This window comes from Eubacterium sp. AM46-8 (genome assembly GCF_003466705.1).
GTDB lineage: Bacteria > Bacillota > Clostridia > Lachnospirales > Lachnospiraceae > Lachnospira.
Genome location: NZ_QSEU01000007.1, coordinates 57672 through 115342, shown reverse-complemented (window position 1 = coordinate 115342; position 57671 = coordinate 57672). Strand labels below are relative to the sequence as shown.

Below are 57671 nucleotides of genomic sequence, written 5' to 3'. Positions count from 1 at the left end.
AGAGATTCTAAGTATGAAGTTACAGCAACCGGAAGCATGATGCTTGAAATCGGTGTGTGCAAGGTTAAAGCAAGAAAGAAATATGAAGCATTTGTAATAGATGCAAATGATGTTACAACTGAACACAGAGGCAAGCTTAACTGGCAGAGAGATGTTAATGACATTATTACTTCAAAATATGAGGGAAAGGTTGACAGAATTGTGCTTGGTGAGACTTACAGCATGCCGGGACAGTGGTCAAGCTATCCATCACATAAGCATGATACAGACAATCTTCCATTTGAGGTAAATATGGAAGAAATCTATCATTTTAAGGTGAATCCGGGTCAGGGCTTTGGAATTCAGGTAATGTACAGTGACGATATGTCATTAAGAGAGAGTTACATAATAAAGAATGGTGACAGCGTTGCAATTAAGAATGGCTATCACCCGGTAGCAGCAGCACCGGGATATCAGGTATATTATCTCTGGGTAATGGCAGGTGCTGATACAAGACAGCTTACTCCTTGTGATGATCCTAACCATGCATGGGTAAAGGCTGTTGAGAAGATGGTGTAATGTATTTGGCACAAAATATATTATATGCAGATTTAAGTATTAAATATTAAGAAAGCTATTGAAACTTTTTCAGATAATGATATATTTAATATATAAAATTTTAAAAGATTCGAGGTAAAATAATAATGATTTACGCATCACTTAATGCAAAAAAAGGTAACTACCAGTACCCAGCAGCTATTAACACTGCACTTGAATTTCTTGCAAAGCCAGAGACAGCTGAGCTTCCAGTAGGAAGATATGAACTTGATGGAGATAACATTTTTGTTCTTATTCAGGATCAGACAACTGCACCAGTTGAGAATAAGCGTGCAGAAAGTCACAGAAATTATATTGATATTCAGTATCTTTTCACAGGAAAAGAAGTTCAGGGATATGCACCACTTCTTCCAGGCGTTACAGGTGAAGAGCCAGCTGGTAAAGACAATATCTTTTATGAGACAGTAGAGAATGAGCAGTTCGTTACATTACATCCTGGTGAATTTACAGTATACTTTACTAATGATATCCACCGCCCTAATTGTACAATGGATGAGCCTGTTAATATCCATAAGGCAGTTGTTAAGATTAAGGAAAGTCTTATTAAGTAATTGGAATAGTTGACTTGTTGATACAATATAATATTTAAAACAGAAGCACCAGAAGAAGCGAATGCAACATATCGTATTCTTCTGGTGCTTTTTGTATTATTAAAAGACAGAATAAATGGAAAAATGTTGCTATTAGTTATATATGTTTGTATAATACAGTTAAAGGTTTGTTATTAATTTAACATGTGATGGGGGTTATTTAATATGTTAGCAGAGCAGGTATTGGCATTAATTATTTTCATTTCTATGTTTGTATTGATAGTTCTTGATAAGATAGAGAGGCATTATGTGACGCTTGGATGTGGGGCATTGACGCTGATTGGGGTATTTGGAATTATCATGAAGTCGTCGGAGGCGGTTATTAGTACTCTTAATTTAAGGAGCATATTTACAACAAGTTTCTGGTATCAGTCAGGTGCAGCAGAGGAAGTCGTTACAGGTATTAACTGGTCAACTATTATATTCATTGCAGGTATGATGATTATGGTTGAGGTTATGGCTGATGCAGGATTCTTCAGATGGCTGTGTATGCTTCTTGCCAAGGCAGTGCATTATCGTACAAGAGCATTATTTATAACATTCATGATTATGTCTTTTTGTCTGGCTATGTTTATAGACAGCATAACGGTTATATTGTTCCTTGCAGCCGTATCTATTGAGCTTGCCAAGCTGCTAAAGTTTAATCCAGTGCCAATGATTTTATCAGAGATATTCTGTGCTAATCTGGGCGGCTCAGCAACAATGTGCGGGGATCCGCCTAATATAATTATTGGTACGTCACTTAACTTTTCATTTTCAACATTTATTACGCATACAGGACTGATTGCAGTAATCAGTCTGATATTTATTGTGGTATATTTTCTTATAGCATATAGAAAAGAACTGGAATCATCATCAGACATTGATAAACTGGCAGCATCAATGCCAAGTCCGGCAGAAGCTATTGTCAACAAGAAGAATTTCGCATTCAGCTGTGTTATATTCTTCTGTGCCGTTGTAATGCTTGTGACACATGCACTGACAGGACTTACAGTTGCATTTATCGGTCTTGTTATTGCAGTATTTTCACTTATTGCATCTGGTAAGAAGGCTTTACATATGTTGAAGTCAATCGATTATAAAACACTTTTATTCTTTGTAGGATTGTTTATTGTTGTTGGTGGACTTGAGCAGACTGGCATATTGGAGATTATTGCAGCATTTATAGGCCGTGTGAGCAAAGGCAATCTTAAGCTTATGGTTGCAATTATTATTGTGGTATCTGCATTTGCAAGTGCTCTTATTGATAATATTCCTTTTGCGGCAACTATGGTGCCGGTTATTAAGAGTCTGGCAGCAACACAGGGCGTTGACCTTTCTGTTCTTGCATGGGCACTTTCTATGGGAACTGATGTCGGAGGAAGTGCAACACCAATAGGTGCATCTGCAAATGTTGTTGGTACATCAGTGGCGGCGAAGAACGGATATATGATTGGCTGGGGAAAATATTGCCGCACAGCCGTTCCAGCAACAATAATAGCAGTGCTTATATCTATGGTGTGCATATTTGTAAGGTATTGTTAATTGGTTATGCATAGATTATATGCAGAAAAGGGGGTTTTATGGGAAAACAGTTAGTTATTTCAATTAGCCGTGAATTCGGAAGTGGAGGACATGAGATTGCAGCGAAGCTTGCTGAAAGGTTAGATCTTGTATTCTATGACAGGTCAATGTTAGATGAGATAGCTGCAGGAATGAATGCAGATGCGGCTGAATTGCACAAATATGATGAAAAGCCAACTAACCGTCTGTTATCAAGAAGAGTTGGCAATCATACTAATTCTTATGAAGAGATTATTGCACAATTCCAATTTGATTATATCCGTAAGAAAGCAGAGAGCGGAGAGTCCTTCGTGGTAGTAGGCCGTTGTTCGGAGACAGTTCTTAAAGATTATGACTGTCTGATGTCCGTATTTGTTACGGGTGATAAAGAACAGAAGATTCAAAGAGTTATGGAACGATATGATATCTCAGAATCTGACGCATACAGTAAGATGAGAAGACACGATAAATCCAGAAAACAGTATCATAACAAGTATTCTGATTTCAAATGGGGTGATGCAAGATATTATGATATGTGTATCAACAGTAGTCCTTTGGGAGTTGATAAGACTGTGAATGTTCTTGAGAACTATGTTAAAGAAAGAACAAGAGAATAACTTATTGAGAGTAAATAAAAGTGCATTCTGAATATGACATCAGAATGCACTTTTAATATTATTTACCATACATGTATTTTTCAATATTGGTTGTCTGGGTTTTGGTTAATCCACCATCTTCATTCTTGAATCCGGAATATATTCTGGAAACAAGCGTACGGTTGCTGTCATAACCAACTTCGATAATAATCCAGTCCCAGCCGTTATTCCTACTGCTGCTAAATGTTCTAAGCGCATATATGTCAAGGCCGGCATCCTTTAAATATGCTTCTAAATCTTTATTATAGGTCCAATCGTTATTAGAAGCTTTGCCATTGACAATAACGCCATTGTTAGCACCGCACCACATTCCACCAATCTCTTTGTTATGATAAGGTACAGGAGCAAAATCCTGATTCTTATTACATAGCATAATCCATACACCATATCCGCTGGAACTTTCAGGGTTGTCAATTTCCGGAATCTGGACATTGCCATTAATACATAAATCAAGGAGAATCTGCTCAATATGTTTGGCGTTAGTCATATCTCTAGAACGATTTGACTTCTCGATTTGTTTTATTAAAGTTGGAGTAAGGATACCAACAAGAACAGCCATAATGGCAATAACAACAATTAGTTCAACGAGACTGAAACCTTTAGAATTCTTTATTTTAAACCTTAACTTACACATAGGGAAGTACCGCCTCTCTAATTAAATCACAATATTCAGATTTCAATTATTTAACTAAATAATATGTTTTACATTGAAAAAAGTCAAGGCTTGATATATCTTTTTTAGAATTTAATTAGTTCAACAAGAAATACAGCTACACATGATGCAATTGCAACGGTTGTAAGTCCTTTGCCTTTTAATGCAAATAAAACTGCAACAAAAAGACCAGCGACAGCACCAACCCACCAATTAGTTGCGTAGAATATAGCTGGGATTGTCATAGCTGTAAGAACGGCATATGGTATGTAATACAGAAAAGAACGTATAAAACGATTATTAATCTTTTCCTTAATTGCAATAAATGGTATTACTCTGATAAGGTAGGTTGTTCCTGCCAGTATCAGAAGATATATAAAGAAAGTACTGTTTTTCATAATATCCTCCTGAAGGTTTAATTGGCAGAATTATCAGTTTCATCTTTGACAGGAAAGAATATTGAACCAATAAAGGCTGCCGAGATGGCAACAATTGTAATAGTGATACCGCTTGAAATCTTAGACAGAAGCGGTACATAGTAGAATAGGCAGCTGAGTAATATGGCTATAATTACAACGATGAGGACAGGACGTGCCTTCTTCATCTCAGGAACAACTACAGCAACAAACATTCCATAGATTGCCACACTTAAAGCACTCATAAGACGGTCTGGAAGAACATTCCCAAGGATAGCCCCGATAAATGTGCCGAGTGCCCAGCCAAAATAAGGCAGGGTAGCAAGTCCGGCAAAATAGCTGCGTTTGATTTCATCTTCCTTAGTTGCAACTGCAAATATCTCATCAGTTATAAAGAAACCAAGAAGCCAGCGGTATATACCTCGAAAACGGCTGTCAGCTTTTTGACCTATTGATATAGACATGAAAGAGTATCTTACATTAATAGTAATCTGTGATATAAGCATTTGAATGTACTGACCTGGATGAATCATGATTCCAATACCAGCAAACTGACCGGCAGATGTTACAGTTGTCATCGATATAAGAACAGCCTGCCACCAGCTAAGACCGAAGGATACGGCCATTATTCCAAATGTAAAAGAAACTGACAGATAGCCAAGGGCAATAGGTATCCCAGCTAGTAGTCCTTGTTTATAATTATTCATCTTAATTATCTCCATGTATATGTTGTTGTACTTAATATAATAAAGCTAATTATATATTCTATCACACATTTACAATAAAAACACTTGAGAATTTTTTATGTATAAAATATTGAAAGTGTGTATAACATACAGGAAGCATATGTTATAATATGAAAAATATGTAAATCTACAGGGGCAGGTTATGAAGATAAGAGAATTATTAGAATCGGATAAAACTACGTTGTCATTTGAGGTGTTTCCACCTAAGAAGGATATGGATTTTGCTAATGTGGAGAAGGCTGCTTTTGGTATAGCACAGTTACAGCCAAGCTATATGAGCGTTACATATGGTGCAGGGGGAAGCACTAAGGGACATACAATAAGACTTGCGGGGGATATTCAGAAAAAGTTCAATGTTCCTACGATAGCACATCTTACATGTGTATGTGCAACAAAAGAGAGCATAGAGCAGGCACTTTCACAGATGAAGGAGGCTGGGATTGAGAATATTCTTGCATTAAGAGGTGATGTGCCAAAAGATTTTAATGGAAACGCATTTATAGATTTTTCACATGCATCAGAGCTTGTAAAATTAATTAAAGAGAATGGCGATTTCTGTGTGGGTGGAGCATGTTATCCTGAGGTCCATCCGGATTCAGCAAGTAAACAGGCAGATATTGAGGGGCTTAAGAAAAAGGTTGAGGCAGGCTGTGAGTATCTTACAACACAGATGTTTTTTGATAATAATATATTCTTTAACTTTATGTATAGAGTGCGTGAAGCTGGAATCGCAGTACCTATAATTCCGGGAATTATGCCTATTACAAGACAGGTTCAGGTGAAGAATGCAGTTAAACTTTCAGGCTGTAATGTTCCAGAAAGATTTAAGAATATTGTAGACAGATTTGGAGATACAGAAGCTGCTATGAAGCAGGCAGGAATTGTGTATGCTACAGACCAGATAATAGATCTTATGGCTAATGGTGTTAATCATATTCACGTGTATTCGATGAATAAACCGCAAGTTGCCAAGGGAATACAGGATAATCTTTCTGAGATTCTGAAGGTGGTTGATTAAGATAAATGTTTTGTATACACAGGAAATTGTAGTGATGTTAACACCCCCATTATAGTTAATGGGGCAGAGCATTAATTAATAAAGAAAGTTAAATATTGGAGGAATCATATATGTCAAATATAAAGCTTGGAAGTCATGTGGGAATGGCAGGTAAGGAAATGTTTCTTGCATCTGCGAAGGAAGCAGTTTCTTATGGGGCTAATGTATTTATGTTATACACAGGTGCGCCACAGAATACAAGAAGAAAAGAAATAAGTGAGCTTAATATAGAGCTGGCTGGAAGTATGCTAAGGAACATGGGATAGAGGAGATTATTGTACATGCACCTTATATAATCAATCTTGCAAATACAATTAAGCCGGAGACTTATGAGCTTGCTGTTGAATTTCTAGAAAAAGAAATTATAAGGACTGCTGCCATGGGAAGCCATATAATGGTGCTTCATCCGGGAAGCCATGTCAATGCCGGAGTTGAAGCCGGAATCGCACAGATTATCAAGGGGCTTAATACAGTGCTTAACCAGAACGATGATGATGTGTATATTGCACTTGAGACAATGGCTGGCAAGGGAAGCGAGATAGGCAGGACATTTGAAGAACTTAAGGCAATCTATGACGGCGTCGACAAGAAGGACAGATTGAGAGTGTGCTTTGATACATGTCATGTTAATGATGCTGGTTATGATTTGGTTAATCATTATGATGAAGTATTTGCAGAATTTGACAGGGTGATTGGTCTTGACCAGATAGCAGTATTTCATATTAATGACAGTATGAATCCGCTTGGAGCGCATAAGGACAGACATGCCAATATTGATAAGGGAAATATTGGATATGAGACTCTTCACAGACTTGTCCATGATGAAAGATTCCTGGATGTGCCTAAGATTCTTGAGACTCCATGGGTTGCGGTTGAAGGAACTGATAAGAAAGAGCCTCCTTACAAGGAAGAGATTGCGTGGCTTTTAGAGAAATAATGTGAAAATGCTGTTTTTTCGTTTTATTATGATTTTTGAACTGTTTTTTTGTATTTATATTAGTACAATCTGGATATAATGGGTTCATAATCACAATGAACGGAGGAATAGAATATGCTAAGACACAAGAAACATGCATCGGCCTTTATCGCATTTTTGATGGCTTTTGCACTCATCTTCACTAGTTCTGGTATCGGCTCTCTTACATTTACGAAAGCCGATGATACACAGACGATTTACTATAATGGTGAATCAATTACTCTTTCAGAGCATGCATTATATGTAAATCAGAATTTAGCTTCTTCAAGCGGATATTCATATAAGACACTTCAGGAAGCAGTAGCTAATGCAATTCCTGGCACAAAGGATAATCCAACAATTATTTATCTTGAGCCGGATGTATATTGGACTGACGATTATACTAAGACAGAAGATCGTGATAAGAATGATCTTATAGGTCTTATAATTCCACAGGCTTATATAACACTTGTAGGAATGACTGGTAATCGTGATGATGTAGTAATTGCATCAGACAGAGGACAGAATGCAGGAGCTAATGGTAACTTTAACACAATTGGTGTAGGCGACGGATTTCATGCAAAAGACCTTACAATCGGAAATTATTGTAATGTAGATCTAGTGTATGAAAGAGATACTACTAAGAATCATACTAAGAGACAGGAAGCTGTTACACAGGCACAGGCTGTTACTAAAGTTCCTGGCATTACAGATATGGATGAATGGTTCTTTGAAAATTGTAACATTATATCAAGACTTAATCTTTTCTCAAGAGATGACAGACCTAAGCGTTCTCTTATAAAAGATTGTCATCTTGAGTGTACAGATGATTCGCTTGGAACCGGTTATATAACGATATTTGAAAATTGTACGTTTAGCCTGTTTTCTAATACTCCTTGTGGTGGAGCATCATTCTATATGCAGGCATTCTTAGGCTGTGAATTTACAACACAGTTATCAGATAATAAAACAATTACATTATGTAAGAATACAAAACCGTTTGCTTTTATTGACTGTGATTTTAAGGGCGACATGACTGGTATGGAATGGAAACAGAGCAATTTTTCTGATGATATAAGACAGATTGTTTCTAATAATACTCTTAATGGACAGCCATTGACAATCAGTCCTGATTATTCGGATTTATCAGTAACTCCTGATGAAGAGCAGATGAAAGCATTTAAGTATAATGGGGAATATAATATATATAATCTCTTAAATGGTGCGGGTTATGATGAATGGGATCCGTTAAATCAGAAGGATTATATGCCAACCGGTACATGGAATATCCAGTTTGACTATCCAGGAATTGCTAAGGATGTTATTCCGGTACTTCAGGGAAATGTTTCTGATTCACTTCAGGTTACGCCTGTTGTTCTTGGTGGCAATGACAAGACTGTAACATGGAGTACTGAAGACGATACGCTTGTTATTGAACCACAGGCTGATGGTACTGTAATAGTAAAGGGTGACAACTCAACATTAGACAATAAGAAAGGCTGTCTTGTTGCAACAGCAACCAACGGAATGAAGAAAGTATTACATTTTACAGTTACTCCTAAGATATTTGAGGCACCTGTATTATCAGAAAAACCTGTTTTATCAGCACCTGAGAATGGAATGATTAATGTAACATATGCATTTACAGATAATAGTGAAGCAGCAGACGAAAGTATAATTAACTGGTATCGTGCTACAGACAAAGAAGGAACAGATAAAGTCCTCGTTGCACAGACAACATATGTAGATAGTGATGCTAAGCCATACTCTTCATATGTACTCCGCTTAGATGATGTTAATCATTATATTATCTGTGAAGTTATACCAAAGCGTTCGAATTCAGTAGAAGGCAGTTCAGTATTTACTGCAGCTTCTGAACTTATCAAGTCAGCATATGTAGCAGATGAACAGAAACAGTCATATAATGTTGATCTTGAGCATCTTGCATATATTGAAGCTGAGAATGATACAGAAGAGAATAATTATGAATGGAAAAACACACTTGAAGCCGGTAATTGGTATGGAGGATTCTATCTGCCTGCTGAATACAGAGAAGGTGGAGAGTGGAGTGACAAAGCATATAAGCCTGTTTCAGGTGAGCGTCCATATACATATGCACAGGGAGCATCAGGAGCATCAGGAACTACGGGACTTCAGACAACTACACAGGGTGCAAGACTTGTATATGTTGATGATACTGCTCGAAAAGATATGTCAATGACATTGACTCTTTCTCCTCATAAAACAGGAGCACAGGGCTTCGGTAGTGCTAAACAGTTCATAGATATCTATTTCAAATATGATGCAAAAACAATGACTGGTTATGGCTTAAGAATTGCCAGAGTACCATCTATAAGTGATCCAGCCCTTAGTAGCTTTGCAGCTAAGTCATGCACATTTACATTGATGGAATATAAGAATGGAGTTGCAATTCCGCTTGAGGATTCAGTCATATCAACAGCATTTCTTCCAGGATGCACAATTAAGCTTGATGTGACTGGCAATACATTTACAGCAGATGTTACAACAACAACATCTCAGGACTCAGCAAGCAGTATCATGCCTCATGAGGTACATTTAAGCCATGTATTTGAGAATGAAGTAAACAGTTACAGTGGAATAGGATTCCAGCATACAGGTACATCTGGTGCAGGAAAGTCTGGTAACAGAGTTACTATTCATTCTGTAAGCGTAGATTACAAGGGTGTAACAGGAGAAGTTGTTGATGTACCAGATAATGACATTAATAATGGTAATGATGATATTAATAAAGATACAGATGACAGAGAAGATGTTCCAGATAGTTCAGTTGATGTAGTGCCAACAGGAGATTCATCTGATATGAGAATTCTTATTATGTTAATGGTAGTATCCGGATTAGCGATTGGAATGACTGTTGCAAAATCAAAAAATTCTCTAAAAGCATTTAAGTAACACAAAACTTGATATGATTTAGAATAAAATAATCAGCCCCGCCTGTTATATATCATATGTGGTATATTGCAGACGGGGTTTTAATATGGGTAAAATTCTGTTAAACTGTAGGAAAGTAAGTTGTGAAAGGCGGAATAATATGTCAATACCAGCAAGTGAAGCAAAGTCAAGATTAATAGAGGGTAATAAAAGATTTATTAATGTTACAAGCAATCCAGGAGATGTTTCATTGGAAAGACGAGTTGAAACCCTAAAGAATGGTCAGCATCCATATGCGATTGTTCTGTGCTGTTCGGATTCAAGGCAGGTACCGGAAGCAATATTCTCAGCGGGAATAGGGGAACTTTTTGTTATCCGTGTGGCAGGAAATGTAGTGGATTCGCATCAGCTTGGAAGTATTGAATATGCAGCAGACCATCTTGACTGTAAGCTGGTGGTTGTGCTTGGACATAATCATTGCGGTGCAGTTGAAGCGGCAATAAAGCATGACCCTGACGGACATATCAAGTATATAACTGACGATATCAGGGAAGCTATTAAGGAAGAGAAAGATGAGTATATTGCAACCTGTCTCAATGTAAAGCACAGTGTTAAGGTGATAGAGGAGAATACAGATATGAAGCTTCTTGAGGAGAAAGGTCTTGAGGTTATCGGGGCTGTGTACCATCTTGAGGACGGGCATGTGGAGTTTTTGGAGTAAAGAATGGATGAATGTAACATTATCAGACTAAATAATTTAATATCGTATATATCCCCAACAGAGAATCCACTATCTGCAAATGTGGTGATGATACAGGGGAAGGAAGCACTGTGGCTGTATGATGTCGGCAACCACCCTGATATTCCACAGGTAATAGAACAATTCCGTGAAGGAAGAAATGTTAATGTTATATTGTCACATTTTCACGAAGACCATACAGGCGGCCTGCCGGATATAGCCTGCAATGAAATATATCAGGGAAAGTACACTTATAGACATACGGAAAAAGGTGTGATTGTACAGGAGGACATATATATTCAGGACGGAGATGTGTCACTTCACATATTTCCACTGCCTTCAAGCCATGCAAAGGGCTGTGTTGCGTTGGAAGTAAACGAAGAGTGGTGCTTTCTTGGAGATGCATTATATGCTATGCAGAAATGCGGACATAACTTGTACAATGCAAGCATATTAAAAGAAGAAATAAATGTATTACAGAACATTAAAGCGGAGAAATTCATGCTGAGTCACAGGACACCTTTTGAAAAGCCAAAGGGGATTATTATGAGGTGGCTTGGTGAGATATATGACAGAAGGGTTAAGGGAGAGGTGTATATTGAGATCTAAATATCATTTTATTATAATCGGTTCAGGCTGGCGGGCCTTATATTATGTACGCGTAGCAAAGGCTCTGCCTGAAATATTCTGTATTGATGCGATGTATTGCAGGACGCAGGAGAAAGCGGACTTAATTGCCGGTCAGTATCAGATACATACAACTACATCTATAGAAGAATGCGCGGCATATAAACCTGATTTTGCAGTTGTGGCTGTTAAGAAGGACGCCATATGTGATGTTTCAATGGAATGGCTTGACCGTGGAATAACTGTTTTATCAGAGACTCCGGCGGCACTTGATACGGATTCGCTCAATAAACTGTATTCTTATTACAAATGTGGTAAGAAACAGGTGGTTGCTGAACAGTACAGGGAGTATCCTAATATTAAAGCAGCATTAAAGCTTATTAATGAAGGAATTATTGGTGATGTCAGCTGTGTAAATGTGTCACTGGCGCATGAATATCATGGAATAAGTCTTATAAGAGCATTTCTTGGAGTTAATCCGGGAGAGAAGTATACAGTTTCAGCTAAGACATATGAGTTTCCTACAACACAGACTCTTACAAGATATGATAAGTTCACTGATGGCAGGATTGCAGGAAAGAAAAGATGCGTCGCCACATTTGAATTCGAAAGCGGGAAAGTGGCATGGTATGATTTTGATTCGGAGCAGTACAGGTCACCAATCAGGAAGAATACGCTTAAAGTTCAGGGTGTAAGAGGTGAGCTTGTTGATGACTGTGTATATTATCTTGATGAGAATAATGAATGTCAGGCTGGCAGAATCGTAACGGATTCCCATGTGATTAACACAGGAAATTCTAATCCTAATTTTGAGAAGATTCGTGAAATTAAGAAAATTTCATTTAATAATAAGATTATATATGAGCCGGAATTTGGATTGTGTGGTCTGTCAGAAGATGAAACAGCAATCGCAGTGATGATGAAGAATACGGCAGAGTATAGCAGAGGAAATGCGTCTGCACCATATAGTATGGAGGATGCCCTTGCAGATGCGTATGCCGCCATCTTACTGAAGAAGGCTGTGGAAACAGGAGAAGTGGTGCATAGTTAATATAATGAAACGGGGTACATGGTATGCAGAAAGAATTGTTAAAGGTGGCACTTATAGGTGTAGGAAGTGTTGGAAAGAAATATGCCAGAATGATAACAGCGGGAGAAGTTCCGCATATGAAATTATCAGCTGTGGTTATAAGAAGAGATGAACTTATTGAATGGGGCGAATCACTTGTTAATACTGATGGTGATAATGCAAGGATATTCAGGAGTGCAGAAGAATTATTTGAGACAGGAGAATCATGTTATGATGCAGTTATTATAGCAACTCCTCATAAAACTCATAAAGAACTGGCTTTGAAAGCATTTGCAAAGGGAAAAGCAGTGTTATGTGATAAGCCGGCAGCGGCAGATATAGGCGAGGCACTTGCAATGCAGAAGGCTGCCAGTGAAAGTGGCAGAATATATGGAATGATATTTCACCAGAGGCTTTACCCTAAATACATCAGGATTAAGCAGATGATAGACAATGGTGAATTAGGAGATATAAAGCGGGTATGTCTTATTAATTCACGATATTTAAGAACCTCATACTATCATAAATCTGGCTCATGGAGAAGCAGCTTTGCAGGTGAAGGCGGTGGAGCACTAATCAATCAGGGACAGCATATTCTTGATATGTATCAGTACCTGTTTGGAATGCCACAGAAACTTTTTGCAGCGATTCCATTTGGAAAATACAACGACTTTATAGTAGATGATGAGGCTACTATCGTTATGGAATACGACAATGGAAAGACAGGCACATTTATACTATCCACAGGCGAAGCCTGTCACGAAGAGCGACTTGAGATTATAGGAACGAAGGCAAGAATTCTTCTGGAAGACGACACGCTCACCATTACAAGACACAGAGATGTATGTGAGTATATCAAGAACGAAGAAGTCAACTCAAGGCAGAATATGACATTTACAGAGGAAACTATACAGTTCGAGAAGGCATCTGAGCCATATGCACAGTTATTTGAAAATTTTGCAAATGCGGTGCTTAAAGGTGATGAGTCTTATCTGACCGTTAAGGGTAGTGAGGGAATTAATTCACTCATGTTGTGTGCCAGTGCCTATTATTCAGCATGCAAAGGCATAAAAGTAGAACTTCCGCTTGAAGCCTCAGATTATAAAGAGCTTATGGATGAATTGATTAAGAAAGAAGAGGGAGAATAGATTCAGTCTATTCTTCCTCTTCTTCGTTGTTAAAGCCGTGGAGCAGAAAATCGTTCCACCTGGCATTAGTTTCTTCAAGCTCTTTTTTCTGCATGATACGGTTTCTGTCGCTTAGAATGGAAATCATTTCATCAGCTATCTCCTCAACAGGAGGGTGGTCGTAATGATAGAGATAACCAATCATGCGGCTGGCAGTGAAATCAGTATTGAGATTCTTAGTGACAATATCACAGAAATTTTTCTCATAACCTCTTTGCAGCATTAATTCATATAATTGTCTGCTTAAATCTGATTTGGGTTTCATAAAATGTGACTCCTTGTTTGTGGTGCGTAATATGTCTGTTTATTATAGCATAAATATTTGAAAAACATAATGTATTGTGATATATTACATTTGTAATGATGTAGCATTAAAATAGTGTGCTATATGAATATGGAGGTGTTTTTATGTCAAGTACGATTCAAGTAAGAGTGGATGACGATTTGAAGATTAAATCAGATAATTTATTTAAAGAATTAGGAACAGATACTACAACGGCTATAAGAATGTTTTTAACACAGGCAGTTGCTAATAATGGATTTCCATTTGAGATAAAGAAAGTGGCAGCTAATCCTTACATTGCTATTTCGGAAAAGGAAGTTCTTGACAGATTAGCAAAGTCAAGAGATCAGTCAAAGAATGGAGAATATTCAGAAGCAGGTGATTTTGTTGCAGATATGAGGACAAAGTATGGCATATAAAGTGGTTGTTACTAATGATGCTAAAGAAAATATGCAAAAGTATATTGAATACATATTATATGAAAAAAAGAATCAACAGGCAGCAGCAAGTCTCCTTGATGATTTTGAATATACTAAAGATATATTAGCAGAGGTTGCAGGAAGTTTAAAATTATGTGATAACGAAAAATTGAGAAGTTTAGGATATAGAAGGATAGGCTTTAAATTCCATAGATATTTTATGTTGTATAGAGTGGAAGATACAACCGTTTATATAGATGGGATTTTTCATGAGTTACAGGATTTTGAGAATAAGATTAACTGAGGGATAATAAATATGGCAAGATATAATTTTAGTAAAACAATTGTACATAGTGGGTTGAATAAAACAAAAACAATATATGGAAATTCAAGATATGAGATTGCATATAAAGAACAGATACAAATAAAACAATGGGAAGAACAGTGGCAGAGAAAATTGCAAATCGAAAGAAATAGAAAAATTGCAGAAGAAAAAAGATTAGAAAGAGAAAATAGAGTAAAGGATGATCAAAGAGCTATATTAAATGCTCAGATATTAACCAAGCAGGCAGAGGAACAATGCGCTGATATAGGTAATATATTAATCAATTCGCTGGAATGCGAAATGTATGATTTTGAGAAGTTAAAGAAAAAAGATTATTTTTCAAAAAATAAACCATATATGTCAAAAAAATATGAAATTCCAAGAGAGCCATTGCCTTCAGATTCAAAATATAATCCAAAGTTGAATTTTTGGGCAGTATTATCTGGTAAAAAACAAAGGGAATTTAATGAAAAAAACAGACAAGTATATAATGATGATCATAAAGATTGGGAAAAAATTAAAAATGAAATTATAGAGAAAAATAAATATATAGATGAAATATATGAACACCAGATGTTTTTATGGAAAGAGGAAAAAAACAATTTGAAAATGAACAACAAGAATATAATCATGGTATAGATGAATTTAGAAATGAAGTTGCAAATGGTAATTCTGTTGATGAATTTGTTTCTATTATTTTAAATGATATTAAATTGCCAATAAATTTTATACCTACATATGATGTTTTATATGATAAAGCTACAAGAAATGTTGTTATTGATGTGAATTTGCCATTAGTTACAGATTATCCTAATTTAAAATCTGTTGCGTATATCAAGTCAAGGCATGAATATAAAGAAAGTTATTTTAATGATGTTCAAATGCAGAAAATGTATGATGATTCTATTTACAAAATAATATTGATGTATATAAACAGAGTGTTTAATATCAATAATCAATTTGATTTGATAGATAATATAGTTTTGAATGGATTTGTAGAATCTATAGATAAGACAACGGGCAATGAATTTACAGCATATATTTTATCTATTAGTATAGCAAGAGAAAATTTCAAAATGCTTAATTTAAAGTCAATTGATGCAAGAGAATGGTTTAAGAAAGAAAAAGGAATATCAGCAGCTAAAATAGCACAAATTACACCTATACAACCAATACAAAGATTGAATAAGGAAGATAAAAGGTTTGTTGAGGGGTATAATGTTGTAAACGAAATAAATGATGAAGTTAATTTGGCATCAATAGATTGGCAGGATTTTGAAAATTTGATAAGAGAAATTTTTCAAGAAGAATTTAATAGTTCAGGAGGAGAAGTAAAAATAACTCAGGCAAGCAGAGATGGAGGGGTAGATGCTGTTGTTTTTGACCCAGACCCAATAAGAGGTGGCAAGATTGTAATTCAGGCAAAAAGATATACAAATGTTGTTGGTGTATCTGCAGTAAGAGATTTATATGGAACTTTGATGAATGAGGGAGCAATGAAAGGAATTCTTGTTACAACATCAAATTATGGTAATGATGCGTATGAATTTGCAAAGGGTAAACCAATTCAGCTTATAAATGGGGCTGAACTATTAGGGTTATTAGAAAAACATGGACATAAAGCTAAGATAGATTTAAAAGAAGCTAAATTAATAAATAAGGGTAATATTAACTTAATCTGACCATATAAATTTAACTCAAAATGACAATGTACACATGTCACTTTATCTGTTATTCTTATGTGCAATTAAAGTATGTTGATATAGGAGGCAGATAAAATGGAAGCACAACAGACACAGTTAGTACAGCAGGGGATTAAGAAAGAAGGATTTCATATTACTGTAACACAGATGTGTATAACAGCAGTATTTATGGCACTTACATGTGTTGCAACAATGGTGGTACAGATTCCTATCCTTTGGGATATGCACATTTGGGAGACAGCGTAATACTTATATGTGCATTTTTCTTCGGACCAGTTGTTGGCGCACTCGCAGGAGGAATCGGTTCTGCAATGGCAGATATATTAACTGGATTTGCAGTATGGGCACTTCCAACACTTATAATAAAGACCATCATGCCAATAATAGCATGCGCAATATTTGGCAATATGAAAAGTAAGTTTGACAGATGTAAGGTTATTTCAGTAAAAGGAATTGTTGGTGCAGTTGTTACATTACTTTTCATGACATTAGGATATGTTGTATTTGGTGCAATAATAGCAGGCAGCTTTGCAGCAGGATTAGCTTCAGCACCAGGACTTCTACTTAAGTCGGTAGTTAATATGGTTGTATATCTTTTTGTGGCAACAGGAATGTCTAAGATTCTTGGCAGAAATAATAATTGATTACAAGTAGAGGAGAATAGATATATAGTCTGTAGGGTGGTACTTTTGGGTATCACCCTTTTTCGTGGTTGATACACGAGGAAGTTTTTACTTCCCTATACATTATTAAGTTTATAATGCTTAATAGCTGCTGTTATGCTATGATATAATTAAATCAATTGGTAGTATTAGCATATAATAATAGTATTGTAGATGTTAAAAGGTAGACTATAAAAAACAGATGTGGAGATAGAAAATGATTAAAGCATTTTTTCTGGATTTTTACGGAACAGTGGTACATGAAGATGGAGAAGTGGTAAAGAAAATCTCACAGTTAATATATGAAACTGGAAAAGCAGAGAGCCCATCAGAAGTAGACTCTTTTTGGTGGAAGGATTTTCAGAATTTATTTAATAATTCGTATGGGAATACATTTGAAACACAAAGAGCGTTAGAAAAGAAGTCTATTAAACATACATTGGAAAAGTTTGCTTCAAATGAGAATATTGATAAGTTAAGTAATTATATGTTTGAACATTGGGTGAAACCTCCTATTTTTGAGGAGTCAAAGAAGTTTTTTGAAATTAGTCCATTACCTATTTATATAGTATCAAATATTGATGCTAATGATGTTTTAAGAGCAATAGAATTTCATCAATTATCCCCATCGGGAATATTTACATCTGAGGATGCCAAAGCCTATAAGCCAAGAAAAGAGTTATTTGAGCTTGCATTGAATACCACGGGATTGCATGCTGATGAAGTGATTCATATAGGCGATTCTTTAAGTAGTGATGTAAAAGGTGCTTCGTCAGTTGGAATTAAAGCAATTTGGTTAAATAGATTTAACAAAGAGAATTCATGTGGTGTAGATAGTATAACAAATTTGTTAGAGGCATTAGATAAATTGGAGTAAAGTATTTTAATATAAGGAAATGCAAACGATGCTTAGATTAGTGGGATTTGGAGATAATGCTGGCTAAGGTTTTCCAACAATTCTTGATGTATGGAAATCAGAAGGATGGGTTGAACCACAATTAATAGAGGTTACAAATCTTAATCAGGTGACACTTGTGATGAAGATGGAAAAGGAATTTGATGAAGAATTTTGGCAGAAAACCACATGATACCTATCAGTAGTCGCAAATCCAAAGCCTTTATAGGTCAAAAATAATATCGACTACTATATTAGTTGCAAATTACACCTATAAAGTAACTATGATCAGCAATCTTATAGGAAATCTAACTCTAAAACCACATTTTAGACAGCGTAAGAGGGCAAATCAGCCTATAAGATGCAATATATTTATTTTCTTATAGGAAGCCCTGCCTCAAAAAGCCAAGATTTACCACTACATCCCCCAAAAATGAGAAAAAAGCCGCCAGCAGTTAAGCTGGCGGCTTAAATTAACACTTACATGAGGTATAGCAACAATCACCGATGGTGGAAGAGTTGTTTGTCAGCGTACATTGCTGAGTCAGCATTTTTATTATTTCAATAATATCGATTCCGTTGCCGGATGCAACACCGACAGCGCTTTTAAAAATAATCCGTTCAATATACGAATACACGCACAATTTATATTTTAACATTTAGTCACATCATTTTCCAGCTTTTTTAATTCTTTTAATTCTCTTATAGTAAAGTATCCGCATACGATAGCGGCGGCAGCGTCTGCTATAGGTCCGGCATACATAACACCGTCAATTCCCATGAATATAGGAAATATAATGATAAGTGGCAACAGGAAAATAATCTGCCTTGTAAGTGACATAAATACACCAAGCTGTGATTTGCCAATTGAATTAAAGAAATTGGAAGTCACAGGCTGGATGCCGTTAACAATTGTCAGAAACATATATATTCTGAAATATCTTTCAGAGAATTTAAAGTACAGGTCGCTTCCGTTACCAAATATGCTGATAATCTGTCTTGGGAATAGCTGGAAGCATGCAAATGCAATTAAAGACAGGGCAGAAGCTGCACCAAGTGCAAGAAGATAAGTTTTTCTTACACGGGCGTACTTCTTTGCACCATAGTTAAAACCTATAACAGGCTGTGTTCCCTGAGATATTCCGATAACAAATGACATGAAAATCATATTAACTTTAGTTATAATTCCGGCGCAGGCAAGAGGAATGTCTCCACCGTATATTGATTGTGCGCCGTAGTGTGACAGCGTATTGTTCATAACAATCTGTACAACAGTCATTGCAATCTGGTTAAAGCATGCACTTGCTCCAAGAATAAATATTTTCTTGCAGTGGTCAAATGATACAACAAAGCTTTCTCTGCCAAGTTTGATTGTCTTAAAATGAAACATATAACGCAGGCTGATTGAAAATGAAATTATCTGACCTGTAATTGTTGCAAGTGCCGCACCGGTCATTCCCATGTTGAAAACAAAGATAAACAATGGGTCAAGAATAGTGTTCACAATAGCACCGACAAGCATAGAAGTCATTGAATATCGCGGGCTTCCGTCTGCAAGAATAAGCTTGCTCATACCAGTGTTGGCAATTAAGAAGGGAAAGCCAAACGCAGTGATTCTTGTATATGCCTTTGCATAAGGAAGTACATCTTTAGTTGCACCAAAGAATTTAAGCAGTGGTGTTAAGAATATAGTGGTTACAAGGAACAGAAATATTCCAAACAATGCCATAAGTACAATACCGTTACCGGCATATTTTTCAGATTCGTGTTTTTCACCGGCGCCAAGATGCAGTGAGAAATTAGTCGCACTTCCTATACCAAGAAGAAGCGAAATAGCCGTACATGTTGTTGACAGTGGAAATGCGATGTTAGTAGCAGCATTTCCAAGCATGCCGATTCCCTGACCGATAAATATCTGGTCGACAATATTGTAAAGCGCTGTCACAAGCATTGAAATAATGCATGGAATTGCAAAACCAACAAGCAGAGTGGATTCTTTTTTATATCCAAGCGGATTATCTTTTGTGTTCATAGTCGCTGACTGATTATTCATAATAAAACCTCTTAATTATTATACAATATTATTAAAAACTGATAATAGCATAATTGATATCATAACATATTATGTTAATAAATGTGTAGCCAGATTATTAAAATGTGCTGTTATATGCTTTGCGTTTGTGATATAATTCATGTCATGTAAACATATAAAGCCGGAGGGAAATATGGATAATTATTCAATTAACACAAAATGCGTCCAGGCAGGCTATACTCCTGGAAATGGTGAACCAAGACAGATTCCTATAATCCAGTCTACTACATTTAAGTATGATACAAGTGAGGATATGGGAAAACTTTTTGACCTTGAAGCAAGTGGATATTTCTACACAAGACTTCAGAATCCAACTAATGATTATGTGGCAGCTAAGATTGCAGCCCTTGAAGGTGGAAGTGCAGCAATGCTTACTTCATCAGGACAGGCAGCTAATTTCTTCGCTTTATTTAATATTTGCGAAGCTGGAAGCCATATAGTAGCATCATCTTCTATATATGGAGGAACATTTAACCTTATTGATGTTACTTTGAAGAAGATGGGAATTGAAGCAACATTTGTTGACCCTGACTGCACAGAGGAAGAACTTAATGCAGCGTTCAAGGACAACACAAGAGCAGTATTTGGTGAGACAATTGCCAATCCTGCACTTACAGTATTAGATATTGAGAAGTTTGCAAATGCAGCACATGCACACGGTGTACCACTTATCGTCGATAATACATTCCCAACACCAGTTAATTGCAGACCAATTGAATGGGGAGCAGATATTGTAACACATTCAACAACTAAATATATGGACGGACATGGAGCAGCAGTCGGTGGAGCTATCGTAGACAGCGGAAAGTTTGACTGGATGGCACATGCAGACAAGTTCCCTGGACTCTGCACACCTGATGAATCATATCATGGAATTACATATGCCGAGAAGTTCGGTAAAGAAGGCGCATTTATAACAAAATGTACTTCGCAGCTTATGAGAGATTTAGGCTGTATACAGTCTCCACAGAATGCATTTATATTAAATCTTGGTCTTGAATCACTTCATGTGCGTATGCCAAGACATGTTGAAAACGGACAGGCTGTTGCAGAATTTCTTGAGAAGCAGGATAAGGTTGAATTCGTTAATTATCCGGGACTTCCTTCTAACAAGTACTATGAGACAGCTAAGAAGTACATGCCAGATGGCGGCTGCGGAGTAGTTTCATTCGAGTTAAAGGGTGGAAGAGAGGCTGCAGAGAAGTTTATGAAGAATTTAAAGCTTGCAGCTATCGAAACTCATGTAGCAGATGCGAGAACATGCTGCCTTAACCCTGCAACATCAACACACAGACAGATGAATGATGAGCAGCTTAAAGCCGCTGGAATTCCAGCAGGACTTATCCGTATCTCATGTGGACTTGAGGATAAGAAGGATCTGATTGCGGATATTGCACAGGCGCTGGAAGCTATCTGATTTAAGTGAGAAATATTTTTATATGAATAAAGTCGTTAAAATGATGAGATTATTATAAATAAAAGTCATCATTTTAACGACTTTTTGTTTACAATAAAATGTGTACATGGTACACTCGGGTTATGAAAAGTCATTATTTATCAAGGACTGAAAGGAAGTGACACAATGTTTGCATTAAAAGATTATATTACATCTGAGGATATTAAGAATCTGAGAAAGAATCTTGGACTGACACAGAAAGAATTTGCCAGTCTTGTAGGAACATCGAAACCGACAATAGAACGATGGGAAAAAGAAAATGCTAAGATTACAGGTCCAATTGTTTTACTTTCTAAGATGATTAAGGATTATCCTGATTATGTGAACAGACTGATAATACCGGAGAAAGAATTTCCTGTCAGAATGTTTTATATGTATAAGGATGACATCTGTACACTGATAGATGTTGATGATGCCAGACAGCTTGTAAGGATAAAGAATTATACAGATAAGCTTATGTTTCGGGCATTTGGCGTTAATGAAAATCCTGATTACAATGACTATAAGGAATTTCTTGAGTCAAGAAGTTTTCCAAGAACAAGAGATAAGATGAAGCTTGTGCTGGAGGATATTGGACTTCCGTTTTATGACACATTTATGATAATACAAAAGACGCAAGGTCGTATGGCAGAGGATGATTTCTGGTTAAAGATTGAGAAGTGAAAGAGGTAATAGTATGGTCGAACTTTTTGAACAGAATATAAGAACCAGTTCGCGCCAGTCATCTAAGGGAAATCAGTTGAAATGGGAAAATGATGATATATGGTATAAAGCTGACTATACGGGATACGAAGGGTTTGCAGAATATGTTATATCACATTTATTAAAGTATACTAATCTTAATGAAGACGAGTATGTATTATATGAACCCGAACAGATTAAATACAAAAGACAGATATATAATGGGGTCAGGAGTAGAACTTTTATAGATGATGACTGGCAGATAATTACATTGGAGAGACTTTTTAAAAATGTATATAATGAGAGCCTTACAAGTGTTTTGTGGCATATGAGTGATGTGAAGGAAAGACTTGAATTTCTTGTAAACACTGTAAAGAATATAACAGGGCTTAATAATTTTGGTGAGTATATATGCAGATTATTTACTATAGATGCATTTTTCTTAAATGAGGACAGGCATATGCATAATATTGCAGTTCTGATGAATGGGAAAGGTGAATACAATTATTGCCCTGTGTTTGACAATGGGGCAGGTCTTTTGTCAGATACAACAATGGATTATCCTATGGGACAGGATATTTATCAGATGATACCAGAGGTAAAAAGTAAAAGTATAAGTCAGGATTTCGATGAACAATTGGATATGGCTGAAAATCTATATGGACAGGAAATGCATTTTCTATTTACTAAAAAGAATGTAAGCGATATAGTTAATAGTGCAGATATATATCCACAGGAAGTAAGACAAAGAGTGGAATTAATCATATACAATCAGATGAACAAATATCAATATTTATTCAGATAAGGAGCGTACAATATGGTAAAGCACATTATTTTATGGAAATTAAAGGACGAACTTGCAGGTGAAGAAAAGGAGCAGGTTAAGGCAGGAATCAAAGAAGGACTTGAAGGACTGGCAGGACAGATTCCGGGGCTCGTTGAGGTAAAGGTAAGAACAGAGTGCCTTCCAAGCTCAACAGCAGATGTAATGTTGGATACAACATTTGATGATGTTGAAAGCTTAAAGGCTTATGCAGTACATCCGAAGCATGTGGAAGTTGCTGACAGCAAAGTAAGACCATACACAGCAATCAGATCGTGCATGGATTACGAAATTTAAAGATTTATCATATACAGCAATAGTGGAGGACATAATGATGGAATACATTTCAAGAAACGATGCATTTGAATTACTTAAGAAATACAATAAAGACCCATTTCATATTCAGCATGCGCTTACGGTAGAAGCAGTCATGAAATGGTATGCTAATGAACTTGGCTACGGTGATGATGCAGAGTATTGGGGAATCGTAGGACTTCTTCATGATATTGATTTTGAACTTTATCCAGAGCAGCATTGTATCAAAGCACCAGAACTTTTAAGAGAGGGCGGCGTATCAGAGGATATAATTCATGGAGTAGTTTCTCATGGCTATGGAATTACAGTTGATGTTGCACCTGAGCATGAGATGGAAAAAGTGCTTTTTGCAGCGGACGAGCTTACAGGACTTATATGGGCAGCAGCGCTTATGCGTCCATCAAAGAGTACTAAGGACATGGAACTTAAGTCATTAAAGAAGAAATATAAGAGCAAGGGCTTTGCTGCAGGATGTTCAAGAGAGGTAATTGAGCGTGGAGCAGAGCAGCTTGGCTGGGAACTTGATGAACTTCTGACGAAGACTCTTGCAGCAATGGCAGTCTCAGAAGACACTATTAATGAAGAGATGGAGAAGGAAAATGTTTAATACTCCAACAGATTGTTACAATTATATAATTGAGAATGACCTTGAAATGCCAGTGCTTGGAGCGATGATGAACCATGCGAAAGATTATTCCATTGCGGAGATTGCAGATGGAAGATTTCATAACAGAGACGGTGTCGTTTCATTTTCATCACCGGGATATAAGGTCAATATAGCTGTGATGGATGATGAGATTGTCACTGCGGTTCTTAATGGATTGTATGTAAGTGCATTTATATCAAGACATGCTGACAAATACCAGATACATTTTCTTGTATCGGGATATCCCATCGATATGAAGTGCCGTTATGAGGAAGAAATCGCTAAGGGTGTTGTGCGTTACATGATTATGTCGACGATTGTTGCGTGCAGACTCGATAGTGAGAAGAAGGTCAGGGAATACATAGCTGAATAATATGAAGAGAGCCAGGATATACGGACTGACAATGGGGTTGAAGTTCGTATATCCCGGCTCTCTTTATGAGGGGGAAAAATGTTTTTCAAACATCCGATGGCTGCTGTATTGGGAGATTATTCAGCCATCTTTTTTATGAAAAAGTTTGTCTGTTGTCTTTCGACATTGTTAATATTAAATGGGAAATGTGAAAATGAGTTGGAAAGTTTGTGAGAATTTTGTGAACAGTGCTATAATAAATGGCATTGAAATTATGAAAATACTTAAATAATGGAGGACACATTTACATGAAAGAATTAAGTAACAGATCAGCAAATTTTACAGACTCTGTCATCAGAAGGATGACAAGAGTTGCTAATAAATATGGTGCGGTTAATTTATCACAGGGATTTCCTGATTTTGAGCCACCAAAGGCTATAACAGACAGACTTGCAAGAGTGGCAGGCGAAGGCCCTCATCAGTATGCATTGACATGGGGAGCTAAGAATTTCAGAGATGCAGTTGCTAAGAAATATGAACATTTTTCTGGTGTTAAGATTGACCCTGAGACAGAGATTGTTGTCACATGCGGAAGTACAGAGGCAATGATGGCTACAATGCTCAGTATTACTAATCCGGGAGAGAAAGTCGTAATATTCTCGCCTTTCTATGAGAATTATGGCGCAGATACAATTCTTTCAGGTGCAGAGCCGATATATGTTCCATTAGTTCCACCAGAATTTCATTTTGATAAGGAAAAGTTAGAAGATGCATTTAAGCAGGGTGCTAAGGCATTAATTCTGTGCAATCCTTCCAACCCATGCGGTAAGGTGTTCACAATGGAGGAAATGCAGACAATTGCTGAACTTGCAAAGAAATATGACGCATATGTTGTTACAGATGAAGTGTATGAGCATATTGTATATGCACCTAATAAGCATATTTATATGCAGGCGCTTGAGGGCATGAGAGAAAGAACAATTGTGTGCAATTCACTGTCTAAGACATACTCAATAACAGGATGGAGATTAGGTTATGTTATTGCTAACCCACAGATAATCGACAGAGTTAAAAAGGTACATGATTTCCTTACAGTTGGTGCAGCCGCACCATTGATGGAGGCAGCAGTTGTGGGATTAGAGTTTGGTGATGGATATTATGATGAACTTGCCGCACATTATGCACATATGAAAGAGGTATTTGTAGGCGGTCTTAAGAAGCTGGGATTAAAATACACAGACCCACAGGGGGCATATTATGTGCTTGTTGATGTGAGTGAATTCGGAGTTAAAGATGATGTGAAATTTTGCGAATGGATGACACAGTTCGTTGGTGTGGCGGCAGTTCCGGGGTCAAGCTTTTTCAGGGAAGATGTGCATAATCTTGTGAGATTTCATTTCGCAAAGCAGGACGATACACTTAATGAAGCAATAAAGAGACTGGCAACACTTAAAGAAAAAGCGATGAATGCCAAGAATGTGGACTGGAGATAATTCATGGAAATATATTTAAAACCGATAATTTCGGCATGTTATGTGTTCCCGGTTCTTGCCGTGCTTTTCACACTGCCGTACATAATATACGAATATCATAAATATGGCTCGATACTTGTAATAAGAACAGGGGTTGTGTACACATTTATATTCTACATGATTACCTCATATTTTATGACAGTGCTTCCGCTGCCTCCGATTGATTCAGTGACACCGGATTCGGCATGTATGCTGTTGGTGCCATTTGACGCAGTAAGAAGAGTTGTTGCTACTGTGAATATTACTTTATCGAATCCGGCAACATATATTAATCTGTTCAAATGTGGTGACTTCTGGCAGATTGCTTTCAATATTCTGCTGTTAGTGCCATTTGGTGTGTATCTGAGATACTATTTTAAGAGAAAATGGTGGCAGGTGCTTATAATGTCATTCTGCTACAGCCTGTTTTTTGAGCTTACGCAGTTGTCAGGTTTGTATGGAATATATCCTTATCCATACAGATTCTTTGAAGTGGACGACCTGATATGTAACACACTTGGAGGAATGGTGGGCTTCTGGGTTACTCCAGCGGTTGTTTTCATGCTTCCAAAACGTGACAGAATGGATGAAGTTGCTTACAACAGAGGACAGATTGTGTCGGAATTCAGAAGAATAATAGCATGGGCGTTGGATATGCTTGTAATAATGGCACCAGTTGCCGTATTTTTTGCAATAGACAAAGAAAAGTTTATGACTGCTGTGTACGATGTGAGATATATGGTTGTCATAGCGGTATATATAACTATTGCATTTGCAATAGTAACAAGGCTTACTAAAGGAAGGACGATTGGTAAGGCACTGGTTAATATAAGATTGGTGAGGGCAGAGAGTAAGAAAGCTGATAATAAGGCAGCAGATTACGAAGCTGAGATTATTGAAGCTGATACTCACAGAATAGTGAATGTTTTCAGGCTTATGGGAAGATATTTTATTCTGTATGTTATAAGCCTGCCTTCTCCTGTATATGCATATAATCTTTATCATGCAGCACTTATGGCTGATGGGTGGAGATTCTCTGTCAGTATAGCAGTATGTGTATTGTGCCTTATGGTTACGGCATATTTTGCAATAGATTTCATATTATGTCTGTTCAGCAGTACACGGCAGATGTTTTATGACAGGGTGATGGGAATTACGCATGTCAATATGGTGAAGCAGAAGGAAAAGATATCAAAATAAATTGAAAAACATAACAAAATAAACTCAAAAAATACATTGACATGTTAGAACTGACATGTTAGTATACACATAGCAAATAATTATGCAAATATGGTACAGAATAATAATGTTGTTATGTAAAAGGAGGATTTTTGTTATGGATATGACATTGAGATGGTATGGACCAGGATACGACAGCGTAACACTTAAGCAGATCAGACAGATTCCAGGCGTAAAGAATGTTATTACAACGCTTTTTGGTAAGCAGGCTGGGGAGCGGTGGCTTCCAGAGGAAATAGCGGAGCTTAAAAGGATTGTTGAAGATGCCGGGTTGGGAATCGCTGGTATTGAATCTGTTAATGTGTCAGATGATATTAAGATTGGCACAGCTAAGGCAGATGAGCACATTGACAATTATATAAAGACTCTGCAGGCTCTTGGAGAAGCGGATATTCATGTGGTATGTTACAATTTTATGCCTGTATTTGACTGGACACGATCAGAACTTGCAAGAGAAAGAGCTGATGGTTCAACGGTGCTTGCATATAATCAGGATACAGTTGATATGATTGATCCGGAGCATATGAAGGAATCAGTTGCAAAGATGTCTAATGGATTCGTAATGCCAGGATGGGAACCAGAGCGTCTTGACAGATTAAAAGAACTTTTTGAAATGTATAAAGATGTTGACGCAGAAAAGCTGTTTAATAATCTGGTATATTTTCTGGAAGCAATTGGTCCGGTATGTGAGAAGTATGATATAAAGATGGGGATTCATCCGGATGATCCTGCGTGGCCTATATTTGGACTTCCAAGAATTATGACAGGTAAGGATTCTGTTACAAAACTTCTTGATGCTGTAAATAAACCATATAACGGAATAACACTTTGTACGGGTTCATTTGGCTCTAACCAGAATAATGATATTTGTGAGATTATCAAGGCGTGCAGAGGAAGAATACCATTTGCACATGTGAGAAACCTTAAATATAATTCACCTAGGGATTTTGAAGAAGCAGCACATTTATCATCTGATGGTTCTATGGATATGTATAAGATTATGAAAACATTATATGATACAGGTTTTGACGGCATTATAAGACCAGACCATGGAAGAATGATATGGGATGAGGTGGCTATGCCAGGTTATGGTTTATATGACAGGGCTTTAGGTGCAACATACCTTAATGGCTTATGGGAAGCTATTGATAAATCATCAAAGTAATTATTAACATTGGGTTTTTATGACATAATGGAGGATATTATGAAACTTTCAATAAATGGTATTAAGAATACGACAGATTGGGAAAAGGCTGGCATAAAGCTGCCTTCATATGATGTTGAAAAGGTTGCAGAGGATACAAAAAAGTCACCTGTATGGGTACATTTTGGTATAGGTAATATTTTCAGGATATTCATTGGTGGAATTGCAGATTCATTATTAGAACAAGGAGTTTCAGATAAAGGCATTACATGTGTTGAAACATTTGACTTCGATGTAGTAGATAAAATATATAAGCCATTTGATAATCTTGTTATGGCTGTTACATTGAAGGAGGATGGAAATACAGAAAAAAAGGTACTTGGTTCACTTACAGAAGCTATTAAGGCACAATCATATTCGCAGAAGGAATGGGAAAGATTAAAGGAGATATTTGCTGACCCTGGGCTTCAGATGGTGTCATTTACTATTACAGAAAAAGGTTATGCGTTGAAGGATTCTAAAGGAGAGTTTTTCTCTTTTATCAGGGAAGACATTGATAATGGACCAGAAAAAGCAACATCAGCAATGGCAGTAACAGCAGCACTTTTGCATGAACGTTTTAAAGCCTGTAAGGCACCGATTGCAGTTGTATCAATGGATAACTGCTCACATAACGGAGAGAAACTTAGAAATTCGATAACCGAGATGGTAACTGAGTGGAATAAAAAAGGATTTGTTGGTAATGATTTTGTTGATTATGTGAATAATGAGGAGCTCGTATCATTTCCATGGTCTATGATTGATAAAATAACACCAAGACCAGCAGATAGTGTTGCTAAAGCATTAGAGGAAGCAGGTGTTGAGGATATGAGTCCGGTGATAACATCTAAGAAGACATATATTGCTCCATTTGTAAATGCTGAAGGACCACAGTATCTTGTAATAGAAGACAGGTTCCCTAATGGCAGACCTCAGCTTGAAAAAGCAGGTGTGTTTATGACTGACAGACAGACAGTTAATAAGGTTGAGCGAATGAAAGTAACAACCTGCCTTAATCCGTTACACACAGCCTTAGCAGTATATGGCTGCTTATTAGGATATAATCTGATTGCTGATGAAATGAAAGACAAGGAACTTTCAGAGCTTGTGAGACGAATTGGGTTATCTGAGGGAATGCCTGTGGTAATTAATCCGGAGATTATTTCACCACAGAAGTTTGTGGATGAAGTTCTTAATGTAAGAATACCTAATCCTTTTATGCCTGATACACCGCAAAGAATAGCGACAGATACTTCACAGAAGGTAGGAATACGATATGGTGAAACAATTAAGTCATATGTCGCAAAGGATGGAAGTGCCAAAGAATTATTAGCGATTCCATTGGCAATTGCAGGATGGTGCAGATATCTTCTTGGAATTGATGATAATGGCGAAAGCTTCGAATTGTCTCCAGATCCGATGGCGGATGAATTAAAGAAGCATTTATCAGGTATAAAAATAGGTGACATATCATCTTATACAGGACAGCTTAAGAATTTATTGTCAAATGCCAATATATTTGGTATAAATTTATATGAAGCAGGAATTGGCGATAAAATAGAAGAGATGTTTGTTGAAGAGATAGCAGGAAAGGGTGCTGTAAGAAATACACTTAAAAAATACCTTTAATATATATAACAAGCAGGCTCATAGTATAAGAAAGGCCGCAGGGTTATGGAAAAATCATTAAACGAAGACACATACGAAAAATTAAAATACGATATCATGAATTTCAAGCTTGTACCTGGGGATTCAATAAGTGCACAGAAGATAGCTGTAAGGTATAATGTATCAAGAACACCGGCAAGAGAGGCAATTGTAAATCTTGAAAAGGAGGGACTTCTTAAAATAATACCTCAGTCAGGCACGTATGTTGCAAGTATTAATTGCAGACGTTTCGAACAGGAATGGTTTGTCAGAAAAAGTCTTGAAGTGGGGATGGTAGACCCGGTTTTTGAGCATGTCAGCAATGATATGCTTGATAAGATGGAAGAATTAAACAGCCGTCTCATTAATTATGATAAATGTAACGAAAAAGTTCCAAGGATTGAAATCGATAATGCTTTTCATGAACTTATATATGAAAGCTCAGGAGAACAGCTTGCTGCTAATATAATTAAAATGCAGATGAGTCATTATAACAGAATACGTTTCTTAGCAGAACTTAATAGTTCTATTAGTGTTAAAACTAATGAGGAACATGAGATGCTTATAGATGCAATAAGGAAAAAAGATAAAAGAATGTATCTTCGTGTTATTAAAGGACATATTAACAGAATTTTTAATGAGATTGATAAGTTAAGAATAATTTATCCTGATTATTTTGAAAACAATTAAAAACAACCATCTGGATACCGGAAATCAATAAGTATCCAGATGGTTGTTTTTATTTATTGAATCATTTCTCTATATTGAGAAGGAGTCATGTTTTTGATTTTTTTGAAAAGCTTGGTGAAATAATTAACATCTGTAATTCCACATTGTACAGCAATGTCCTGTATAGGAAGCTTGGTTGTATTGAGCAGGTAGATAGCGTGTTCAATACGTTTATTATTAACAAAATTAGTGAGCGTTGAGCCGGTTTCACGTTTAAACAGAGAAGATACATAACTGCTGTTTAAAGCAAATTCAGCAGAAATAGTATTAAGGCTGAGATCATCAGTAAGGTTAAACGAGATATAATTAATAATATTTTGGACAGGTTTGCTATATTTTCTTAAAGAATAAGATTGAACAAGCAGACAATATTTACGCGTGATTTCATTTTCCAGGGTTTCAAGCTGGGCAATTGTGGTACAGGATTCTATCCTGATAGCAAATTTGCGTGATATCTCATCTAGATGAATAGGATGAACATATGCTGATTGGGCAGCTTTCCTGCAAAGGGTATTAAGAATTATCATGAAATTCTTTCTATCGCGGATTGAATCTGACAGGCGGGGCTTAATTCCAGATGAATTAAGATGAGCAAGCTTGTCAATTGATTCAAAATCACCATGAGCAACATATTCCATCAGAAGAGATTCATCATTATAGCGTTGTTCTAGAACCTCAATGGATTGCTTTGTCGGTTCGGGGGTATAATCATTGTACATGTATTCAGAAGCATTTTTATTTAGAAAATGTTTTTTCTCAATTGTATAACTGTTCCACAATTTATTACATAAACAGTTTATTATTGCTTCTATACATCGTTCATCTGCAAATACCGGGAGTGCGGCATAATAAAGCTGCATAAAATCAGTAAATCTTGGTGGTATTGAATTGTATGAACATAAATCAACAATTCTTTGATTGGTAAACTTTTCAAATGAAAAAGGTCCGGCAAAGAAAGCCTTTTTTGAGTCGGGCAATTTAATATATATATAATCACAGGCAAAACTGTCATGCATCAGAAGAATTGTATTATTTTTGTCAGAACAGTTAATAAAGTTCTGAAATGTTTCTTTATGATTAATTAAAAATGCATCATTCAGGATAGTTTTTCTTAATTCACCATCATATCTGTCATCCCAGAGAAATGGTGTGTCAATTATATAAGATGGGATTTTTATCTTAGATAATAGTTCCATGGTGTAGTCCAGATATACTTTATAGTCCATATAAACCTCCAATCTCTATCAGTTTTTATTACTATATTATAATAACAGAAGAAAACAAAAATTCAAAGCATAAAAATAAACTGACATGTCACACTGACTAATACTAACATGTTACTAAACAGATACTGACATGTTAGTATCGGTTTGGTTTTTTATAGTACAATTTTTGCCATAAAAAATGTATGGGTAAAAATAATACTAGATATACTAAAATCTGTAATAACGGGTATGTTATTTATAGGTTAATATAAAGACATAGAAAAGAGAGCACACAATAGTGCACATAATATTTAAGGACGGTCTTTAAAGAAAAAATATCTATAATATTTAATAAAGTGATGGAGGTTTTATTATGACAGATAACAATGGAAAGGTGAGGCCATTTGGTATAAAAGACAAGCTTGGTTATATGTTTGGTGACTTCGGTAACGATTTTACTTTTTTGTTATCAGCTATGTTTTTGTTGAAGTTTTATACTGATGTTATGGGGGTTTCAGCAGCACTGGTCGGTCTTATGATGATGGCGGCAAGATTTGTTGATGCTATAACTGATGTAACAATGGGACAGATAGTTGACAGGAGCAGGCCGGGAAAGAAAGGCAAATTTGCACCATGGCTCAGACGAATGTGTGGTCCTGTTGCGTTAGCATCATTTCTGATGTATGCGACATGGTTTAAAGATATGCCGATGGGATTTAAGATTTTCTGGATGTTTTTCACTTACCTTCTTTGGGGAAGTATATGCTACACAGGAATTAATATTCCTTATGGTTCAATGGCATCAGCGATTTCAGACAATCCGACAGACAGAACTTCTCTTTCTAACTGGAGAACAATAGGAGCTACACTTGCTCAGACTGCGATAGGAGTTGTATTACCACTTGTAGTGTATTATACAGATGAAGCAGGAAATTCAGTATTATCCGGTCAGAAAATGATGCTTGGTGCTTTGGCATGTTCAATAGGAGCAGTAATCTGCTATTTGCTTTGCTACAAAATGACAACGGAAAGAGTTAAGGTTGGACAGAACACACAGAAATTTTCGTTTGGCGAGCTTATAAAGGAACTTGCACATAACAGATCATTAATAGGTATTATTGTTTGTGCACTGGTATTTTTACTTGCACAGTTATCATTAAGTAACATGAACGCATATATTTATCCTAATTATTTTGGCAACATAAAAGCAATGTCGATTGCAAGTCTTTCAGGAACAATAGTAATACTTTTACTTTCAACATTTATTACAAAGCTTGCATCAAAAATTGGAAAGAAAGAATTGTCAGTTATAGGATGTATTATCAGTGCAGCTTCATTTATAACATTATTTATAATTCACACACATAATGTATGGATCTGGATAGCTTTAATAATTATAGCAACAATCGGTACTTCAATGTTTAACATGGTTATATGGGCTATGATTACGGATGTTATCGATGAATCAGAAGTCCAGAATGGTGTACGTCAGGATGGAACAATTTACTCAGTATATTCATTTGCAAGAAAGTTAGGACAGGCATGTTCATCAGGTTTAGCGGGTGTACTTCTTTCGATTGTTGGTTATACAACAGCTACAGCATTTGATCCTAAGGTTATTGACGGAATCTACAATGTGACATGTCTTATGCCGGCAGCCGGAATGACATTATTATTGCTTGCATTAATATTCTTATATCCTTTGAATAAAAAGAGAGTAGAAGCAAATGCAGCTAAGTTAAAAGAAATTAGAGCAGCTAAGGAACAGCAGTAAAAATATTATAAATATAAATCAGGAGGAATTAATTATGTTATATCCAGTTTTAACACAGTCAAGATTATTAAGCGATTTAAGTGGGGTTTGGAATTTTAAGTTAGATAACGGAAAAGGTTTTGAAGAAAAGTGGTATGAGAAACCTTTGAAAGATGCGGATACTATGCCTGTGCCAGCTTCTTATAATGATCTCAAGGAGGGAACAGATTTCAGGGATCATTATGGATGGGTATTTTATCAGAGAAATATATCGGTTCCAGAATATGTAAAGAGCCAGAGAATTGTACTACGTTGTGCAGCAGTTACACATTATGCCATGATATATCTCAATGGCAAACTGATATGTGAGCATAAAGGAGGATTTCTTCCATTTGAAGTAGAATTAAATGATCATTTACAGGATGGAGATAATCTCCTTACCATTGCGGTTAATAATGTTATTGATTACACAACTCTGCCAGTTGGTGGTAAGGCTAACATGATGAGTGGAATGATGGGGGGCATGGGTGCAGGTGCATCTGACAAACCACAGAACAATCCTAACTTTGACTTCTTTAATTATTGTGGAATTACAAGACCTGTAAAAATCTATACAACACCTGAGACATATATTAATGATATTACAGTTACAGCTGACATTGATTTCACAAAAGAAGAACCATCGGCAGTACTTAATTATAATGTTGAAATTAAAGGAAAAGATTACAACAACATAACATGTAAAGTTGAATTATTTGATGAAGAAGGCACAAAGCTTTCAGAAACAGAAGGGTCAGAAGGCACATTTGAGATAAGTAATGTAAGATTATGGCAGCCATTAAATGCTTATCTTTATAAGATAAAGGTTACAGCAGGACAGGATGTGTATACACTTCCATATGGTGTAAGAAGTGTAAGAGTAGATGGTACAAAGTTTTTAATTAATGAAAAGCCATTTTACTTTAAAGGTTACGGAAAGCACGAAGATACATTTCCTAATGGTCGTGGAATAAATCTGCCTATGAATACAAAGGATATATCAATTATGAAGTGGCAGCATGCTAATAGCTTCAGAACAAGTCATTATCCTTATAGTGAGGAGATGATGAGACTTTGTGATGAAGAAGGTATTGTTGTTATTGATGAAACAACAGCAGTAGGAGTTAATCTTCAGTTCGGTGGAGGAGCTAATTTTGGTGGAGAGAGAATAGGAACATTTGATAAGGAGCATGGAGTGCAGACACAGGAACATCATAAGGACGTTATCCGTGATTTGATATCAAGAGATAAGAACCATGCATGTGTTGTTATGTGGAGCATAGCTAACGAACCTGATTCAGCAGCAGAAGGTGCATATGACTACTTTAAGCCTTTATATGATCTTGCAAGAGAATTAGATCCTCAGAAACGACCATGTACATTAGTAAGTGTTCAGGGAACAACTGCTGATACAGACTGCTCATCTCAATTAAGTGATGTAATCTGCCTTAACAGATATTATGGATGGTATTTTGGTGGCCCTGATCTTGAGGTGTCAGAGACCGGACTTCGTAAAGAACTCTCAGACTGGGGCAAACTTGGAAAGCCTGTTATGTTCACAGAATATGGAGCTGATACAGTGAGCGGACTCCATGATACAACATCTGTTATGTATACAGAAGAATATCAGGTAGAATATTATGAGATGAATAATAAAGTATTTGATGAATTCGACTTTGTTGTAGGTGAACAGGCATGGAACTTCGCAGACTTTGCAACAAGCCAGAGCCTGTTAAGAGTACAAGGTAATAAGAAGGGACTGTTCACAAGAGACAGAAAACCAAAGATGGTTGCTCATTACTTCCGTAACAGATGGAGTGCAATTCCTGAATTTGGTTATAAGACAAAATAAATTATTATAATAAAAATGTTATACTAAAGCTGCCACTTTAAAGCAAATGAGTGGCAGCTTTTATAATGTGGGTATTTATGAAAATTTCGTAAACAGATAAAAATCTATATACTATATAAATAATTAATGATATTATAGTTAAATAAATTAATGGTCAGATATGTGAGAAAGATATCAGGCAATTAAACAGAGCTAAGAGGTTTAATATGAAGAATAATAATATGACGAGAAATCTGGGAGAGGGAAATATAACAAAGCTTCTTGCTTCGCTTGCAATTCCCGCAGTTGTAGCACAGGTTGTTAATCTGTTGTATAACATAGTTGACCGTGTATATATAGGACATATTCCGGGTATTGGGGCTAATGCTCTTACAGGGGTCGGACTTTTCACTCCCATACTTATGCTTATTAATGCATTCGCAATGCTTGCCGGTTCAGGAGGAGCACCAAGGGCAGCAATATTTATGGGAAAGAAGGACAATGATACAGCTGAGAGAATTATAGGAAATTGTTTTACATTTATAATGATATGTGCGGTTGTATTGACGGCTGTGTTTTATGTATCAGCACCACAGCTTTTAAGATGGTTTGGCGCAAGTGATGCAACGCTTCCGTATGCTCTGTCATATGCAAGAATATATATTCTCGGAAGCGTATTTGTCCTGATTGTTATGGCAATGAACATGTTTATCACAACACAGGGGTTTGCTAAGATCAGCATGCTGACTACAGTAATTGGTGCAGTGATTAATATTGTTCTGGATCCTATATTTATATTTGTATTTAATATGGGAGTAAGAGGAGCGGCACTGGCAACAGTGCTTAGTCAGGCTGTCGGAGCTGTGTGGATTCTGCATTTCCTGACTGGTAACAAGACAATCCTTCGTCTTAAGAAAGCTAATCTAAGACTTGATGCGAAGATAATCGGACCGTGTCTTGCACTCGGAATATCAACATTTGTAATGTTATCTACAGAGAGTATTTTGTCAATCAGCTTTACATCAAGTCTTTCCAGATACGGCGGAGACCTTGCGGTAGGAGCAATGACAATTATAACAAGCACTAATCAGCTTATTGTTATGCCGTTACAGGGAATATGTCAGGGTGGACAGCCGGTTATCAGTTACAACTATGGAGCAAAGAATAATGACAGGGTTAAGAAAGCATTTTTTACGCAGTTTAAAGCATGTGTAATATTTACATGTATAAGCTGGGCAATTATGATGCTTACACCACAGCTGTTTGCCGGCATATTTACAAGTGACAAAATACTTGTGAATTATACAGCATGGGCATTGAGAATATATATGGCAGGAATATTTGCCATGGGATTTCAGGTAAGCTGCCAGCAGAGTTTTATGGCGTTGGGGCAGGCAAAAGTCAGTCTTATACTGGCATGTTTAAGGAAGCTTATATTGTTGATACCGCTTATATTCATATTACCATTGATTTTTCCAAATAAAGTATTTGCTGTATTTCTTGCAGAGCCGGTAAGTGATATTATTGCGGCTATTGTAACAACGATGGTATTTATGTTTAAGTTTAATAATATATTATCTGAAAATGAATAATATAAAAATTTTTAATGAGTAGCAGGAAAGGGGTAATGGGAATGAACAATATGGATAATTACATGGAGCAGATGGCGGTTCTTTGTGAAAACAATGATAGTATTAACAAGAACCTGTATTCGGAGTATGGCGTAAAGCGTGGATTACGAGATGAAAATGGTCAGGGAGTATTGACAGGGCTTACTAATATATCTGACATAAAAGCTTTTGAATACCGTGATGGTCAAAAGTGTCCATGTGATGGAGAACTGTCATACAGAGGATACAATATAAGGGATTTTGTTGCAGGAAGCAAGGGGAAAAAATATGTTTTTGAAGAAGGAGCGTATCTGCTTTTGTTTGGAGAACTTCCTGACAATGACCAGTTAAAGGAATTCCGTGACGAGTTATCAGAGTGTATGAAGCTGCCAACTAATTTTACAAGAGATGTTATAATGAAGGCTCCTACAGCGGATATAATGGGCTCAATGACCAGAAGTATTCTGACTCTTGGTTCATATGATAAGAAAAAAGATAACTTGGAGATACCTAATGTTTTAGACAGAGTATGCAGCTTATTGCAACATTTCCGATGATTGCAGCATATGCATATCATGCGTATAATCATTATGAGAAAGATCAGAGCATGTATATTCACAGACCAGAAAAGGAATTATCTATAGCTGAGAATTTCCTTAGAATGCTTAGACCAGATACATGTTTTACGGATTTGGAAGCAAGGGTTCTTGATATCGCATTACTGTTGCATATGGAACATGGTGGTGGTAATAACTCTACATTTACTACAAGAGTTGTAACATCCTCTGGTTCTGATACATATTCTGTTATTGCTGCAGCTATGTCATCATTAAAAGGAAAGAAACATGGTGGCGCTAATCTTATGGTTATGAATATGATGGATGATATTAAGGAGCATGTTAAAGATTATGCAGATGAAGAAGAAATAGCTGCATATCTGGATAAATTGCTTAACAAGCAGGCATTTGACAAAAAAGGTCTTATATATGGTATGGGACATGCAGTATATTCTATCTCAGATCCAAGAGAGAAAGTGTTTAAGGGGTTCGTGGAGCAGCTTGCAACAGATAAGGGACGCAATGAAGATATGCTTTTATATAATAATATTGAAAAAATTGCACCAAGGCTTATAGCTGAACAGCGAAAAATATATAAGGGAGTAAGTCCTAATATAGATTTCTATAGTGGATTTGTATATGATATGCTTGATATACCAAGAGAGTTATATACACCTTTATTTGCTATAGCCCGAATAGTTGGCTGGAGTGCTCACAGACTGGAAGAATTAATAACTACAGATAAGATAATACGTCCTGCATATAAGAGTCTTGTAACTAAAAAAGAATATATTGACAGAGAAAAAAGATAATTTTAACACCATATTCTGATTATAATGCAGGATATGGTGTATTTTTGTATATTTTGTTATAATAAAAAAATGGGGGAGGGAAAACATAAGATGAACAGAAAGAAATTATGTATAATAATAGTTATAGCTATAATTGCAACAGGATTAGCTGTTACATTTGCAGTATTATCAAAATCAGGGAAACATAAAGAAAGTGTTAATGCAGAAAGTACGGTGAATAATGAGAAACAGACAGATTCTGTGACAGAGGCAGCTAAGGAAGATGAAAGAAAACAGGTACAGACATCTGTAACAATGCAGTTTAAGCAGTCTAATTCGTGGGAGGGCAATGGCAGATTTTATGCACAGTACGACCTTGTTATTGATAATAAAGAGGCGGTAAAGATATCGGATTGGACATTTAAGTTTAATACAATAAGTAATACAACTTTAGAGCAATGTTGGAACTGTACAGTTGATACATCTGATTCAGAGTGGAGTGTCGTGCCGGTTGATTATAATAAGATAATTGAGAGTCAGGCACAGATGAATAATGTGGGATTAATTATAAGTTCTGCGTCTAAGGAGGGACTTACGAAATATACCCTTGATTTCAAGCTTGAATCAGGTGAGGAGATTGTGCTTGCTAATGATGGAAATACAGCACAGCCTGGTGGAAGTGATTCTGGAAATGATTCAGGAAATAACTCTGATACGGGAAGCAATGCAGGCATAGTAACAACGGTTCCAACAGGAAGACTTCAGGTATCCGGCACGAAATTAACTGATGAATCAGGTAATGTTATTCAGCTGAGAGGTGTAAGCACACATGGAATATCATGGTATCCAGACTATGTTAATTATGATGCATTTGCAACCTTAAGGGATGACTGGGGTGCAAATGTAGTGAGAATTGCTATGTACCCTGAAGAATATAATGGATATCTTTCAGGTGGAGATAAAGCGGAATTAAAGCAGATTATTGATAACGGTGTTAATTATGCAACACAGATTGGAATGTATGTAATCATAGACTGGCATGTGCTTAATTATGCACCATCAAGACATACTCAGGAGGCATGTGATTTCTTTGCAGAAATGTCATCTAAGTATTCAGGTCACGACAATGTAATATATGAAATATGTAATGAACCTGTAGGTGCAGACTGGAATTCAGATATTAAGCCATATGCTGAGACTGTAATAGGCACAATAAGAAAATATGATGACCATGCACTTATACTTGTAGGAACTAATACATGGTCACAGGATGTTGACAGCGTTGTCGGCAATACGCTTGATGATGGAAATGTTATGTATGTAGCACATTTTTATGCAGGAACACATAAAGAAAATATAAGAAATAAGATAAGCACAGCACTTAATGCCGGAGTTCCAGTGTTTATCAGCGAATGTAGTATATGTGACGCATCAGGCAATGGTGGAATAGATTATGCATCTGCCAACGAGTGGCTTGACTTCATGAACAGCAATCAGCTGAGTTTTATTGCATGGAGTCTTAGCAATAAGGCAGAGACATCAGCACTTATATCATCTGGCTGCAGTGCCAAGAGCGGCTGGAGTGATGGTGATTTGTCTGAGACGGGAAGATGGTTTAAGAGTGCGATATCGGGAAGGTGATAGTTATGAAAAACCGTATTTTAACATACAGAAAATACATAGATTCATTGTTACAATCAGGTGAAGATTGCGACTGGAAATACATTAAACAGGAGCATCTTACACAGGTGGCATTCTTTCAGCATGAAAGGCTTGTACACTTGATTGTAACCATAACATTTGCAATATTGGAGCTGCTGACAGTGTGTGCATATGTGATAGTAGGGGCAATTGACTCTGCATTAAGCATGCCTCTGCTCGTCCTTGCTATTGCAATTCTTATTCTGCTTGTTCCATATATCAAGCATTATTACCTGCTTGAAAATGAGGTGCAGAAAATGTATAAGCAGTATGACATGATATGCGAAAAGGGACGGAAATTATGATAGCTGTTGTTGAAGATGAGAAGGAATTATGCGAAAGCCTTAAGCTTTTGCTGACTGATAAGGGGTATGAGGTAGTTACTGCCGGAAGCTGCGGTGAGGCAGATAAATTTATTGGCAATCCGCAGATAGATATGTTTCTGTTAGATGTCAAGCTGCCTGATGGAAGCGGATTTGACATATGCAGGAAGATAAGAAAATCAAGCGAAGAAGTGCCGGTTATATTCTTAACTTCATGCGATAATGAGGAAGAGATAGTTACAGGGCTTGATATAGGTGCAGATGATTATATAACAAAGCCGTTTTATACAAAGGAACTGCTTTCAAGAGTAAGTGCCAACTTAAGAAGAAGCAAGTTTAATGCAGGCAATATCTATAAGAAAGGTGATATTGTCGTTGATTTTGACAGATATAAGATAAGCCGTCAGGGTGATGAACTAAATATATCGACTAATGAATTCGATATTGTAAAAATGCTTATAGAGAATAAAGGCAGAGTCGTAAGGCGTGATGCTATATATGAGAAAATATGGGATATTCACGGTAATTTCGTTGAATATAACACACTTACCGTTGCGATGAGCAGAATAAAAGCAAAGCTTGGAACATATGGTGAGAAGCATCAGCAATACATTGAGACTATAAGAAATGTGGGCTACAGGTGGATTGACTAATAACTTTCAGGGGGATTTATGGATAATATGGTTAAGAAGAAACTGTCTGCATTCAGGAAAAGACAGACTGTTTTCGTTGTTATATATGGATTGATTAATGCGGCTGTTATAGCCGGAATTATAGTATATTACAGGCTTAAAGAGCAGGCATTGGCAGGTGCATTGTATTTACATGATAATGCATATGGTGAAACATTTGTACGAAAAATGTTTTCATCAGGGATAACGGATAACAATATCAGAGCGGGTAGAACAGCCATGGAAAGTGCCGGATACGGCAGCCATGGCTTTTCGTATGTGAGCAGAATTAATGGAGAAATGTATGCTTTAATAGCAATAACAGCAGTCCTTTTAATTGCACTCGGTTCAGAATTATATAACTGCTACAGACTTGGACATAAGGGTTTTGTAAAGAAAGTGTGTGGCGTATATGCAGACAACGAGAGGCTTTCTAAGCAGTTAGAGAACGAACACATTTATAATAAAGAGCAGCACAGGAAGATGCAGGATTTCATTGAGAATATAGCACATCAGATTAAGACACCGCTGGCTATCATAACTATGAAGCTGGAAATGCTTGAGGAAAAATGTGATGACAGTTCGCAGCGTAAAGAGATAGCTGATTGTACTGGTAATGCATTTAGAATCAAAACTTTTATAAAGAAGCTGCTTGATATAAGCCGCTTTGAGGCAGGAAAGGTTGTCATGACAAGTGATGAGGTTGATGTTGCGGCAATACTTCAGGAAAGCATTAACAGCAGTGTAGTCGACAGAAATAGAATTGTTATGGATTATGGCAATGAAAAATTATGTATGTACGCAGATGAAGGCTGGATTGTTGAGTGTTTCATTAATCTTCTCGACAACTGTGCGGAATATTTAGCAGATGACAATACTAAGGTATATGTTGATGTAACAAGAAAGAATGATGACTGCGTAGTTACGATTGCTGATAATGGCAAAGGATTAAGTACGGAGCAGTTTAACAGTATATTTAACAGATTTGAAACTAATGGTAGTGCGGCGGATTTTAAGGCGGGTATAGGACTTAATCTGTCAAAGCTTATTGTGCAGGCACATCATGGAAGCATAAAGGCTGGTAACAGTGAAAAATATGGTGGAGCTGAATTCGTTGTGACACTCCCGATGTACAGATTAAAAACAAAATATCAGTCCATGTAAGCTGGATGTAAGTTTTACAAGATATAATTATCCCAGATAGAAATCAGGGATGAGAGGGGGATGCATATGGACATAATATTAAGCGCAAAAGGTATATCTAAAACTTACACAGCAGGACAGGTAAAGATTAATGCGCTGAACCAGTGTGATATTGAAGTAAGAAAGGGCGAATTTACTGCAATTGTCGGAAAGAGTGGTTCAGGCAAGTCAACACTGTTAAGAATTCTTGGAACTATAGACAAGCCAGATGAGGGAAAGGTGTACATAGAAGGAAAAGAGATTGATAATCTTAAGAATTCAGAACTGGCAAAATTCAGACGCACGCATATTGGGTTCATATATCAGGATTATAAGCTGATTCCTGAATATACAGCATATGAAAATATAATACTTCCGTTAATTCTTGACAGTGAGGAAGCTGGTGAGGAGAAAGTCACTGAATTAATGGAATCACTTGGCATAGATTACTGTAAGGATAAATTTCCTGCACAGATGTCAGGTGGTGAACAGCAGAGAGTTGCAATCGCAAGGGCACTGATTACACATCCGTCAGTTATATTCGCTGATGAGCCGACCGGAAATCTTGACGCGGCGAGTGCAGAAACAGTTGCCCAAATGCTTACTCTGGCAGCGTCTAAGTATCAGCAGACTATTGTTATGGTTACACATGACAGGCAGATGGCAGAATATGCAAACCGCATACTCACAATCACAGATGGAAATGTGACAGGGGGTGTGGGGGTATGAACAGCAAAATTATAGCATTGACATTTAAGGGACTTCGCAGGAGATTTAAAAACATTTTAAGGTCCATGGTATTAGTAGTGCTCGCATTTACATTTGTTACAGGGGTACTGTTATTGCAGGAAAATATGTCAAACTGGCAGAAGGCTGATAATAAAAAGCATTTTGGAGACTGGTTTGTAATGTACAGGTCTAAACAGCCAGAGGAAAACGAAAGCATTAAAAACCATCCTTATACCGGAAATGTGTACACTGCAAAAACTGTAACAAGCGTAAAGGATAGAACCAATTCATCAGATATTATGATTGGTACAATGTCAGATGGCTTTATCAGCATGGGCAGTATAGCACTTGAGAAAGGTAAGATGCCGGATAATGACAATGAGGCAGCAATAGACAGGAACTCTCTTATCAGGCTTGGGCAGGGCACAGACATTGGAGATATTATAACACTCAATGATAAAGAATATACACTGTGCGGAATAATGAACAGCTATACAAATGTATGGAATGATGGTAAAAAGCTTCCGGGAATTATTGTTACGGAAAATGAGGCAGACAATATTGCGACAGACGAAACATACATATATGCATATTCATTACAAAGTTTCATAGATGAACAGGATTATAGCAGTATAGCTGAGAATTTAAGAAAAGAATCAGGCCTTAAGTTTAATTTTACATATAATAGTAATGTGTATGATTATAAGCCGTGGGGATATGCAAAAGTTAATAATTATATTTATGTATTTATTATGCTTGTTGGAATAACGATAATATCATATCAGATTACAATGTATAATAAGACAAGAAAAAATGTCCGATTTATTCAAAAATGCCTTGGGGCTGATAAAGGGCAGATAATTTTTATGATATTAACAGAGAATATATTTATACTTTTAATTTCGGCAGTCATAGGTTTTGGTATAGCATCTGGAACAGGGTATGTCATACAGGCTTTAATAAAATATTTTAAAAATGTGTCATTTTTCTCAATAGGACAATATACCCTGATAAGGATTATTCTGACACTTGTAATTGCAGTAGCAGTCAGTTTTCTGTCGGAAATTATTACGGACAGATTAAGCAGCCTGAACCGAAAAAAACGGACATACAATTTTAAAAATGTTATGACAGAAAAAACATTTGTTAAAACTACTGCGAAAAGATTTAAGTGGTCTGATGGCTGTTTCCAGAATGCAGTAATAAGAGTGTTTTCTCTGGCAATGGCTGTTATTACTGTTGTATGTGCCGTTAATTGTATCATTGCATACAGAGAGTACTTAAGGATAACGGATAAACCTGATATTGTGGGTTATGCGGTAAAAGAGACTCCCCGTTCATATACAGTTTATTATGATTACACAGCCAGTCTTGTGAAAAAAGGTGATGTGTATACTGCAGAGCAGACTGAGAGAAAAATACCTGATACATGGGAGTATTCTCCATTTCAGAATCATTCCATATCAGAATATTATTTTAATGATGTTAAATTTGGTGACAGCTGCATGTACAGGAATATAAGTGATGATGTTTTGAATTATCTTAAAAATATAGATGGCATAGATGATATAACCATGGGATATTACGAAACAGCAAGAACATTTACATGGACAGGTATCAATACTGATAATGTTGGAAATGGTGTATCATTGGCAAGATCATTAAAGTCAGGTGGTGCAGATAAAAAATATATTTTTGCTGCCGGATATGTGGAACCGGAGGATATATATAATTCTCTTAATGATTATGCTGGGGGAAATCTGGATTATGATGGATTCAAAGAAGGTTCAGAAGTTGTTGTATTTCTGGATGTAAATAATTCTGGGGTATATGATGACAGCATGAAGGATGGTGTTACTCTTAAACTTCATAATTATGAAATGGTTTTAGAAAGAAATGACAGTTACGAATCAGGCGATGAATATATCAATGCCTATAATAAATTGCTTGAGGAGACAATTGATGGATATGAAGGACAGACAGATACACAATCAATAAAAGATTATATATGTAAAAATATAACTGACCAGCAGATAACAGAAATTTTAGATGTATATGCCGAGACACATGATAATGCCTATATTATGAATATATATAATCAGTATAAAGCTGGGAATATAAGTAAAGAACAATTGCTCGATGCTTCAGGTTCAGATAAGTATTACAGTGGTGTCTGGAGATCAATTATTTCACAGGAGTGGTGGTATAGTCAGTATGGATTTTACACATATCTTGTACCAGCAGCCAGTACTAAGGTGGTTAAAGTAGTAAAGGTAACTGATGAAATAAAAGAAAAATTCAAATACATAATACCTGAATTTGGCCAGTATACAGTAATTGGTTCAACACAGCTTTTGCATAATGCATTGGACAGCCAGAATGAACTTATTAAAAAATACCTGTTTCTTGATGAACTGCCTGATTATATGAAATTAAAGATGAATCCTAACCGGATTAATATAAAATATAATCTTGGTTCGTCTGTAATGGCAACAGATAATGTTGCTTCTTCATATCTTGGTTCAGCCGGATTTGCGTATACATCATATTCAGATGAAAAGAACCAGATGAGACAGAAGACAATAGAAGCATTGATGACATATGGAATTACAGGAATTGCTGCAATTGTAATATATCTTATGGTAAGTACAATCATTCTGAAGGGAAGGCTGGAAAGGTATACAGAAAGGATTAAACTTCTTATCAATACAGGAGCGGAAAGAGATAAAATTGTAATGATATGCATGTATGAATGTATCTGGCAATCGATGTGGTTTATAGTACTGATGCCGTTAGAGATTCTGATATGTCTGGTAATGGTAAGAAGATTTGTTAAACAATTATAACAATTGAGGCGCGGATTTTTCCGCGCCTTATGTTTTTAATTCGGATACTGTGAAGTAATTCCAAAGTACTCTTCAAGAGATAACCAGTCACCATTGTTATATAACTTAGTTGCAAGGTCAACACCTACATAACGAAGATGCCATGATTCATACTGATATCCGGTAGCAGAATCTTTGCCTTTAGGGAAGCGGATACAGAAACCGTATTTGTAGCAGTTATCATTAACCCACTTGCCTTCGTTAGTGTACTGGAAGCTGTCCTCAATAGTGTTAAGGTCAAAGCATAAACCAGTCTGATGTTCAGAGTTGCCAGGTCGTGATGAATATGTGTCAGCTACAGCAGCACCATCACTTTTAACATATCTGTTATATACATTAACCTGATAATTATATGAACGGTATCCACTGGCAATATATATATTAAGACCTTTAGCAGTTGCATCCTTTAACATAGTGTTCCATGCACTCATAAGAGTCTTGTCAAGACATGTTGAGCTTCTGTCTGCATTAACAGGCTGGTCAGGATTAGTGGGAATGAAATCCTGAGGAAGAGCATATGTCTTATTGGCAATAAGTACTCCGTCAATATAAGTTGCTCCATTGATTTCCTGAATCTGGAAGCCTTTAGAAGTAGTACCTTTGGAAACTGTATTACCAGATGGAACTACAGGTGGTGCAAATTCAGAACTGTCAGATGAAGCAGAGACTGATGTTGCATCTGACATAATTGAAGATGAAGTATCAGTTGATGAAACTTCTTCACTGGTGCTTTCATTTTCTTTTGTCTGTGTTGATTCTTCAACCTTAGCAGTTGTAGATTTTCCATTCTTATCTGCGTTCTTAGACTTAGAACAGCCTTTCATAGAAACTGATATTATTACAATAATAATGATAAGTAAAGCAGCCGCTGCACAGGCGAGAATAATACGGTTTCTTCTTACCTGACGCTGTCTGCGAGTCAATCGTCTTTTAGTCATGATGAATTAATTCCTTTCAATTAAATTATTCAAAAGTAATTATTGCATTGTTTACTGGATATTTCAAGGATAAATGTGTTAATATGTTTACTATATTGATATGTGAAAAGCGAGGACTAATATGTATACAAAAGAACAGTTAAAGAAGCAGGTAGAGAATATGGGCTTAACAGGCGAGGAAACAATTCTTATTCATTCATCAATGAAATCTATCGGAGAAGTTGAAGGCGGGGCAGATACAGTGCTTGATGCATGGATTGAATATTTCGGACATGGACTTTTACTACTTCCAACACATACATGGAAGAATATAAATGCGGACTCACCAGTATATAATCCTAAAGAAACACCATCATGTGTCGGACTGCTTACTAATATGTTTCTTAAAAGAGATGGAGTAATAAGGTCACTACATCCTACACACAGTATGGCAGGAATTGGTGAGAAAGCGGCAGAATATCTTGCAGGCGAGGAGAACAACAATACACCGTGTACACCAGGCGGATGTTATGACAGGTTAAGAAGCTGTGGAGGAAAAGTTTTGCTTGTTGGAGTAGGACATGAGCGTAATACATTTATTCATAGTGTTGAAGAGGTACTTAATGTACCACACAGATTATCAGATAAGCCGATGAAATTACAGATTGTAATGCCTGATGGCAGCATTAAGGATTCATATATGAGAAAGCATTACAACGCAGACCAGCCTCACATATCAGAGGATTTCGTTAAGCTTAATCAGGTATTTCTTGACTGTAAGGCTGTACGTGAAGTGACATTTGGTGACGCAAAGAGCCTGCTGTGTGATGCACAGGCGGTGTTTGAAGTTGTAAGGCATGTCATTGCACCAGACCCTGAATGTATTGTGACGAGCAGTTCAATTCCAAAGGAGCGCTGGGAAGCACTTGTTAAGTAAATATACATAAAAACAGGGGCGGCAGACCAATCGGTCTGTCGCCCCAATTCCGTTATATAAAATATTATTTTATACCAAAGATAAGGTAAAGTAGATTGTAGTTGTAGAACATTACTGCTGCAACGAGTGAAACAGTAGACATAATCTTGATAAGGATATCAAGAGATGGTCCTACAGTATCCTTTAATGGATCACCTACAGTATCACCAACAACGGCTGCGTCATGTGCTGGAGAGCCTTTACCCTGTCCTTCAATAGCACCTGACTCAATGTACTTCTTACCGTTATCCCATGCACCACCAGCGTTACCTGTAAAGATAGCAAGCATGATAGCTGAAAGAGTAGCACCGATAAGAAGTCCTCCTACGAAGTAAGGTCCAAAAAGGAATCCGGCAATTACAGGGAAGATGATTGAGATGATAGCAGGCATACGCATTTCTTTTAATGCACCCTGAGATGATATCTCAATACATGTCTTATAGTCTGGTTTAGCCTTTCCTTCAAGGATACCAGGAATGTCTCTGAACTGTCTTCTTACTTCTTCGACCATTTTACGGGCAGCATTGGCAACGGCTTCAATAAGCATACCTGAGAACAGATATGGAAGAGCACCACCAACTAAAGCACCGGCAAGAATAAGTGGGTTAGTGAAGTTAAGGTCGAGGTTGCTTCCCTCTGGCTGGAATGCATAAAGGAAACTAACCATAAGTGAAAGTGCTGCAAGTGAAGCTGAACCGATAGCAAAGCCTTTACCGATGGCAGCTGTTGTATTACCAACGGAATCAAGCTTATCAGTAATTTCTCTTACTTCAGGTTCGAGCTCTGACATCTCTGCAATACCACCGGCATTATCAGAGATTGGTCCATAAGTATCAACAGAAACAGTTGCTGATACGAATGAAAGCATACCTACGGCCGCCATAGCAATACCGAACATGCCTGAAACTGCGTATGAAACATAAGTTGTAATACCTAAAACAATAAGTGGGTACATACAAGACTTCATACCAACTGAAAGACCCTGTGTAATAGTTAAAGCTGCACCTTCCTTAGAAGCCTGTGCAATTGTCTGTGTTGGCTTGTAATCATAACTTGTATAGTATTCTGCGATACCACCGATGATAACACCACTCACTACGCCAAGTGAAGCAGCAATCCAAGGTGATATGAAACCAATGTTAAATCCTGCAACCTTAAGAATATCTGCATTCTCGCCATTGAATAACAGATATGTAGCAACGAATCCGCCGATAATTGTAATTCCGGCAGCACTCCATGTTGAGATATTAAGATCTCTGTGAGGATTATCAGAACCCTTCTTTAAGAGAACATAAGCGATACCAAGAATAGATGCGATAAGTCCGATTGCAGCGAATACAAGTGGGAAATACATCATCTTAGAGAGCATTTCGTCTGAAACTTCAAGGTTATTAGCTACATTTGAAAGGTAAAGACTTACCGCAAGAATAATTGCTGAAGATATAGCTCCAACAAATGATTCAAGAAGGTCAGAACCAAGTCCGGCAACATCACCTACATTATCACCAACGTTATCTGCGATAGTGGCAGGATTTCTTGGATCATCTTCAGGAATGTGTGCTTCTGTCTTACCAACAAGGTCAGCTCCCATATCAGCTGCCTTAGTATATATACCGCCACCAACACGGTTAAACATAGCAACAATAGAGCAGCCAAGTGCGTAGCATGAAAGACACTGTGTGAATACATGAGCACCACGGAGCGCCTCAATGTCAAGCATGTTAAGACCAAATCCAAATATGATGTATACAAGGAAAAGTCCTAAAAGTGCGAAACCGCCAACGCAGAGACCCATAACTGAGCCACCTTTTAAAGCTACCTTAAGTGTTGAACCAATGTTCTTAGTGTTGCGGGCTGTATTAGAAACTCTTACATTAGCGTAAGTAGCAATCTTCATACCTACCCAGCCTGCTGATGCACTCATGATAACACCAATCATGAAACATACAGATGGCTCCCAGCTGAATTCTCCGTACTGGACAGTGAATATAGCTGCAAATGCGACTGCAATAATAACAACTACTACTGCAATGATTTTGTACTCGTATGTAATAAATGCGTTAGCACCAACTCTTATGGCTGCTGCGATTTCTTTCATACGGTCAGTTCCTTCATCAAGATTCTTAACACCGATGAAGTTGAATGCTGCATAACCGAGCGCAAGCAGGGCTGCAACGATGACTAGAATTAATAAAGCTTCCATGTTTTTCTCCTCGTTAAAAAATTATGTCCGTTACGCGTGCCTGTAGAGATAATAAATATGGCGTCATTTATTATCATACTTCAAAACACCAACTTGTTAAAGTTTACTAAAAAACATTATGAAAGTCAAATGGAATTATGCATATTCACCATATAATTATATTAAATTATTTGATGAAAGCGATATGGACACAATTGCTTAATTATTAAGAATAAGATATAATTAATGCCTAAATAAGGCACTATATATAAAATTAATTGAAAGGATAGTTTACCCTATGAAAATGAAATTAAGAAAATTTATGCAGCAGGCTGCTTCATATATTGAGATTGTATTATCTGCATTTTTACTGATAGCTATAATATTTCTTGCAGGAAAATTTATTGTGGAAAGTGTACTGGAAATAGGATGTGGTAATGCCACGCTTGAGTATTTTCTTGAGAATGTTATGACATTTGCAATTGGAGTTGAGTTTGTAAAGATGCTCTGCACTCATACTCCGAGTACGGTTATTGAAGTTCTGCTTTTTGCCATCTCAAGACAGATGATTGTAGGACATGTATCGGGATTTGAGGTACTGACCGGGGTGGCTGCAATTGCAGGCCTTTTTGCAACACATAAGTATTTGTATTGCAAGAGTCTGGGGGATTCAGATGAAAAAGAAACAGTGAAAGATAATACATCAGAGGGGAAAGAATGTAAGTAAGAAAGGAGGATATCTAGGTTATGATATCATTTTCTAAGCATTTCAGGCAGATTAAACCTTATGATGATTATAATGTTACCGATGTGCCGTGGCACGAAGCTATGGCAGCAGGTAATGGAAGGCTTGGGGGGCTTGAATCGTGTGCGCCTGTAGAGGACAGCATTATATATCAGAATGTTGAATTTGTTATGCCATCGGAAGAACCGAGACATGTGCCATATGAGGTTACATCACAGTTAGAGGAAGCAAGACAGTCGGTTATTAATTTTGATGACACATGGAATATCCATGACAGAAAAAGAACTAATATGTACTGTTATCATCCGGGGCATATGGTAAGAATTGTTCTTGATGGACAGCTAGATATTGAAAAACAGCCAGATATTAAAGGGCAGCCAGATATCTCTGATTACAGAAGATGGACTGACTATAAGACAGGTACGATAAATACTACATTTAAAGCTGATAAAACCTCTGTTTCCAGAAGTACATTTGTATCCAGAAAACAGAATGTAATTATAACTAAGATAATATCTGATAAGGCAATTGATATGTCTGTATCAATAGACGATTTTGAGTCTATGCCTAAATTCGGAGTCCAGAAGAACAATGTTCCTGCACCGGAACGCAATATGTTGTACTCAAGATTTGTGAGTGGTGACATAATAGGCACGGTTGTGCATTATCCTGAATATGAGGGAAGTGAGCTTGCAAAGGGAGGATTTGCAGGGGTTACAAGAATACTGACTGATGGTGATATGAGTGTTTCATCAAAGCCCAAGGACAGCCGTGCATACACATGTATTGATGAGACTGCGCCAGTTATTAACATTTTACATGCGCAAAGCATTACGCTTGTGACTTATATTGACTGGACAGATGATATGGGAGAATATTGCGAGTTCAGGGACAGAGTGAAGAATAAAGATACATTTGCATTATTAGACAAATGTATTAACAGAGTCAAATGTGCAGATATTACAGAAGAACCCGTAAGCTTAGGACATGATAACATAGAACTTAAGCTGGGTGGCGGTTATTCTGGAGAGTTTGCTAATGAAGAACTGCTTGATTTACAGAAAAATGAACATGATATTATACCTCAGCTGCTGGAGAGATTATATTATAACGGTCTGTACGGAATGCAGGCATGTGCAGGAGTTACAGCGCCTAGACTCAGTGGATTGTGGGTTGGCGAGTGGAATCTGTTGTGGAGAAGTGCGTACACAATGGATGCAAATGTTAATATTCAGGTTTCAGGAATGAACAGTTCGGGACTGTATGAAGCAGGGGTTGGTTATATGTGGTTTATTCTGCGCCAGATACCTGACTGGGTTAATAATGCGGCAATGGTGTATGGGATGAAGGACGCTGTGCTGATTCCGGTTAACACTGACGGACACAGGGCTATGATGGTTGAGTACGATATCAATTATCCATTCCAGTACTGGAATGCCGGAGCAGCCTGGATGCTTATTCCTGTATATGAATTCTTACAGACTTATAGTGATGCCGCGATAACAACTGATGATGCCTCACTGATTAAGATGTATGGCAAAGATACATTTGATGTAAGAAAAGATGTATATGAGCCGCTTCTTAAGAAGACTTATAATTTCTGGAAACAGATTGGAAATCCAGAGTATTACACAGATACAGACGGTAATGCAAGATATGAGAAGGGCAAATGCAGTCTTAATGATGGTGAGCAGTATCTTATTATCCCGTCATTTTCACCAGAGAATAAGCCTTTGGGGTATCATAGTGCGATTACTGCCAATGCTGCGATGGATATATCTGCAGCTAAGGATGTAATTAATATGTATATTGAGATGATTAATAATACGAAGGCTGATGGATGTGAACAGGCTGTGTCAGAGGCAGAAGAACTTCTAAGAATGTTACCTGATTTTATGTATGATGAGTCAGGGGCAGTTAAGGAATGGTCTATGAAGGAATATGGCGAGAATAATGCACACAGGCATATAAGCCATCTTTATCCGGCATGGCCGGCATTACAGACCCAGCATGACAGTAAGTTAGCAGGTGCGTGCCGTCAGGCAATTATTAACAGAAATCGTGAGAATAAGGGAAAAGACGATACCGCTTCACATGGCTGGATACATAAGGCATTAGTTGAGGCGCGTCTAAAAAATGCAGATGCTGTATATGATACACTTAATCTGCTTGTACACAGTGACATATTTTACACAACTTTATTTACAGACCACAATACTGACAGGAGCAAAGGTGTATATTGTACAGATACTGCATTTGGACTGGTTGGAATTATTAATGAAATGCTTGTATATTCGGACGAACACACAATTGAACTGCTTCCGGCATGGTCAGACAAGCTTGGAAGCGGCATGGTTAAGGGACTTCGTACAAGATGCGGAATAACTATTGATGAACTTAAGTGGGACGTTGATAAAAAGAAAGTGTATGTGAGTCTTGACTGGGATAAGACTGAAGGTATTAATGTTGTATGCAGAAATTATGAAATTGAAAAAATCGGACATGAAAGGTAGAATTGATGATAACTACAACTTTATGTTATATAGAGAAGGACGGGAAGTATCTTATGCTTCATAGAGTGAAAAAGCATAATGATATTAATGAAGGTAAATGGATTGGAGTAGGCGGTCATGCTGAGAATCAGGAGACTCCTGAGGAATGTCTTGTGCGTGAGGTAAAGGAAGAAACAGGTCTTACGCTTACTTCATACAGATTCCGCGGACTTGTAACATTTATAAGTAATGAATGTGAGCCAGAGCTTATGTGTGTATTTACGGCAGATGGCTTTACAGGTGAGCTTATTGAATGTGATGAAGGAGAACTGGCTTGGGTTGATAAAGAAGAAGTTCCCAAGCTTCCGACATGGGAGGGCGACAGGGTATTTCTGAACCTTCTTCTTTCGGGGGAGGAGAGATTTTTCTCGATAAAGCTTAAGTATGAAGGCAGCAGACTTGTGGAAAAACAGGTCAATCTGTATTAAAATACAGGTTTGAATATATTTACAGATGGAGTAATTTAGCAGCAATGCTTGACAAGTTCAAGAATATGGGGTGGAAGAAATTCTATCTCATATATGCAATGTGTACTCTTGGAACTATGGCAACACGTTTTCTTCCGTTTATGATATTTAATGAAAAGAGGACAACTCCAAAGTACATAACTTATCTTGGAAGGGTGCTTCCGGGAGCTATATTCTCAATGCTTATTGTGTACTGCCTTAAAAATGTTAATGTGACAAGCTACAGCTATGGTCTGCCGGAACTGATTGCAATTATTGTGACAGTTCTACTTCACAAATGGAAAAAGCAGATGCTTGTTTCTATCGCAGGCGGAACGATATGTTATATGCTGCTTGTGCAGCTGGTGTTCAGGTGATTAGAATGAATTGATGATTAAATTTGAAAACTGTTTTCAAATTATATTGACAAATTACAATTTTTTGATAAAATGAAAATTGTTTTCAAATTGAAAGAGGGGACAATATGGCGAAAGCACAATATAAAACAAAGCAGATGGCTGAATTGATAAGCTATTTGAAAAAAGAAGAGGGCAGACATGTTACAGTAAGTGAGATAAGTGATTATTTTACAGAGAAAGGCATATCTGTAGGAACAACAACTATATACCGCAATCTTGAGAAGATGGTTGAAGAAGGTATTGTTGCAAAATATACTGTTGATGGAACAAGCAGTGCATGCTTTGAGTATCTTGGTGATGAAGAACATGTACATGCTGGTACATGTTATCATTGTAAATGTGAAAAGTGCGGGAAGCTTATACATTTGCAATGTGAAGAGGTTGAAAACTTGAGAAAGCATATGATGGAACATCATGGCTTTGAAATGAATCCGGTAAGAATTGTTTTTTATGGATTATGTAGTGACTGCCGGAAATAATAAGGTCAGGAAGGAGAGAATGTTATGAAAAAGCAAAGAATAGCTGCCATAATAGCCTGTTTCATATTAATGGCGGTAACATTTCTCTCTCTTTTCTATATTGAAAAAGAATTAAACCATGACTGTACAGGTGAAGACTGTGCTGTGTGTATATGCATACACCAGGCGGAGGCTGTATTAAAAAATATTGGTAATGGTGTTTCTTTATCTATTCATGCAATAAACATAATGTTATTCACAGTTTGTCTCGGAATATCAGTATGTTTTATTCTTGTATTTAAGATTTCTCTTATAAGTAAAAAAGTTCGGCTTAATGATTGAATAATCCTATTATGATTGAAGGGTATAGGTGTACCCTTTTATTTTTGCACCCTTTTTACATATTTTTAGGAGGATTTATTCATGAAAAGAAAATACTTATCTATATTATTAATTGCTGTTATGGCAGTCTTTGGTCTGACAGCGTGTGGCCAGAATTTATCAAAAAATCCATCAGGAAATGGAAAAATTAAAGTTGTTGTTACTATATTCCCAGAATACGACTGGGTGAAACAGATTGCGGGAGAAAGGGCATCTGATATGGATATTACAATGCTTCTGGATAATGGGGTAGACCTTCACAGCTATCAGCCGACAGCAGCCGATATTATGAAAATATCTGCCTGTGATCTTTTTATATATGTTGGCGGGGAGTCTGATACATGGGTAGATGACGCGCTTAAGGAAGCTGTAAACAAGAATATGAAGGTTATTAATCTGCTTGATGTACTTGGAGATAGCGTAAAAGAGGAAGAGGTTGTGGAAGGAATGCAGGCAGAGGAAGAAGAGAAATCTGGTGAAGAAGAGGAAGAACCAGAATATGATGAGCATGTATGGCTTTCTTTAAAGAATGCCAAAGTGCTGTGCAAAGCAATAGCTGATAATTTATCAGAAATAGATTTAGAACATAAAGCTGTGTATGATGCAAATGTGTCTTCGTATATTGGGAAATTAGATGAGCTTGATGCCCAGTATAAGAGTGCAGTAGAGAGTTTTTCAAAAAAGACAATTCTTTTTGGCGACAGATTTCCTTTCAGATATCTTGTTGATGATTATGGATTAAATTATTATGCAGCATTTGTCGGTTGTTCTGCAGAGAGTGAAGCAAGCTTTGAGACAATATCTTTTCTTAGCAAAAAGACTGATGAGCTTGGACTTAAAAGCATACTGACAATAGAAAAATCTGATAAGAAAATTGCAAAAACTATCATAAGTAATACCAGGAATAAGAATCAGAAAACACTTGAAATGGATTCGCTGCAGTCAACAACATCAAAGGATGCAGCTAATGGAACAACTTATTTATCAGTAATGCAGAATAACCTTAATGTGCTTAAGGAAGCATTACAGTAACAGGAGAATTTATAATGCAGATATTATGTGAGAATTTATCAATAGGTTATGGCAACATGGTGCTTCATGACAACATTAATTTTTCGGTAAACAAAGGCGACTACCTGTGTATCATAGGTGAGAATGGCTGTGGGAAGTCAACACTTATGCGTACATTGTTGGGATTGCAGCCACCATTGGAAGGAAAAATTGTTTTTGGAGATGGACTTAAACAGAATGAAATTGGTTATCTGCCGCAGCAGACTGCTGTTCAGAAGGATTTCCCGGCATCAGTCAGAGAAATTATTCTCTCAGGCTGCCAGAATAAATGCGGGCTAAGACCATTTTATAGCAGAAAAGAAAAGCAGGTTGCCAGTGAAATGATGGAAAAATTGCAGATAACACACATTTCTAATAAATGCTTCAGGGAACTTTCAGGTGGGCAGCAGCAAAGAGTGTTACTTGCGAGGGCTTTGTGTGCAACAAGTAAAATTCTTCTGCTTGATGAGCCTGTTACAGGGCTTGATCCAAAAGCGTCAGAAGAAATGTATCAATTTATCAGCATGATAAACAAGGAAGAAGATATTACTATTATTATGATTTCACATGATGTCGACAATGCTATTAATGATGCAACACGCATTATGAAGATAGGAAAAGATATAAGTATAAGGAGTGCAGAAGATGATAGATAAGCTTGTTTTTTATTTTCAGTATCCGTTTGTGAGATACGCATTAATAGTTGGAGTGCTTATTGCACTGTGTTCCTCATTGTTAGGCGTCACGCTTGTGTTGAAGCGCTTTTCTTTTATCGGGGATGGACTTTCACATGTCGCATTTGGAGCAATGGCAGTGGCCTCTGTACTTAATCTTACCAACAATATGCTGTTTATTCTTCCTGTTACGGTTCTTTGTGCAATACTTCTTCTTAGAACAGGTCAGAATACAAAGATTAAAGGTGATGCAGCAATTGCCATGATTTCTGTTGGAGCACTGGCTATAGGATACCTCCTGATGAATATATTCTCCACAGGACCTAACCTTTCGGGTGATGTGTGCAGTACGTTATTTGGCTCTACTTCTATACTGACACTTACTTCGGAACAGGTAAAATTATGCGGCATATTATCAGTAATTATAGTAGTGCTTTTCATAATGTTTTATAACAAGATATTCTGCGTAACATTTGATGAAACATTTGCTAAAGCTACAGGGATGAAAACTCAGATATATAACCTTATAATTGCAGTGATTACTGCAATTATTATAGTACTTGCTATGAATCTTGTTGGTTCTTTACTGATATCTGCATTAATAATATTCCCGGCATTATCTGCTATGAGAATATTCAAAACATTTTTAAGCGTTACAGTCTGCTCTGTAATAATATCAGTTATATGTGCAATGGCAGGAATTGTGCTGTCAATTCTTGCCGGAACACCGGTTGGTTCTACTATTGTTGCAACAGATATAGCAGCATTTTTTATCAGCAGTATTATTGGAAAAGCAGCAGGGAGAATATGATTATGAGAAAATTAAAAATATTGATTGCATGTGCCGGAATACTTCTTGTTACAGGTTGTTCAAAAAATGTACATAC

Annotated in this window: 56 protein-coding genes and 2 pseudogenes (2 of these 58 cut by a window edge); 50 read left to right on the top strand and 8 right to left on the bottom strand. The window is 36.9% G+C overall.

Going from position 1 to position 57671, the window contains the following annotated elements; translation table 11 throughout:
- From iolB to DW963_RS06570, 4 genes are all read left to right on the top strand, one after another.
- On the top strand, nt 1–558 hold the 3' portion of the coding sequence (gene iolB, locus DW963_RS06585) for a 5-deoxy-glucuronate isomerase (protein ID WP_117914470.1). It extends 258 nt beyond the left edge of the window; only the last 558 of its 816 coding nucleotides appear in the window; the start codon falls outside the window, past its left edge; its stop codon occupies nt 556–558.
- 125 nt (nt 559–683) lie between these two features.
- Nucleotides 684–1148, top strand: coding sequence for a NanQ anomerase/TabA/YiaL family protein (locus DW963_RS06580; RefSeq protein ID WP_012740895.1), 465 nt, complete (start codon nt 684–686; stop codon nt 1146–1148).
- 204 nt (nt 1149–1352) lie between these two features.
- Nucleotides 1353–2711 carry an ArsB/NhaD family transporter gene (locus DW963_RS06575; protein ID WP_117914468.1) on the top strand — a complete coding sequence of 453 codons (1359 nt, stop codon included), beginning with the start codon at nt 1353–1355 and terminating at the stop codon, nt 2709–2711.
- Between the two features lie 38 nt (nt 2712–2749).
- Nucleotides 2750–3346: a cytidylate kinase-like family protein gene (locus DW963_RS06570; protein ID WP_117914466.1), complete on the top strand. Its 597-nt coding sequence runs from the start codon at nt 2750–2752 to the stop codon at nt 3344–3346.
- 58 nt (nt 3347–3404) lie between these two features.
- Here the strand turns inward: DW963_RS06570 and DW963_RS06565 are convergent, their stop codons facing one another.
- The 3 genes from DW963_RS06565 to DW963_RS06555 all read right to left on the bottom strand — a co-directional run bounded on the left by DW963_RS06565 (nt 3405) and on the right by DW963_RS06555 (nt 5160).
- Nucleotides 3405–4019 carry a type II secretion system protein gene (locus DW963_RS06565; protein ID WP_117914464.1) on the bottom strand — a complete coding sequence of 205 codons (615 nt, stop codon included), beginning with the start codon at nt 4017–4019 and terminating at the stop codon, nt 3405–3407.
- A 104-nt stretch (nt 4020–4123) separates the two neighbouring features.
- The gene (locus DW963_RS06560) at nt 4124–4435 is read right to left on the bottom strand and encodes an AzlD domain-containing protein (RefSeq protein ID WP_117914462.1); all 312 of its coding nucleotides are present in this window, start codon (nt 4433–4435) and stop codon (nt 4124–4126) included.
- A gap of 17 nt (nt 4436–4452) precedes the next feature.
- On the bottom strand, nt 4453–5160 hold the full coding sequence (locus DW963_RS06555) for an AzlC family ABC transporter permease (RefSeq protein ID WP_117914460.1): 708 nt from the start codon (nt 5158–5160) through the stop codon (nt 4453–4455).
- 181 nt (nt 5161–5341) lie between these two features.
- Here DW963_RS06555 and metF point away from each other — a divergent pair, with 181 nt between their 5' ends.
- The 7 genes and pseudogenes from metF to DW963_RS06520 all read left to right on the top strand — a co-directional run bounded on the left by metF (nt 5342) and on the right by DW963_RS06520 (nt 13707).
- A complete protein-coding gene (gene metF / locus DW963_RS06550; protein ID WP_117914458.1) occupies nt 5342–6217 on the top strand; it encodes a methylenetetrahydrofolate reductase [NAD(P)H] in 876 nt (291 codons plus the stop codon).
- A 119-nt stretch (nt 6218–6336) separates the two neighbouring features.
- Nucleotides 6337–7193, top strand: a pseudogene (locus DW963_RS06545) (deoxyribonuclease IV).
- 114 nt (nt 7194–7307) lie between these two features.
- Entirely contained in the window at nt 7308–10145 is a 2838-nt protein-coding gene (locus tag DW963_RS06540) for a pectinesterase (protein ID WP_117914455.1), read from the top strand.
- A 139-nt stretch (nt 10146–10284) separates the two neighbouring features.
- Complete coding sequence (locus DW963_RS06535) at nt 10285–10845, top strand: carbonic anhydrase (RefSeq protein ID WP_117914453.1); 561 nt, start codon at nt 10285–10287, stop codon at nt 10843–10845.
- 3 nt (nt 10846–10848) lie between these two features.
- A complete protein-coding gene (locus tag DW963_RS06530; RefSeq protein WP_117914451.1) occupies nt 10849–11472 on the top strand; it encodes an MBL fold metallo-hydrolase in 624 nt (207 codons plus the stop codon).
- Nucleotides 11462–12541 (top strand): Gfo/Idh/MocA family protein, encoded by a 1080-nt coding sequence (locus DW963_RS06525; protein WP_117914449.1) that lies wholly within the window; start codon nt 11462–11464, stop codon nt 12539–12541. Before DW963_RS06530 ends, DW963_RS06525 begins: the two co-directional genes overlap by 11 nt.
- Before the next feature lie 23 nt (nt 12542–12564).
- Entirely contained in the window at nt 12565–13707 is a 1143-nt protein-coding gene (locus DW963_RS06520) for a Gfo/Idh/MocA family protein (RefSeq protein ID WP_117914447.1), read from the top strand.
- A 7-nt stretch (nt 13708–13714) separates the two neighbouring features.
- Here the strand turns inward: DW963_RS06520 and DW963_RS06515 are convergent, their stop codons facing one another.
- On the bottom strand, nt 13715–14011 hold the full coding sequence (locus tag DW963_RS06515; RefSeq protein WP_117914445.1) for a hypothetical protein: 297 nt from the start codon (nt 14009–14011) through the stop codon (nt 13715–13717).
- Nucleotides 14012–14154: 143 nt separating this feature from the next.
- Between DW963_RS06515 and DW963_RS06510 the strand changes: the two genes are divergently transcribed.
- The 7 genes from DW963_RS06510 (at nt 14155) to DW963_RS06485 (ending at nt 18015) form a co-directional block, all read left to right on the top strand.
- Nucleotides 14155–14448 carry a type II toxin-antitoxin system RelB/DinJ family antitoxin gene (locus DW963_RS06510; RefSeq protein ID WP_022098866.1) on the top strand — a complete coding sequence of 98 codons (294 nt, stop codon included), beginning with the start codon at nt 14155–14157 and terminating at the stop codon, nt 14446–14448.
- Nucleotides 14438–14752, top strand: a complete 315-nt coding sequence (locus DW963_RS06505; RefSeq protein WP_117914443.1) for a type II toxin-antitoxin system RelE/ParE family toxin — start codon at nt 14438–14440, stop codon at nt 14750–14752. Before DW963_RS06510 ends, DW963_RS06505 begins: the two co-directional genes overlap by 11 nt.
- Before the next feature lie 12 nt (nt 14753–14764).
- Entirely contained in the window at nt 14765–15412 is a 648-nt protein-coding gene (locus DW963_RS06500) for a hypothetical protein (RefSeq protein ID WP_117914441.1), read from the top strand.
- On the top strand, nt 15355–16455 hold the full coding sequence (locus tag DW963_RS06495; RefSeq protein ID WP_117914439.1) for a restriction endonuclease: 1101 nt from the start codon (nt 15355–15357) through the stop codon (nt 16453–16455). The genes DW963_RS06500 and DW963_RS06495 overlap by 58 nt, the downstream gene beginning before the upstream one ends.
- Nucleotides 16456–16551: 96 nt before the next feature.
- Nucleotides 16552–16722 (top strand): hypothetical protein, encoded by a 171-nt coding sequence (locus tag DW963_RS13285; RefSeq protein WP_158568640.1) that lies wholly within the window; start codon nt 16552–16554, stop codon nt 16720–16722.
- Entirely contained in the window at nt 16707–17120 is a 414-nt protein-coding gene (locus DW963_RS06490; RefSeq protein ID WP_158568638.1) for an ECF transporter S component, read from the top strand. The genes DW963_RS13285 and DW963_RS06490 overlap by 16 nt, the downstream gene beginning before the upstream one ends.
- A gap of 235 nt (nt 17121–17355) precedes the next feature.
- Nucleotides 17356–18015: an HAD family hydrolase gene (locus tag DW963_RS06485; protein WP_117914435.1), complete on the top strand. Its 660-nt coding sequence runs from the start codon at nt 17356–17358 to the stop codon at nt 18013–18015.
- Nucleotides 18016–18685: 670 nt separating this feature from the next.
- Here the strand turns inward: DW963_RS06485 and DW963_RS06475 are convergent.
- Nucleotides 18686–20086: an MATE family efflux transporter gene (locus tag DW963_RS06475; RefSeq protein ID WP_117914434.1), complete on the bottom strand. Its 1401-nt coding sequence runs from the start codon at nt 20084–20086 to the stop codon at nt 18686–18688.
- Between the two features lie 172 nt (nt 20087–20258).
- Here DW963_RS06475 and DW963_RS06470 point away from each other — a divergent pair, with 172 nt between their 5' ends.
- The 11 genes from DW963_RS06470 to DW963_RS06420 all read left to right on the top strand — a co-directional run bounded on the left by DW963_RS06470 (nt 20259) and on the right by DW963_RS06420 (nt 30668).
- The gene (locus DW963_RS06470) at nt 20259–21542 is read left to right on the top strand and encodes an O-acetylhomoserine aminocarboxypropyltransferase/cysteine synthase family protein (RefSeq protein ID WP_022098872.1); all 1284 of its coding nucleotides are present in this window, start codon (nt 20259–20261) and stop codon (nt 21540–21542) included.
- Between the two features lie 165 nt (nt 21543–21707).
- Nucleotides 21708–22244, top strand: coding sequence for a helix-turn-helix domain-containing protein (locus tag DW963_RS06465; RefSeq protein ID WP_117914432.1), 537 nt, complete (start codon nt 21708–21710; stop codon nt 22242–22244).
- 13 nt (nt 22245–22257) lie between these two features.
- The gene (locus DW963_RS06460; protein WP_117914430.1) at nt 22258–23067 is read left to right on the top strand and encodes a HipA domain-containing protein; all 810 of its coding nucleotides are present in this window, start codon (nt 22258–22260) and stop codon (nt 23065–23067) included.
- Nucleotides 23068–23079: 12 nt separating this feature from the next.
- Nucleotides 23080–23382 (top strand): Dabb family protein, encoded by a 303-nt coding sequence (locus DW963_RS06455; protein WP_117914428.1) that lies wholly within the window; start codon nt 23080–23082, stop codon nt 23380–23382.
- 34 nt (nt 23383–23416) lie between these two features.
- Complete coding sequence (locus tag DW963_RS06450; protein WP_502694405.1) at nt 23417–24007, top strand: HD domain-containing protein; 591 nt, start codon at nt 23417–23419, stop codon at nt 24005–24007.
- Entirely contained in the window at nt 24000–24419 is a 420-nt protein-coding gene (locus DW963_RS06445) for a hypothetical protein (RefSeq protein WP_117914426.1), read from the top strand. The genes DW963_RS06450 and DW963_RS06445 overlap by 8 nt, the downstream gene beginning before the upstream one ends.
- A gap of 287 nt (nt 24420–24706) precedes the next feature.
- Nucleotides 24707–25891 carry a pyridoxal phosphate-dependent aminotransferase gene (locus tag DW963_RS06440; RefSeq protein WP_117914424.1) on the top strand — a complete coding sequence of 395 codons (1185 nt, stop codon included), beginning with the start codon at nt 24707–24709 and terminating at the stop codon, nt 25889–25891.
- 3 nt (nt 25892–25894) lie between these two features.
- On the top strand, nt 25895–27109 hold the full coding sequence (locus DW963_RS06435; RefSeq protein WP_117914422.1) for a VanZ family protein: 1215 nt from the start codon (nt 25895–25897) through the stop codon (nt 27107–27109).
- A 136-nt stretch (nt 27110–27245) separates the two neighbouring features.
- Nucleotides 27246–28313, top strand: coding sequence for a mannonate dehydratase (uxuA, locus tag DW963_RS06430; RefSeq protein ID WP_041688990.1), 1068 nt, complete (start codon nt 27246–27248; stop codon nt 28311–28313).
- 39 nt (nt 28314–28352) lie between these two features.
- Entirely contained in the window at nt 28353–29960 is a 1608-nt protein-coding gene (locus DW963_RS06425; protein ID WP_117914420.1) for a mannitol dehydrogenase family protein, read from the top strand.
- Between the two features lie 45 nt (nt 29961–30005).
- Nucleotides 30006–30668, top strand: a complete 663-nt coding sequence (locus DW963_RS06420; RefSeq protein WP_117914418.1) for a GntR family transcriptional regulator — start codon at nt 30006–30008, stop codon at nt 30666–30668.
- A 53-nt stretch (nt 30669–30721) separates the two neighbouring features.
- Here the strand turns inward: DW963_RS06420 and DW963_RS06415 are convergent, their stop codons facing one another.
- The gene (locus DW963_RS06415) at nt 30722–31933 is read right to left on the bottom strand and encodes a helix-turn-helix domain-containing protein (protein ID WP_117914416.1); all 1212 of its coding nucleotides are present in this window, start codon (nt 31931–31933) and stop codon (nt 30722–30724) included.
- Nucleotides 31934–32285: 352 nt separating this feature from the next.
- Between DW963_RS06415 and DW963_RS06410 the strand changes: the two genes are divergently transcribed.
- From DW963_RS06410 to DW963_RS06365, 10 genes and pseudogenes are all read left to right on the top strand, one after another.
- The gene (locus DW963_RS06410; RefSeq protein ID WP_117914414.1) at nt 32286–33686 is read left to right on the top strand and encodes an MFS transporter; all 1401 of its coding nucleotides are present in this window, start codon (nt 32286–32288) and stop codon (nt 33684–33686) included.
- A 34-nt stretch (nt 33687–33720) separates the two neighbouring features.
- Nucleotides 33721–35556: a beta-glucuronidase gene (uidA, locus tag DW963_RS06405; protein ID WP_055214516.1), complete on the top strand. Its 1836-nt coding sequence runs from the start codon at nt 33721–33723 to the stop codon at nt 35554–35556.
- 206 nt (nt 35557–35762) lie between these two features.
- A complete protein-coding gene (locus DW963_RS06400) occupies nt 35763–37127 on the top strand; it encodes an MATE family efflux transporter (RefSeq protein WP_117914412.1) in 1365 nt (454 codons plus the stop codon).
- Between the two features lie 41 nt (nt 37128–37168).
- Nucleotides 37169–38514: pseudogene (locus DW963_RS06395) on the top strand (citrate/2-methylcitrate synthase).
- A 90-nt stretch (nt 38515–38604) separates the two neighbouring features.
- Nucleotides 38605–40134 (top strand): cellulase family glycosylhydrolase, encoded by a 1530-nt coding sequence (locus DW963_RS06390; RefSeq protein WP_117914410.1) that lies wholly within the window; start codon nt 38605–38607, stop codon nt 40132–40134.
- A gap of 5 nt (nt 40135–40139) precedes the next feature.
- Nucleotides 40140–40499 (top strand): hypothetical protein, encoded by a 360-nt coding sequence (locus DW963_RS06385; protein ID WP_117914408.1) that lies wholly within the window; start codon nt 40140–40142, stop codon nt 40497–40499.
- Nucleotides 40496–41170, top strand: a complete 675-nt coding sequence (locus DW963_RS06380) for a response regulator transcription factor (RefSeq protein ID WP_117914406.1) — start codon at nt 40496–40498, stop codon at nt 41168–41170. The genes DW963_RS06385 and DW963_RS06380 overlap by 4 nt, the downstream gene beginning before the upstream one ends.
- A gap of 18 nt (nt 41171–41188) precedes the next feature.
- Nucleotides 41189–42352 (top strand): sensor histidine kinase, encoded by a 1164-nt coding sequence (locus tag DW963_RS06375; RefSeq protein WP_117914404.1) that lies wholly within the window; start codon nt 41189–41191, stop codon nt 42350–42352.
- 66 nt (nt 42353–42418) lie between these two features.
- Nucleotides 42419–43099, top strand: a complete 681-nt coding sequence (locus tag DW963_RS06370; protein ID WP_330634605.1) for an ABC transporter ATP-binding protein — start codon at nt 42419–42421, stop codon at nt 43097–43099.
- Nucleotides 43096–45945, top strand: a complete 2850-nt coding sequence (locus DW963_RS06365; protein WP_117914400.1) for an ABC transporter permease — start codon at nt 43096–43098, stop codon at nt 45943–45945. Before DW963_RS06370 ends, DW963_RS06365 begins: the two co-directional genes overlap by 4 nt.
- A gap of 35 nt (nt 45946–45980) precedes the next feature.
- Here DW963_RS06365 and DW963_RS06360 read toward each other — a convergent pair whose 3' ends face one another.
- Nucleotides 45981–46922, bottom strand: a complete 942-nt coding sequence (locus DW963_RS06360) for a M15 family metallopeptidase (RefSeq protein WP_117914398.1) — start codon at nt 46920–46922, stop codon at nt 45981–45983.
- Nucleotides 46923–47043: 121 nt separating this feature from the next.
- On the opposite strand from DW963_RS06360, the gene DW963_RS06355 reads away from it, so the two are divergent.
- Nucleotides 47044–47838 (top strand): AAC(3) family N-acetyltransferase, encoded by a 795-nt coding sequence (locus DW963_RS06355; RefSeq protein ID WP_117914396.1) that lies wholly within the window; start codon nt 47044–47046, stop codon nt 47836–47838.
- 64 nt (nt 47839–47902) lie between these two features.
- Here the strand turns inward: DW963_RS06355 and DW963_RS06350 are convergent, their stop codons facing one another.
- A complete protein-coding gene (locus DW963_RS06350; RefSeq protein ID WP_117914394.1) occupies nt 47903–50080 on the bottom strand; it encodes a sodium-translocating pyrophosphatase in 2178 nt (725 codons plus the stop codon).
- Between the two features lie 277 nt (nt 50081–50357).
- Between DW963_RS06350 and DW963_RS06345 the strand changes: the two genes are divergently transcribed.
- The 10 genes from DW963_RS06345 to DW963_RS06300 form a co-directional block, all read left to right on the top strand.
- Nucleotides 50358–50786 (top strand): hypothetical protein, encoded by a 429-nt coding sequence (locus tag DW963_RS06345; RefSeq protein ID WP_117914392.1) that lies wholly within the window; start codon nt 50358–50360, stop codon nt 50784–50786.
- Nucleotides 50787–50806: 20 nt separating this feature from the next.
- Nucleotides 50807–53317, top strand: a complete 2511-nt coding sequence (locus DW963_RS06340; RefSeq protein ID WP_117914390.1) for a glycosyl hydrolase family 95 catalytic domain-containing protein — start codon at nt 50807–50809, stop codon at nt 53315–53317.
- Nucleotides 53318–53322: 5 nt separating this feature from the next.
- Nucleotides 53323–53784 (top strand): NUDIX hydrolase, encoded by a 462-nt coding sequence (locus DW963_RS06335; RefSeq protein WP_117914388.1) that lies wholly within the window; start codon nt 53323–53325, stop codon nt 53782–53784.
- 44 nt (nt 53785–53828) lie between these two features.
- Nucleotides 53829–54179 (top strand): branched-chain amino acid transporter permease, encoded by a 351-nt coding sequence (locus DW963_RS06330; protein ID WP_286169103.1) that lies wholly within the window; start codon nt 53829–53831, stop codon nt 54177–54179.
- A gap of 107 nt (nt 54180–54286) precedes the next feature.
- A complete protein-coding gene (locus DW963_RS06325) occupies nt 54287–54700 on the top strand; it encodes a Fur family transcriptional regulator (RefSeq protein WP_117914386.1) in 414 nt (137 codons plus the stop codon).
- Nucleotides 54701–54724: 24 nt separating this feature from the next.
- Nucleotides 54725–55021 (top strand): hypothetical protein, encoded by a 297-nt coding sequence (locus tag DW963_RS06320; protein WP_117914384.1) that lies wholly within the window; start codon nt 54725–54727, stop codon nt 55019–55021.
- 81 nt (nt 55022–55102) lie between these two features.
- On the top strand, nt 55103–56092 hold the full coding sequence (locus tag DW963_RS06315) for a metal ABC transporter substrate-binding protein (protein ID WP_117914382.1): 990 nt from the start codon (nt 55103–55105) through the stop codon (nt 56090–56092).
- A gap of 14 nt (nt 56093–56106) precedes the next feature.
- Complete coding sequence (locus tag DW963_RS06310) at nt 56107–56766, top strand: metal ABC transporter ATP-binding protein (RefSeq protein ID WP_353652785.1); 660 nt, start codon at nt 56107–56109, stop codon at nt 56764–56766.
- Complete coding sequence (locus DW963_RS06305; protein ID WP_117914378.1) at nt 56756–57595, top strand: metal ABC transporter permease; 840 nt, start codon at nt 56756–56758, stop codon at nt 57593–57595. The genes DW963_RS06310 and DW963_RS06305 overlap by 11 nt, the downstream gene beginning before the upstream one ends.
- Before the next feature lie 2 nt (nt 57596–57597).
- Nucleotides 57598–57671, top strand: the start of a protein-coding gene (locus tag DW963_RS06300) for a hypothetical protein (protein ID WP_147347584.1). 142 nt of this gene lie beyond the right edge of the window; the window shows 74 of its 216 coding nt (coding positions 1–74); its start codon is at nt 57598–57600; its stop codon lies beyond the right edge, outside the window.

Coding starts and splice junctions, on each gene's coding strand:
- DW963_RS06500 (WP_117914441.1), top strand. CDS start 14,765: ATGGCAAGATATAATTTTAGTAAAACAATTGTACATAGTGGGTTGAAT.
- DW963_RS06360 (WP_117914398.1), bottom strand. CDS start 46,922: ATGACTAAAAGACGATTGACTCGCAGACAGCGTCAGGTAAGAAGAAAC.
- DW963_RS06385 (WP_117914408.1), top strand. CDS start 40,140: ATGAAAAACCGTATTTTAACATACAGAAAATACATAGATTCATTGTTA.
- DW963_RS06380 (WP_117914406.1), top strand. CDS start 40,496: ATGATAGCTGTTGTTGAAGATGAGAAGGAATTATGCGAAAGCCTTAAG.
- DW963_RS06305 (WP_117914378.1), top strand. CDS start 56,756: ATGATAGATAAGCTTGTTTTTTATTTTCAGTATCCGTTTGTGAGATAC.
- DW963_RS06420 (WP_117914418.1), top strand. CDS start 30,006: ATGGAAAAATCATTAAACGAAGACACATACGAAAAATTAAAATACGAT.
- DW963_RS06315 (WP_117914382.1), top strand. CDS start 55,103: ATGAAAAGAAAATACTTATCTATATTATTAATTGCTGTTATGGCAGTC.
- DW963_RS06435 (WP_117914422.1), top strand. CDS start 25,895: ATGGAAATATATTTAAAACCGATAATTTCGGCATGTTATGTGTTCCCG.
- DW963_RS06540 (WP_117914455.1), top strand. CDS start 7,308: ATGCTAAGACACAAGAAACATGCATCGGCCTTTATCGCATTTTTGATG.
- DW963_RS06400 (WP_117914412.1), top strand. CDS start 35,763: ATGAAGAATAATAATATGACGAGAAATCTGGGAGAGGGAAATATAACA.
- DW963_RS06535 (WP_117914453.1), top strand. CDS start 10,285: ATGTCAATACCAGCAAGTGAAGCAAAGTCAAGATTAATAGAGGGTAAT.
- DW963_RS06375 (WP_117914404.1), top strand. CDS start 41,189: ATGGATAATATGGTTAAGAAGAAACTGTCTGCATTCAGGAAAAGACAG.
- DW963_RS06495 (WP_117914439.1), top strand. CDS start 15,355: ATGGAAAGAGGAAAAAAACAATTTGAAAATGAACAACAAGAATATAAT.
- DW963_RS06310 (WP_353652785.1), top strand. CDS start 56,107: ATGCAGATATTATGTGAGAATTTATCAATAGGTTATGGCAACATGGTG.
- DW963_RS06440 (WP_117914424.1), top strand. CDS start 24,707: ATGAAAGAATTAAGTAACAGATCAGCAAATTTTACAGACTCTGTCATC.
- uxuA (WP_041688990.1), top strand. CDS start 27,246: ATGGATATGACATTGAGATGGTATGGACCAGGATACGACAGCGTAACA.
- DW963_RS06445 (WP_117914426.1), top strand. CDS start 24,000: ATGTTTAATACTCCAACAGATTGTTACAATTATATAATTGAGAATGAC.
- DW963_RS06455 (WP_117914428.1), top strand. CDS start 23,080: ATGGTAAAGCACATTATTTTATGGAAATTAAAGGACGAACTTGCAGGT.
- DW963_RS06335 (WP_117914388.1), top strand. CDS start 53,323: ATGATAACTACAACTTTATGTTATATAGAGAAGGACGGGAAGTATCTT.
- DW963_RS06570 (WP_117914466.1), top strand. CDS start 2,750: ATGGGAAAACAGTTAGTTATTTCAATTAGCCGTGAATTCGGAAGTGGA.
- DW963_RS06530 (WP_117914451.1), top strand. CDS start 10,849: ATGGATGAATGTAACATTATCAGACTAAATAATTTAATATCGTATATA.
- DW963_RS06330 (WP_286169103.1), top strand. CDS start 53,829: ATGCTTGACAAGTTCAAGAATATGGGGTGGAAGAAATTCTATCTCATA.
- DW963_RS06510 (WP_022098866.1), top strand. CDS start 14,155: ATGTCAAGTACGATTCAAGTAAGAGTGGATGACGATTTGAAGATTAAA.
- DW963_RS06425 (WP_117914420.1), top strand. CDS start 28,353: ATGAAACTTTCAATAAATGGTATTAAGAATACGACAGATTGGGAAAAG.
- DW963_RS06365 (WP_117914400.1), top strand. CDS start 43,096: ATGAACAGCAAAATTATAGCATTGACATTTAAGGGACTTCGCAGGAGA.
- DW963_RS06575 (WP_117914468.1), top strand. CDS start 1,353: ATGTTAGCAGAGCAGGTATTGGCATTAATTATTTTCATTTCTATGTTT.
- DW963_RS06520 (WP_117914447.1), top strand. CDS start 12,565: ATGCAGAAAGAATTGTTAAAGGTGGCACTTATAGGTGTAGGAAGTGTT.
- DW963_RS06340 (WP_117914390.1), top strand. CDS start 50,807: ATGATATCATTTTCTAAGCATTTCAGGCAGATTAAACCTTATGATGAT.
- DW963_RS06370 (WP_330634605.1), top strand. CDS start 42,419: ATGGACATAATATTAAGCGCAAAAGGTATATCTAAAACTTACACAGCA.
- DW963_RS06560 (WP_117914462.1), bottom strand. CDS start 4,435: ATGAAAAACAGTACTTTCTTTATATATCTTCTGATACTGGCAGGAACA.
- DW963_RS06465 (WP_117914432.1), top strand. CDS start 21,708: ATGTTTGCATTAAAAGATTATATTACATCTGAGGATATTAAGAATCTG.
- DW963_RS06485 (WP_117914435.1), top strand. CDS start 17,356: ATGATTAAAGCATTTTTTCTGGATTTTTACGGAACAGTGGTACATGAA.
- uidA (WP_055214516.1), top strand. CDS start 33,721: ATGTTATATCCAGTTTTAACACAGTCAAGATTATTAAGCGATTTAAGT.
- DW963_RS06475 (WP_117914434.1), bottom strand. CDS start 20,086: ATGAATAATCAGTCAGCGACTATGAACACAAAAGATAATCCGCTTGGA.
- DW963_RS06470 (WP_022098872.1), top strand. CDS start 20,259: ATGGATAATTATTCAATTAACACAAAATGCGTCCAGGCAGGCTATACT.
- DW963_RS06505 (WP_117914443.1), top strand. CDS start 14,438: ATGGCATATAAAGTGGTTGTTACTAATGATGCTAAAGAAAATATGCAA.
- DW963_RS13285 (WP_158568640.1), top strand. CDS start 16,552: ATGGAAGCACAACAGACACAGTTAGTACAGCAGGGGATTAAGAAAGAA.
- DW963_RS06350 (WP_117914394.1), bottom strand. CDS start 50,080: ATGGAAGCTTTATTAATTCTAGTCATCGTTGCAGCCCTGCTTGCGCTC.
- DW963_RS06580 (WP_012740895.1), top strand. CDS start 684: ATGATTTACGCATCACTTAATGCAAAAAAAGGTAACTACCAGTACCCA.
- DW963_RS06415 (WP_117914416.1), bottom strand. CDS start 31,933: ATGGACTATAAAGTATATCTGGACTACACCATGGAACTATTATCTAAG.
- DW963_RS06515 (WP_117914445.1), bottom strand. CDS start 14,011: ATGAAACCCAAATCAGATTTAAGCAGACAATTATATGAATTAATGCTG.
- DW963_RS06355 (WP_117914396.1), top strand. CDS start 47,044: ATGTATACAAAAGAACAGTTAAAGAAGCAGGTAGAGAATATGGGCTTA.
- DW963_RS06460 (WP_117914430.1), top strand. CDS start 22,258: ATGGTCGAACTTTTTGAACAGAATATAAGAACCAGTTCGCGCCAGTCA.
- DW963_RS06555 (WP_117914460.1), bottom strand. CDS start 5,160: ATGAATAATTATAAACAAGGACTACTAGCTGGGATACCTATTGCCCTT.
- DW963_RS06410 (WP_117914414.1), top strand. CDS start 32,286: ATGACAGATAACAATGGAAAGGTGAGGCCATTTGGTATAAAAGACAAG.
- DW963_RS06390 (WP_117914410.1), top strand. CDS start 38,605: ATGAACAGAAAGAAATTATGTATAATAATAGTTATAGCTATAATTGCA.
- DW963_RS06325 (WP_117914386.1), top strand. CDS start 54,287: ATGGCGAAAGCACAATATAAAACAAAGCAGATGGCTGAATTGATAAGC.
- DW963_RS06565 (WP_117914464.1), bottom strand. CDS start 4,019: ATGTGTAAGTTAAGGTTTAAAATAAAGAATTCTAAAGGTTTCAGTCTC.
- DW963_RS06345 (WP_117914392.1), top strand. CDS start 50,358: ATGAAAATGAAATTAAGAAAATTTATGCAGCAGGCTGCTTCATATATT.
- metF (WP_117914458.1), top strand. CDS start 5,342: ATGAAGATAAGAGAATTATTAGAATCGGATAAAACTACGTTGTCATTT.
- DW963_RS06320 (WP_117914384.1), top strand. CDS start 54,725: ATGAAAAAGCAAAGAATAGCTGCCATAATAGCCTGTTTCATATTAATG.
- DW963_RS06450 (WP_502694405.1), top strand. CDS start 23,417: ATGATGGAATACATTTCAAGAAACGATGCATTTGAATTACTTAAGAAA.